The sequence below is a fragment of the Shewanella sp. AS1 genome (assembly GCF_021412565.1).
Lineage (GTDB): Bacteria > Pseudomonadota > Gammaproteobacteria > Enterobacterales > Shewanellaceae > Shewanella.
In genome coordinates this window covers 230685-288355 of the sequence record NZ_JAKCLJ010000004.1, presented here as the reverse complement: position 1 = coordinate 288355, position 57671 = coordinate 230685, and the positions used below count along the sequence as shown (strand labels likewise).

45 protein-coding genes, 1 other RNA gene and 1 pseudogene (2 of these 47 cut by a window edge) are annotated in these 57671 nt (G+C 47.4%); 13 read left to right on the top strand and 34 right to left on the bottom strand.

Translation table 11 applies throughout. The features are described 5' to 3' along the window. Positions 1–450, bottom strand: the 5' portion of a protein-coding gene (locus LZP69_RS08660) for a DUF6268 family outer membrane beta-barrel protein (RefSeq protein ID WP_234199883.1). It extends 447 nt beyond the left edge of the window; the window shows 450 of its 897 coding nt (coding positions 1–450); the start codon lies at positions 448–450; its stop codon lies off the left edge, out of view. 629 nt (positions 451–1079) lie between these two features. Between LZP69_RS08660 and LZP69_RS08655 the strand changes: the two genes are divergently transcribed. Then, on the top strand, positions 1080–3083 hold the full coding sequence (locus LZP69_RS08655; RefSeq protein WP_234199882.1) for a methyl-accepting chemotaxis protein: 2004 nt from the start codon (positions 1080–1082) through the stop codon (positions 3081–3083). A 112-nt stretch (positions 3084–3195) separates the two neighbouring features. On the opposite strand, the gene LZP69_RS08650 is transcribed toward LZP69_RS08655, so the two are convergent. From LZP69_RS08650 to purL, 5 genes are all read right to left on the bottom strand, one after another. Further along, complete coding sequence (locus tag LZP69_RS08650; RefSeq protein ID WP_234199880.1) at positions 3196–3753, bottom strand: hypothetical protein; 558 nt, start codon at positions 3751–3753, stop codon at positions 3196–3198. Positions 3754–4163: 410 nt separating this feature from the next. Beyond that, positions 4164–4280 (bottom strand): cytochrome bd-I oxidase subunit CydX, encoded by a 117-nt coding sequence (cydX, locus tag LZP69_RS08645; RefSeq protein WP_234199878.1) that lies wholly within the window; start codon positions 4278–4280, stop codon positions 4164–4166. 11 nt (positions 4281–4291) lie between these two features. Then, a complete protein-coding gene (gene cydB, locus LZP69_RS08640; RefSeq protein WP_234199876.1) occupies positions 4292–5431 on the bottom strand; it encodes a cytochrome d ubiquinol oxidase subunit II in 1140 nt (379 codons plus the stop codon). Positions 5432–5446: 15 nt separating this feature from the next. Next, positions 5447–7003: a cytochrome ubiquinol oxidase subunit I gene (locus LZP69_RS08635; RefSeq protein ID WP_234199913.1), complete on the bottom strand. Its 1557-nt coding sequence runs from the start codon at positions 7001–7003 to the stop codon at positions 5447–5449. Positions 7004–8241: 1238 nt separating this feature from the next. Continuing rightward, entirely contained in the window at positions 8242–12123 is a 3882-nt protein-coding gene (gene purL / locus LZP69_RS08630) for a phosphoribosylformylglycinamidine synthase (protein ID WP_234199912.1), read from the bottom strand. A gap of 300 nt (positions 12124–12423) precedes the next feature. On the opposite strand from purL, the pseudogene mltF reads away from it, so the two are divergent. Together mltF and LZP69_RS08620 are read left to right on the top strand one after the other, a co-directional pair. Next, a pseudogene (mltF, locus tag LZP69_RS08625) lies at positions 12424–13863 on the top strand (membrane-bound lytic murein transglycosylase MltF); the annotation flags it as partial. A gap of 130 nt (positions 13864–13993) precedes the next feature. Further along, a complete protein-coding gene (locus LZP69_RS08620; RefSeq protein WP_234199872.1) occupies positions 13994–14131 on the top strand; it encodes a hypothetical protein in 138 nt (45 codons plus the stop codon). Between the two features lie 45 nt (positions 14132–14176). On the opposite strand, the gene tadA is transcribed toward LZP69_RS08620, so the two are convergent. From tadA to guaB, 3 genes are all read right to left on the bottom strand, one after another. Next, positions 14177–14683, bottom strand: a complete 507-nt coding sequence (gene tadA / locus LZP69_RS08615; RefSeq protein ID WP_267962053.1) for a tRNA adenosine(34) deaminase TadA — start codon at positions 14681–14683, stop codon at positions 14177–14179. Between the two features lie 153 nt (positions 14684–14836). Continuing rightward, the gene (guaA, locus tag LZP69_RS08610) at positions 14837–16414 is read right to left on the bottom strand and encodes a glutamine-hydrolyzing GMP synthase (RefSeq protein WP_234199870.1); all 1578 of its coding nucleotides are present in this window, start codon (positions 16412–16414) and stop codon (positions 14837–14839) included. 100 nt (positions 16415–16514) lie between these two features. Continuing rightward, complete coding sequence (gene guaB, locus LZP69_RS08605) at positions 16515–17981, bottom strand: IMP dehydrogenase (protein ID WP_234199868.1); 1467 nt, start codon at positions 17979–17981, stop codon at positions 16515–16517. Positions 17982–18100: 119 nt separating this feature from the next. Here guaB and xseA point away from each other — a divergent pair, with 119 nt between their 5' ends. Next, entirely contained in the window at positions 18101–19429 is a 1329-nt protein-coding gene (gene xseA / locus LZP69_RS08600) for an exodeoxyribonuclease VII large subunit (protein ID WP_234199867.1), read from the top strand. Between the two features lie 281 nt (positions 19430–19710). On the opposite strand, the gene LZP69_RS08595 is transcribed toward xseA, so the two are convergent. From LZP69_RS08595 to LZP69_RS08555, 9 genes are all read right to left on the bottom strand, one after another. Then, entirely contained in the window at positions 19711–20607 is an 897-nt protein-coding gene (locus LZP69_RS08595; protein WP_234199866.1) for a hypothetical protein, read from the bottom strand. 279 nt (positions 20608–20886) lie between these two features. Beyond that, positions 20887–22356: a ribosome biogenesis GTPase Der gene (der, locus tag LZP69_RS08590; RefSeq protein ID WP_234199865.1), complete on the bottom strand. Its 1470-nt coding sequence runs from the start codon at positions 22354–22356 to the stop codon at positions 20887–20889. 93 nt (positions 22357–22449) lie between these two features. Next, positions 22450–23637 carry an outer membrane protein assembly factor BamB gene (gene bamB / locus LZP69_RS08585; RefSeq protein ID WP_234199864.1) on the bottom strand — a complete coding sequence of 396 codons (1188 nt, stop codon included), beginning with the start codon at positions 23635–23637 and terminating at the stop codon, positions 22450–22452. 10 nt (positions 23638–23647) lie between these two features. Continuing rightward, the gene (locus tag LZP69_RS08580; protein ID WP_234199863.1) at positions 23648–24271 is read right to left on the bottom strand and encodes a tetratricopeptide repeat protein; all 624 of its coding nucleotides are present in this window, start codon (positions 24269–24271) and stop codon (positions 23648–23650) included. A 14-nt stretch (positions 24272–24285) separates the two neighbouring features. Further along, the gene (gene hisS, locus LZP69_RS08575) at positions 24286–25557 is read right to left on the bottom strand and encodes a histidine--tRNA ligase (RefSeq protein WP_234199862.1); all 1272 of its coding nucleotides are present in this window, start codon (positions 25555–25557) and stop codon (positions 24286–24288) included. 181 nt (positions 25558–25738) lie between these two features. After that, on the bottom strand, positions 25739–26854 hold the full coding sequence (gene ispG / locus LZP69_RS08570) for a flavodoxin-dependent (E)-4-hydroxy-3-methylbut-2-enyl-diphosphate synthase (protein WP_234199861.1): 1116 nt from the start codon (positions 26852–26854) through the stop codon (positions 25739–25741). 19 nt (positions 26855–26873) lie between these two features. After that, on the bottom strand, positions 26874–27806 hold the full coding sequence (locus tag LZP69_RS08565; protein WP_234199859.1) for a RodZ domain-containing protein: 933 nt from the start codon (positions 27804–27806) through the stop codon (positions 26874–26876). After that, positions 27806–28594 (bottom strand): type IV pilus biogenesis/stability protein PilW, encoded by a 789-nt coding sequence (gene pilW, locus LZP69_RS08560; RefSeq protein ID WP_234199857.1) that lies wholly within the window; start codon positions 28592–28594, stop codon positions 27806–27808. The genes LZP69_RS08565 and pilW overlap by 1 nt, the downstream gene beginning before the upstream one ends. Positions 28595–28626: 32 nt before the next feature. Next, a complete protein-coding gene (locus LZP69_RS08555) occupies positions 28627–29748 on the bottom strand; it encodes a bifunctional tRNA (adenosine(37)-C2)-methyltransferase TrmG/ribosomal RNA large subunit methyltransferase RlmN (RefSeq protein ID WP_234199855.1) in 1122 nt (373 codons plus the stop codon). 146 nt (positions 29749–29894) lie between these two features. Between LZP69_RS08555 and LZP69_RS08550 the strand changes: the two genes are divergently transcribed. Continuing rightward, on the top strand, positions 29895–31028 hold the full coding sequence (locus tag LZP69_RS08550) for a CNNM domain-containing protein (RefSeq protein WP_234199854.1): 1134 nt from the start codon (positions 29895–29897) through the stop codon (positions 31026–31028). 178 nt (positions 31029–31206) lie between these two features. After that, positions 31207–32958, top strand: coding sequence for a bifunctional metallophosphatase/5'-nucleotidase (locus LZP69_RS08545; RefSeq protein WP_234199852.1), 1752 nt, complete (start codon positions 31207–31209; stop codon positions 32956–32958). Between the two features lie 102 nt (positions 32959–33060). Here LZP69_RS08545 and LZP69_RS08540 read toward each other — a convergent pair whose 3' ends face one another. The 3 genes from LZP69_RS08540 to LZP69_RS08530 all read right to left on the bottom strand — a co-directional run bounded on the left by LZP69_RS08540 (position 33061) and on the right by LZP69_RS08530 (position 34343). Continuing rightward, positions 33061–33591 (bottom strand): GNAT family N-acetyltransferase, encoded by a 531-nt coding sequence (locus LZP69_RS08540; protein WP_234199850.1) that lies wholly within the window; start codon positions 33589–33591, stop codon positions 33061–33063. 108 nt (positions 33592–33699) lie between these two features. Next, positions 33700–34002, bottom strand: a complete 303-nt coding sequence (locus LZP69_RS08535; RefSeq protein ID WP_234199849.1) for an NrfJ — start codon at positions 34000–34002, stop codon at positions 33700–33702. 116 nt (positions 34003–34118) lie between these two features. Beyond that, positions 34119–34343, bottom strand: coding sequence for a DUF3820 family protein (locus LZP69_RS08530; protein WP_234199848.1), 225 nt, complete (start codon positions 34341–34343; stop codon positions 34119–34121). A gap of 571 nt (positions 34344–34914) precedes the next feature. On the opposite strand from LZP69_RS08530, the gene LZP69_RS08525 reads away from it, so the two are divergent. From LZP69_RS08525 to LZP69_RS08515, 3 genes are all read left to right on the top strand, one after another. Then, entirely contained in the window at positions 34915–35658 is a 744-nt protein-coding gene (locus LZP69_RS08525) for an AAA family ATPase (protein WP_234199847.1), read from the top strand. Then, a complete protein-coding gene (locus LZP69_RS08520) occupies positions 35618–36103 on the top strand; it encodes a CopG family transcriptional regulator (protein WP_234199846.1) in 486 nt (161 codons plus the stop codon). The genes LZP69_RS08525 and LZP69_RS08520 overlap by 41 nt, the downstream gene beginning before the upstream one ends. A gap of 577 nt (positions 36104–36680) precedes the next feature. After that, complete coding sequence (locus LZP69_RS08515; RefSeq protein WP_234199845.1) at positions 36681–37286, top strand: nuclear transport factor 2 family protein; 606 nt, start codon at positions 36681–36683, stop codon at positions 37284–37286. 116 nt (positions 37287–37402) lie between these two features. On the opposite strand, the gene aceA is transcribed toward LZP69_RS08515, so the two are convergent. From aceA to LZP69_RS08490, 5 genes are all read right to left on the bottom strand, one after another. Continuing rightward, on the bottom strand, positions 37403–38728 hold the full coding sequence (gene aceA, locus LZP69_RS08510) for an isocitrate lyase (protein WP_234199844.1): 1326 nt from the start codon (positions 38726–38728) through the stop codon (positions 37403–37405). A 107-nt stretch (positions 38729–38835) separates the two neighbouring features. Beyond that, positions 38836–40455 (bottom strand): malate synthase A, encoded by a 1620-nt coding sequence (gene aceB / locus LZP69_RS08505; RefSeq protein WP_442800674.1) that lies wholly within the window; start codon positions 40453–40455, stop codon positions 38836–38838. 1078 nt (positions 40456–41533) lie between these two features. Further along, positions 41534–43273, bottom strand: coding sequence for a diguanylate cyclase (locus tag LZP69_RS08500; RefSeq protein ID WP_234199841.1), 1740 nt, complete (start codon positions 43271–43273; stop codon positions 41534–41536). Between the two features lie 51 nt (positions 43274–43324). Beyond that, entirely contained in the window at positions 43325–43540 is a 216-nt protein-coding gene (locus tag LZP69_RS08495; protein ID WP_234199839.1) for a hypothetical protein, read from the bottom strand. Between the two features lie 61 nt (positions 43541–43601). Beyond that, positions 43602–44402 carry an SAM-dependent methyltransferase gene (locus LZP69_RS08490; RefSeq protein ID WP_234199838.1) on the bottom strand — a complete coding sequence of 267 codons (801 nt, stop codon included), beginning with the start codon at positions 44400–44402 and terminating at the stop codon, positions 43602–43604. A 400-nt stretch (positions 44403–44802) separates the two neighbouring features. Between LZP69_RS08490 and bamE the strand changes: the two genes are divergently transcribed. Next, the gene (gene bamE / locus LZP69_RS08485) at positions 44803–45315 is read left to right on the top strand and encodes an outer membrane protein assembly factor BamE (RefSeq protein WP_234199837.1); all 513 of its coding nucleotides are present in this window, start codon (positions 44803–44805) and stop codon (positions 45313–45315) included. A 173-nt stretch (positions 45316–45488) separates the two neighbouring features. Here the strand turns inward: bamE and LZP69_RS08480 are convergent, their stop codons facing one another. Then, positions 45489–45818, bottom strand: coding sequence for an RnfH family protein (locus LZP69_RS08480; protein ID WP_234199836.1), 330 nt, complete (start codon positions 45816–45818; stop codon positions 45489–45491). A gap of 27 nt (positions 45819–45845) precedes the next feature. Beyond that, complete coding sequence (locus LZP69_RS08475; protein ID WP_234199835.1) at positions 45846–46277, bottom strand: SRPBCC family protein; 432 nt, start codon at positions 46275–46277, stop codon at positions 45846–45848. Between the two features lie 196 nt (positions 46278–46473). Here LZP69_RS08475 and smpB point away from each other — a divergent pair, with 196 nt between their 5' ends. The 3 genes from smpB (at position 46474) to LZP69_RS08460 (ending at position 48874) form a co-directional block, all read left to right on the top strand. Beyond that, on the top strand, positions 46474–46968 hold the full coding sequence (gene smpB, locus LZP69_RS08470) for an SsrA-binding protein SmpB (protein WP_234199834.1): 495 nt from the start codon (positions 46474–46476) through the stop codon (positions 46966–46968). Positions 46969–47077: 109 nt separating this feature from the next. Continuing rightward, positions 47078–47433, top strand: a transfer-messenger RNA (tmRNA) gene (gene ssrA / locus LZP69_RS08465). Positions 47434–47632: 199 nt separating this feature from the next. Beyond that, positions 47633–48874 carry an integrase domain-containing protein gene (locus LZP69_RS08460; RefSeq protein ID WP_234199833.1) on the top strand — a complete coding sequence of 414 codons (1242 nt, stop codon included), beginning with the start codon at positions 47633–47635 and terminating at the stop codon, positions 48872–48874. 278 nt (positions 48875–49152) lie between these two features. On the opposite strand, the gene LZP69_RS08455 is transcribed toward LZP69_RS08460, so the two are convergent. The 6 genes from LZP69_RS08455 to LZP69_RS08430 all read right to left on the bottom strand — a co-directional run. Further along, entirely contained in the window at positions 49153–49638 is a 486-nt protein-coding gene (locus LZP69_RS08455) for a DUF4411 family protein (protein WP_234199832.1), read from the bottom strand. Then, positions 49635–50771, bottom strand: a complete 1137-nt coding sequence (locus tag LZP69_RS08450; protein WP_234199830.1) for an XRE family transcriptional regulator — start codon at positions 50769–50771, stop codon at positions 49635–49637. The genes LZP69_RS08455 and LZP69_RS08450 overlap by 4 nt, the downstream gene beginning before the upstream one ends. A 63-nt stretch (positions 50772–50834) precedes the next feature. Next, entirely contained in the window at positions 50835–53570 is a 2736-nt protein-coding gene (locus LZP69_RS08445; protein WP_234199828.1) for a DEAD/DEAH box helicase, read from the bottom strand. A gap of 21 nt (positions 53571–53591) precedes the next feature. Beyond that, positions 53592–55331, bottom strand: coding sequence for a site-specific DNA-methyltransferase (locus LZP69_RS08440; protein WP_442800671.1), 1740 nt, complete (start codon positions 55329–55331; stop codon positions 53592–53594). A gap of 54 nt (positions 55332–55385) precedes the next feature. Next, positions 55386–57218 carry an AIPR family protein gene (locus LZP69_RS08435; RefSeq protein ID WP_234199827.1) on the bottom strand — a complete coding sequence of 611 codons (1833 nt, stop codon included), beginning with the start codon at positions 57216–57218 and terminating at the stop codon, positions 55386–55388. 17 nt (positions 57219–57235) lie between these two features. Beyond that, positions 57236–57671, bottom strand: the 3' end of a protein-coding gene (locus LZP69_RS08430) for an SNF2-related protein (RefSeq protein WP_234199825.1). The gene runs 2441 nt beyond the window's last position; the window shows 436 of its 2877 coding nt (coding positions 2442–2877); the start codon falls outside the window, past its right edge; it ends in the stop codon at positions 57236–57238.

Below are 57671 nucleotides of genomic sequence, written 5' to 3'. Positions count from 1 at the left end.
CAATACGCCGTAACTCTGGGCGTTAGACGCAGACGTACCTTCGGCATAGGCATACTGCACCGTAGGTGCCACCATAAATACCCAGCGCGGGCTGAACACATAGCTCACGGCAACGCTGGCATTATATCTGTCTACTGTTGGCCAGGCGCCCAGATTATTAAACAGGGCCTGGTTCTTTTGTCCCCAGTCATAGTTGAGGCGATCATAACCGCCGCCAAGACTCACGGACCAGCGCTGGGTCAATGGAATAGTAGTGCGAGCCCTGAACATAAACTCATCACGCTGCAACTGCTGCTGAGTATTGTCGATATCCGCCTCTGAGGTGGTAACATAGGTCACACTGGCGCTGGTTGGAAAATGAAACTCAGCAGCCTGCAGATCGGATTGATATCCTAAATAGCTGACCAGTACGGATAAACCAATACCGCAAGATTTTGCAAAAAACTTCATATTTACTCCAATGTCGCCAAGTGGCTTGTCAACACCAAGATGCTCTCAATATCACACTAAGAAGATAGTTAATTATTCATAACGAATAGGTTTTAATAAAAAATATAAAAACAATTTTCAATTAAAATCATGACGTTATAAAAACAAATTTAAACATTTAATTTACTTTTATGCATAAAAAATCACTTAGTTTAGCTCAAGGTAAATTACTCAGCTAGATTAGCCGATCGAGTAAGTTTTTCAATATAATCCCCTCGCAAAACTTGACCAAAAAATCACCAACTGAGTGATGTAGTTCACACATCCAACTATTACTTAGTCAAACCAGTGTCATCCGAATGGGCTACAGCCAGAAAAGCTACATCGAACCTTATCGACACGTTTGCTATTCATATAAAGCAAGAAACAAAATTTAATCACAAAAAAACAACATTTTTCAGACAAAAAATCCATTGAAAAATAATGTGATAAACCATTATTTCCTGAAACAGATCCTAATAACCAAACTTTCTCATCTCAAAACTGACTTAAGTTTGTATCAAGTTGAACGATATAGATCTACATCAACCCTTTATTGTTTTCTTTTCGTTAATGTTAGCGCCATAACGAAAGAATAATGGATTATTACAATGAATTATAAACATTGGCCCATAGCTAAACAGATAGGTGTACTCTCCTTCATACTCACCCTGGTGGTATTTTGTGTACTCAGTAGCATCTCCTACATTACCGCATCAAATGTGCTGAAAGAGAAAGCCATGACAGCCATGCAGGCGCAGATGCAAAGCACCGCAAATTTAATTGAACTGGAATATGACAGTTTAGTGTCACTGGCTAAACGCAATGCCGATCTCCTACGTACACTCTACCCTGGCCATTTCACCCGTTTAGACAGCAAAATCACTGTAGCGGGTAAAGCCACACCTGAACTGCTACATGAAGAGAAACAGGTCAACAATGCCGTTGATATTGTTGATCACTTCTCCAGCCTCACAGGCGGCACTGCTACGGTATTTGTGCGCGATGGTGATGATTTTGTACGTATTGCCACCTCGCTCAAGAAAGCCGATGGCAGCCGCGCCTTAGGCACTAGCTTGGGACAGACTCACCCAGGCTACCCTGGATTAATTAAGGGCAAGGAATATGAAGGTTATGCCAAGCTGTTTGGCAAGGACTATATGACTGTCTATCGCCCCATTCGCGACAACAGTGGCGGCGTGATAGGTATTCTCTATATCGGCTTTGATATCTCAGACTCCCTTAGGGATCTGCAGCGCGCCGTGACGAATCTAGTACTGGAAGAGTCCGGTTACTTCACCTTAGTGAACAACGCTAATAATCAGATAATCTCGCAGCCCAGGCAAGAATCCGGCACAGTCATCACTTCAGCGATACTGGATGGACTCACCCCAGAACAGATCAAGCAACACAAGGGCGCCTGGCATTACAACAATGCCCAGGGCGATGCGATGTTTGCCCGCTCCCTTAGCATTCCAGGTTGGAACTGGACCCTGCTCGGGCAGACAAAAGAAGATGAATTAAATGAAGAGAGCCTTGAGCTGCTTGCCATTAACGCCGCAGTCGCCGTAGTTGGCATAGTTGTGATCACCCTGCTGCTCTCCTTATTGCTCATTAAAACCCTCAAGCCGCTGACCCTATTGCAAAAGCAATTAACCCAGCTGGGTGAAGGGGATCTGTCGCAGCAATTCGCTCAAACCTCAACTGCGAGTGAAAATGAAGTCGACAGTATCACTCGCAGCGCCGATCAGATGGCCTCTAACCTGAGAAACCTGATCCAGGCACTGCAGACCTCTGTTAATACGCTGGAAGCCCAGGCGAATAGCGCCCAGGAGATAGCCAGACTCAATGGTGAAGAGGCGCAATCCTTAATGAACCAAACAGATCAAATCGCCACAGCCATCGAAGAGATGTCGACCTCCATTCGCGATGTTGCCAACCATGCCAGCGAAGGCGCTAATAAGAGTCTGCAGGTCGATAATGCCTCTCGCGATGGCCATAACCAGTTGTTAATGGTGGTGCAAGGCTTAGGCACACTGAGTGAACAGTTAACCGCGAGTCACACCAGTGTCGAGGGTGTCAGTAAAGAGAGCGAAGCCATTAGCCAGGTCACAGAGGTGATCAACAGCATCGCCGAGCAAACCAACCTACTGGCGCTCAATGCCGCTATCGAGGCTGCCCGTGCCGGTGAGCAGGGACGCGGTTTTGCCGTGGTTGCCGATGAGGTCAGAACCCTGGCTCAGCGCACCCAAAAATCGATTTCAGAGATCAGCCACACCATCACCCAGCTACAATCCCAGATTAAAGTGACTGTCGAACAGATGAGTGAGAGTCACCAACTCGGTACTCAATCTGCTCATCAGGGTGAAGAAGCGGCGGGACAACTGGACAAGATCACCTTAAGCATAGGTGAGCTGGCAATCACCTCCAGTAGCATCGCCAGCGCCACAGAGCAGCAAAGCGCCGTGGCCGATGAAATCACCCGTAACCTACACAAGATCACCGAGCTTGCCAGAGAAGGTGAACAGCGCGCCGGCGACACTGTCGATGCAGCGCAGAGTCTGTCGGATCTGGCACTGGATATTAAGCAGAAAATCAGCGTGTTTAAGTCTTAAAGCTTGCTATGTTCTTGAACTAAAAAAGCCGCTTAATGCGGCTTTTTTGCTTATATGTCCCTGTAGTAGGACAACTATAGGTCTACTGTAGACCTAGCTTTTCTAGCACTTATTAGCAACGAACCCATTTACGCTTACTTTCCGCTGATCGTTGAATTTTTTTTGACTTAGTTAGCGCATTTATTGCCTTAGAAAAGTCAGCTTTAGATAAACCCAACTGCTTTTGCAGATTTGGGTCTAAAGCTTTTGGGGAACTTAGGGCTGAGAAAACCTTATCTTGCGGAGTATTGCTCTTTTTCGCTACAGCAGGCAATTGAATAACAGTATCGTCTTTGGTTCTGATACTAATTGAACTGGCACCCAGTTGTGTACATTGGAATTCAAAAGCAGATATCAAATTCTCATCGTTGCTATATAGCTCAAAATTAACAGTGCCAAACTGCTTTTTATCTAAGGCTGATAAAACTCTAGAAAGATAAGCAATGATGTAAAAATCAGCTTGATTGGCGCCCGATGGATAGTCAGAAAGATAGAGAAAAAGAGATTTCTCACAAACACTTTGCACCGCTTCTGATTTAGAGAATACAAACACTTTATCAACCGCGGTAGCTTTAACTTTTTCTATTTCCTTCAGACCAATATTTTCTGCATCCACAAATATCATTTTCATAAAATCACTAGCCTTCCCTTTGCTAAGCAAATTTTAAAGTTATACAAGCAATCGAACATTAGCAATAAATGTCCCGCATCTTAATCTCGGCTCCATGGACGCCCTCAGATAATGATTTAACGACACAAGCTCTCTTTGGAACAAAACTTATTGATTTTACTTCACGGAAAAAACACATAACGAAAAGAAATTGAGATAAGTTCCTATACCCTCTGAGATCAATGATTACATAGCCTGCGAGAATGTGCTTGCGGCGCATCGCAGCAGTGTTTGCACGTCAGGTGAGCTGTCGCATTAAGCATTATTAGCCATATCACTGGAGTATTAAGAAGCAAAAAGCCCCGCTTTGAGAGCCAAAGCGGGGCTTGTGTTATCGACAGCTAACTGCCTTAGGCAGGAGGGTTAGAGGATTAATCCTGCTCCTCTGCACTCCTATCCATGTTCTCAGTATTTTCCAACCACAAGGCGTTGATAATACCGAAAGAACAGGCCAGCAAAATGCCTAATATCCAAGCAAAATACCACATAATCCGGCTCCTTAGTAAAGTGACGACTTGTTATTTTCGATGAAGTTGCGGCTCAGACGACCAAACATCTTCAGGTAAGTCCATACTGTGTAGCTAAGTACGATAGGGACAAAAATCACTGCCGCAAAGGTCATCACAGTTAATGTCATCTGGCTTGCTGTCGCATCCCACATAGTCAGGCTCACATTCGGATCCAGTGACGATGGCATCACGAATGGGAACATAGCTGCGCCGCAGGTTAAAATAACCATGGCGACCGCCAGTGAGCTAAACAGGAAGGCGAAACCTGAGCGATCGAAGCGACTGGCCAGCAATGCCAGCAGCGGCATAATCACCCCAAGCACAGGGAACAACATGGTCACAGGATACTTGTCATAGTTGGCTAACCAGGCGCCCGCTTCTACAGCCACTGTCTTGGTGGTTGGATTCGAGGCGCCGTGAGTATCGATAGCCGAGGTGATCACATAACCGTCGATACCATTAGCTAACCAAATTCCCGCCAGGACGAACAGCACAGCCACCAGTGCAGCAAACACTTGAGTCGCTTTAGCGGCGCGAACCCTGAGTTCACCTTCGGTTTTCATCTGTAGCCAAGATGCACCTTGCATCATGATCATAGACACACTCACCAGACCTGCTAGCAATCCGAATGGATTAAGCAAGCCGAACAAGCCGCCATGATATGTGGCACGCAGGTACTCGTCGAAATTGAAAGGCACGCCTTGTAGCAAGTTACCGAAAGCCACGCCTATGATGAGTGGCGGCACAAAACCACCGACAAACAGTGCCCAGTCCCAGCTCTTACGCCACTTTGGATCTTCGATTTTAGAGCGGTAATCGAAACCAACGGGACGCAAGAAAAGCGCAAATAGCACCAGCATCATGGCGATATAGAAGCCAGAGAAAGAGACCGCATACACCATGGGCCAGGCGGCAAATAGCGCGCCACCGGCGGTGATCAGCCATACCTGATTACCATCCCAGTGCGGTGCAATCGAGTTAATCATAATACGGCGCTCGGTGTCATCCTTGCCTATGATAGGCAACAAGGCACCAACCCCCATATCGAAACCATCTGTCACTGCAAATCCGATGAATAGCACACCAATGAGTGCCCACCAGATGAATCTTAATATTTCATAATCAAACATAATCAGATCTCCGGCTTAAGCATCTAGCTTTTCAAAGTGATAACGCCCCGTCTTCAGACTGCTCGGTCCTTTGCGGGCAAACTTAATCATCAGGTACAGTTCGATGACAAGCAGAACAGTGTAGAACAGGGTGATTGAGGCGATACTGAACAGCAGATCATTCACAGTTAAGCTGGACGCCGACATAAAGGTGGGCAGCACCTCTGAGATAGTCCAAGGCTGACGCCCATATTCGGCAACAAACCAACCACACTCGATAGCGATCCACGGCAGTGGCAGGCTGTACAGCGCCGCTTTAAGCACCCAAGGTTTCTCTTCAATCTGATGACGCGTGCTTTGCCAGAAGGCGACTGCAAACACAAATAGCATTACTACGCCTAGGCCGACCATGATACGGAAGCTCCAGAACATAGGGGCAACCTTAGGAATAGAATCCTTAGCAGCCGCTTTAATCTGCTCCTCTGTGGCATCGACCACTTTGTCTGTATAACGCTTGAGCAATAAGCCGTAGCCTAAATCAACCTTAGCTTCTTCGAAGGCGGCGCGCAGTTCAGGGGTTTCATTACCGGCGCGCAGCTCGGTCAGCATGGCATAGGCCTGCATACCGTTACGGATCCGCTGCTCGTGGTCATCAATAAGATCGTGAATACCTGTCACCTGCTCATCGATAGAGCGGGTTGCAACTATCCCCATGGCATAAGGAATTTTCACCGCAAAATCGGTATGCATGGTTTCCTGATTCGGGAAACCAAAAGCGGTAAAGGCGGCTGGCGCAGGCTCTGTGTGCCACTCGGCTTCAATGGCCGCAAGCTTCACCCGCTGAACCTCACCCACCTTATAGCCTGACTCATCACCCAGTACGATAACCGACAGGATAGATGCCATACCGAAGCTTGCGGCAATAGCAAATGAGCGACGTGCAAATGGCAGGTCGCGTTTTTTCAGAATGTAGTAAGCACTGATTGCCAATACGAACATGGCACCAGCCACATATCCCGATGCCACTGTATGCACAAATTTCACTTGGGCAACCGGGTTAAACAGCACCTCGGCAAAACTGGTCATCTCCATGCGCATGGTTTCATAATTAAATACGCTACCGACAGGGTTTTGCATCCAACCGTTCGCCACCAAAATCCACAGTGCCGACATGTTAGAGCCCAGGGCGACCAACCAGGTGATGGCCAAGTGCTGACGCTTACTGAAACGATCCCAACCGAAGAAGAACATACCGACGAGTGTCGATTCGAGGAAGAAAGCCATCAAACCTTCAATGGCGAGGGGGGCGCCGAAGATATCACCCACATAATGGGAATAGTAAGACCAGTTAGTACCAAACTGGAACTCCATCGCCAGACCTGTGGAAACACCCAGGGCAAAGTTAATCCCAAACAGCTTACCCCAGAACTTGGTCATATCTTTATAGATCTGCTTATCTGTCATCACATAGAGTGATTCCATAATGGCCAGCAAGAATGCTAACCCCAAGGTCAGAGGAACAAACAGGAAGTGATACATAGCTGTCAGCGCAAACTGCAAACGCGAGAGCTCTACAACCTCTTCAACAATCATCATTGACTCCTTAGGTGGTGATCATTTCCCAAGTGTGAATATAGGGTCACTGAGAAACGCCTAAATTGGAATTTTATTATTAATAACCAGTTTGCTCGGCATAGGCCTCACAAAACGCCAAAAACTCACATTTCGTCCAACTTGCATCGAACAGCAGCTAAAACCAATACTTAACCATTAAATAAAAGACTTAAATCACGAAAAGCACAAGCGTGTGACTCACATCAAACACTATGCAAAACCAATCAAATTTAAACTTTTTTATCAGTCGCTTACATCATGTCTGTAAGAGTTTTACGTCGTATTTTATACCATCTCAATTTGACTCAAATCAATCAAACAAAACAGAAGCAAGCGGTTTTGCGGCCAAGCACACATTTCACACAATCACCGCATTGACACAGACTCAACGCAGTGTTAGGCAGCAGCATCAAGACACAAAAAACATAAATTAAACCCACATTAGCCAGATGCAAGCAATAAACCGCCAAAAATCACTAAAAAACAAAATTTAACAAAGAATATATAACAATACAAAAAAACAATACATGAAATAAAAACACTATAAAACAATAGCTTAATTACAAATTAAGCATACTATCTAAATAAAAATATAAAAATAGATTAGTTTTTATAATGAATAAATTACAATTTTTATCATTTGCCTGATTTTATCACCCAGACTAGAATGCGCTCGAATTTAGGAGATGACAGCCAAGATCCCATCGATTCTGGCTTGATTCAGCTCCGCTCACATCAACTATCACTGTGTGGAGATATTAGTATGACTCAATTATTCGAACGCTTAATCAAGCATTATCAGCCCGCTTTCGCCGAGCTATACAGCGCCAGAGAGCGCAAACCCAGCTAGTTAAGCAAAATCATATTTAAACAGCAGGAAGGCTTTAGCACCAATGACAGCTCAAGTCTTTCTGCTTGTTCCCCTCTATATTCTGAAAAACTGCTGATAAAGCACTGCAAACTAAAATGAGTTTAGCAGTCGATGACCAATCTCACTCATTTTCTACCAGGCATGTCATTAAGTGTAGATTTACCCCATACAGGTTAAAAATTTGTATAAATGGTTTTTCACACTTGTTTAGTATGAGTCGATATACTAAGCAAGCTATAAGCTTCTATTTTTAATTGGTTTTTACTTGTCTTTTCTCGGACAATAAAAAAGGGCCTCGAATTTTCGAGACCCTTTTAGCAAGCTGAAGTGCTTAAGTCAGTTTAGCTTAACCTAATTTAACCCGCGCATTTCTGAACATTCTCATCCATGGGCTATCTTCACCCCACTCATCAGGATGCCAGGAGTTAGCCACGGTTCTGAACACACGCTCAGGGTGTGGCATCATGATGGTCACGCGGCCATCCGTACTACAGATCCCCGACAAACCATTTGGCGAGCCGTTGGGGTTTTCAGGATACTGAGTCGCCACCTGACCATGTCCATTGACATAACGCAGTGCGATAGTGCCTGAAGCCTCTGCACCCGCTAATGCAGCTTGAGAGGCAAACTCGGCGCGCCCTTCACCGTGAGACACGGCGATCGGCATACGTGAGCCTTCCATGCCTTGGAAGAAGAGTGATGGACTCTTTTGTACTTCCACCAGGCTGAAACGCGCTTCGAATCGCTCAGAACGGTTACGCACGAAGTGCGGCCAGTGCTCAGTGCCTGGAATGATATCTTTCAGGTTAGACAACATCTGACAACCGTTACATACCCCAAGGGCGAAGCTGTTTTGACGCTCGAAGAAGCGGCTGAACTGCTCGCGGGCACGGGCATTAAACAGAATCGACTTAGCCCAGCCTTCACCTGCACCCAGTACGTCACCGTAAGAGAAGCCACCACAAGCCACTAAGCCCTGGAACTCTTCTAGGCTGATGCGGCCTGAGAGGATATCCGACATGTGCACATCGCGGCTCTCAAAACCGGCACGATCAAATGCTGCCGCCATCTCGATATGCGAGTTAACGCCCTGCTCACGCAGGATTGCCATCTTAGGCGCTGCGCCTTTAAGGATATAAGGCGCGGCAACATCTTCGCTGGGGTCGAATTTCAGATCCACAGTCAAACCCGGCGCATCTGGCACCTGCTTGAGTTTGAACTCTTCGAGGGCACATTCTGGGTTATCACGCATCGCCTGCATACGGTAAGTAGTTTCAGCCCAGATGGTTCTCAGCTCAGTGCGAGACTCAGCCAAAACCTGGGTTTCACCATCACGAATGACAATCTCATCGCCAGCCACTGGCTTAGCAATGGCGTAACAAGCCACACCTGCGGCTTGATACTGCGCCTTGATTGCATCGGCTTGTGCGCTACTCACCTGGATAACTGCGCCCAATTCTTCGTTGAACAGACGCGCTAAATGGCTGCCTGAGAGGGCTTCAAGGTTAACCTCTAAACCTGTGTTACCGGCAAAGGCCATCTCGACTAAGGTAGTGAACAGGCCGCCATCACTGCGATCGTGATAGGCGATAATCGCCTTATCATTGACCAGGGCCTGAGTCACTTCGAAGAAACCACGCAGCAGCGCAGCATCGTCGAGATCCGGCGCCTTGTCACCCAACTGACTGTAAACCTGTGCCAGACATGAGCCGCCTAAACGACTGTTGCCACTGCTTAGGTCCACCAGAAGGAGTTCGGTATCGCCCTTATCTGTTCTCAGCTCAGGGGTCACTGTCTTACGAATATCCTGCACCACACCAAAGGCGGTGATCACCAGCGACATTGGCGCGGTAACGGCTTTATCGACACCCTGATCCTGCCAGGCGGTCTTCATCGACATAGAGTCTTTACCCACAGGGATGGTCAAATCCAGCTCGGGACACAGCTCTTCACCCACGGCTTTCACCGCTTCGTAAAGACCGGCATCTTCACCCGGGTGACCCGCGGCCGACATCCAGTTGGCCGACAGCTTAATGCGCTTGAATGAACCGATATCGGCACCGGCCAGGTTCATGATTGACTCGGCCACCGCCATACGGGCAGAGGCACCAAAGTCCAGCAGCGCCAGCGGTGTACGCTCGCCCATAGACATCACTTCACCGTTGTAAGTATCGAAGCTAGATGCGGTTACCGCACAGTCAGCAACCGGCACCTGCCAAGGACCAACCATCTGATCGCGATTCACCAGACCAGTTACGCTGCGATCACCAATGGTGATAAGGAAGGTTTTCTCGGCCACAGTTGGCAGACGCAGCACACGGCGTACCGCGTCTTTAAGATCGATACCGCTTTCATCCAGCGCAGGTGAGACCGCCTTTTGCGAGACCACATCGCGGCTCATCTTTGGCGCTTTACCTAACAAGACTTCCAGTGGCAAGTCGATAGGTTTGTTATCAAAATGGGTATCAGACAGTGACAGATGACGCTCCTGCGTCGCTTCACCGACTACCGCAAATGGCGCGCGCTCACGCTCACAAATCGCGGTGAACAGCTCAAGATTCTCAGGTGCAACCGAGAGCACATAACGCTCCTGTGATTCGTTACACCAGATCTCAAGCGGGCTCATGCCAGGCTCATCCGATGGCACGTTACGCAGTTCAAACTTACCGCCGCGACCACCGTCGTTCACCAACTCAGGGAAGGCATTCGACAGACCGCCCGCGCCCACGTCATGGATAAATTGGATTGGGTTGGCTTCGCCCATCTGCCAGCAGCGGTCGATCACCTCTTGACAGCGACGCTCCATCTCTGGGTTTTCGCGTTGCACTGAAGCAAAATCTAAATCTTCGCTGGACTGACCCGACGCCATAGAAGAGGCCGCGCCGCCACCCAGACCGATATTCATCGCAGGGCCACCCAGCACAATCAGCTTGGCGCCAACGGTGATCTCACCCTTCTGAACGTGCTCTTCACGGATATTACCCAGACCACCAGCCAGCATAATTGGCTTGTGGTAACCACGCACCTCGACGCCGTTGTGGCTGCTAACTTGCTGCTCATAGGTACGGAAATAACCTAAGAGAGCAGGACGACCAAATTCATTGTTAAATGCCGCGCCGCCCAGTGGACCTTCGGTCATGATATCGAGGGCATTGACGATGCGATCCGGCTTACCGTAATCCCCTTCCCATGGCTGCACAAAACCTGGGATATTGAGGTTAGAGACGCTAAAGCCGGTTAAGCCCGCCTTAGGTTTAGAGCCACGACCGGTTGCGCCTTCATCGCGGATCTCGCCGCCAGAACCGGTTGCCGCCCCCGGATAGGGGCTGATTGCTGTTGGGTGGTTGTGGGTTTCTACCTTCATCAACACATGCATAGGCTCAGTGTGATAACTGTACACACCGTTTTGTTCAGGGAAGAAACGCCCTGCAATCGAGCCTTCCATGACGGCTGCGTTATCTTTATAGGCAGATAACACATAGTCTGGGGTTTTCTCGAAAGTGTTCTTAATCATCTTGAACAATGACTTTGGCTGCACTTCACCGTCAATCGTCCAATCGGCATTGAAAATTTTATGACGGCAATGCTCTGAGTTTGCCTGGGCAAACATCATCAGCTCGACATCATTGGGGTTACGACCCAGGCGAGTAAAATTCTCAACCAGATAATCTATCTCATCGGCAGCCAGGGCCAGACCTAATCTAAGATTGGCCTCTTCCAGCGCCTGCTTACCTTGGCCGAGAATATCCACGCTGGTAAATTCGGCAGGTGCGGTACGAGCAAACAGGGTTTGCGCCTGCTCGAAATCATCTAAGATCACTTCGACCATACGATCATGCAGTAAAGCTGCAAGCTGCTTGTGCTGCTCAGCGCTCAGGCTGTCGCTCTGCACATAGTAAGCTATGCCGCGCTCCAGACGCTTCACCTTATCTAAACCACAGTTATGGGCGATATCGGTCGCTTTTGATGACCAGGGTGAAATGGTGCCGGGGCGGGGAGTCACAAAATACAAGGTACCTTCTGGCGTATGCGCTTCGATAGCAGGGCCATAGGTCAACAGCTTAGCCAATTGTTCGGTTTCGCTGGCATCTAATGCAGCAGTTAAATCGGCTAAATGAACGAATTCAGCATAGATATCTTTAACAGGAAGTGCTGTATTTTCACAGGCTTCCATCAGTTTCTGAACTCTAAATGCTGATAATGCAGGGGCTCCGCGGATGATTTCCATCACGTCTTTTTACCTTATAAATTATAATTGAAGGGTCAGAACTGGCGCTATTATAGGGAAATGTTGCCGACAAATCACCCGTAGAGTCACTACAAAACACACTTTCCCGATTATTCGACTTATGTGATTAAGAAACTCCTACGCCGCCTAAAAATTACCCCATAATTAAGTGAGCCTAATCACGAAAAATGAGTATGCTTAGATGTAGATGTCAGGCTATCAATTTATCTGTTTTTGGGTTTAAATAACCTGTGATACACTTTTTGACCGCCTTCTAAAAACCGGAATAAAAATAGTACGTTAATGAAACATTACCTGTTTGTTTTCATCTGTTTGATCCTACTGACTTCCTGTCAGCGATCGACTGTGGAACAAACGAGCATGGTTGCGGTCACGCCCGCCAAAACCCAGCTTAATGTCGGCACCCTCTATGGCACCCAGATCTATGTCACCACAGGCCAGGGGCTCGCGGGATTCGACTACGAAATGGCGGTGCGCTTCGCCGATTATCTTGGGCTGAAACTCAATATGAAGCCTTATGACAGTATCCATGATCTCTATAATGCACTGCGCGATGGTGACATCGACCTTATCGCCGCAGGCATGGCCGATACCGACTATCGCCGCGAGCAGTTCCGTTTAGGGCCGCCGCTCTACTATGTTAATCAGCTGCTGGTTTACAAACAGGGCGTAAAACGTCCCAAAGATATTAATCATCTGGAGGATCATGTCACTGTAATTGCCGACTCCTCCTTTGTGGAAACCTTAGCCAGTTTACATAAGACCTACCCTGAACTCAGATGGAAACAGTACAGCGACAAGGACAGCGAAGAGCTGCTGGCCATGATCGCCCGCAATGAGATCACCTATACCATTGCCGACTCAACCACCTTTGATATCAATCGCCGTTTCATGCCCGAACTCAGAGCCGGCCCGATCTTGCGTAAAAATCAGGCTGTAGTCTGGCTTCTGCCACCCAAGAACAGTGACAAGCTGATGAGTCATCTGCTTGATTTCTGGCATGAGCAGAAACGTTCTGGCACTTTAGCGCATCTGAACGAAAAATATTTTGCCCACATTAAGCGTTTCGACTACGTCGATACCCGTGCATTTTTACGAGCCATAGACAATAAACTGCCCAGATACCGTGAGCATTTCGAACAGTACGCTGGGGAGATCGACTGGCGAAAACTGGCCGCCACCGCCTATCAGGAGTCCCACTGGAATCCCAATGCCCGCTCCCCCACTGGGGTACGAGGTTTAATGATGCTGACACTGCCCACGGCCAAGCAGATGGGGGTAGCAAACCGACTCGATCCGAAAGAGAGCATTCGGGGCGGCGCCAAATACCTCAACAAGATTTTACAAAGGCTGCCCGATTCTATACCCGAGAGTCAGCGTATGTGGTTTGCCTTGGCGTCCTATAATATTGGCTTTGGTCATGTTGAAGATGCGAGAAAACTGGCACAATCCATGGGGATGAATCCCAGTGCCTGGCGGGATATCAAACATGTACTGCCCCTTCTGCAAAAACGCAGCTACTACAGACACACTCGCTACGGTTATGCCAGAGGCAGTGAAGCTGTGCAGTATGTTGAAAATATTCGCCGCTATTACGATACACTCATCTGGGTGGATAATCAGAGTAATGAACTGAACCAAGATATGGCCAGTCATCACCAGCAGACTGCAGAGCAAGTTGAGGACGCAAGAATCGCAGACTCAACCCTACCACAATAGAAATAGAGCAAAGAATTAAAAGACTAAGCAGTAATAAAAGCACAGCAATAAAAGCGTAATAACAATACGCTAAGATCACCGCGAGAAGTAAGATCACCGCAAAAGGATTAGACTAATAAGGAGTTTTATAATGAGAAAAAAATCCTTGAATAACCTGGCATCACGGCGCAGAACCCAATTAAAAGTGCGCCACCTGCAGACCATGAACAGGCAGAAACAGTATTTCACCTTCTTTAAGCAGGAAGCGATTTCCAGCGACAATAACTGAATAGATTCAATACAAGAAAAAACAGAGAAAAAATTAACTAAGGGCTTATTGATTAAGCCCTTTTTGCTGCGCCTGTTTCAGCGCTTTCTTCTCCTGCCTACGACGGCGAAAAAAGGCGCTCAGCTGCTCGCCGCACTCCTGTGCAAGCACCCCGGCGGTAACCTCGAGCTGGTGGTTAAACTTATCGAACCTGAGCAGATCCAACACGCTGCCCGCCGCGCCGGTCTTAGGATCGCTCGCCCCATAGACCAAACGGCCAATGCGCGCATGCACCATGGCACTGGCGCACATGGCGCAGGGCTCAAGCGTGACATAAAGCGTGGTATCGAGCAGACGATAATTCTCAAGCACCTTGCCCGCCGTGCGGATACAGTTCATCTCGGCATGGGCACTGGCATCATGCTGGCAGATATTCAAGTTACAACCCTCGGCGATCACCTGGCCCTCTTTGACCAGCACGGCGCCCACTGGCACTTCGCCCGCCGCCTCGGCTTTTTCTGCCAGCGCCATAGCAAGACGCATAAACTCGATATCTTTTTCCTGTTGCGACAAAGCCAACCTCAAGTGATCACCACATATAAGCGGTTATTGTAAATGAATTTAAAGGCAAAGCCTAAATCGAAACGGCAAAAGAAAACCCGGCTTGCGGCCGGGTTTTCATCTTCAGTTGATCTCACAAGCGATTTAAGCTGGGATCAGGCAGGCTTATTCCCACTCGATAGTCGCAGGTGGCTTACCTGAAATATCGTAAACGACGCGGGAGATACCGTCGATCTCGTTGATGATACGGTTAGACACACGGCCTAAGAAATCATAAGGCAAGTGTGCCCAGTGCGCCGTCATAAAGTCGATGGTTTCCACTGCTCGTAGTGACACCACCCAATCGTACTTACGGCCATCGCCCATCACACCCACAGAGCGTACAGGCAGGAACACGGTAAAGGCTTGGCTTACCTTATGGTACAGATCTGCCTTATGCAGCTCTTCGATGAAAATCGCATCGGCGCGGCGCAGCAGATCGCAGTACTCTTTCTTCACTTCACCCAGAACGCGAACCCCTAAACCAGGACCAGGGAATGGATGACGGTACAGCATGTTGTAAGGCAGACCCAGCTCAAGACCTATCTTACGTACTTCATCTTTGAATAACTCACGCAGCGGCTCAACCAGACCCAGCTCCATATCATCGGGCAGACCACCCACGTTATGGTGCGACTTGATCACGTGGGCCTTGCCAGTAGCACTGCCGGCAGACTCGATCACATCCGGATAGATGGTACCTTGAGCCAGCCATTTAGCATTGACGCATTTTTTCGACTCTTCATCGAAAATATCGACAAACACTTTACCAATGATCTTACGCTTAGCCTCAGGCTCAGCTTCACCCGCTAGGGCATCGAGGAAACGGCTTTCAGCATCCACATGCACGATATTCAGCCCGAAGTGATCGCCGAACATCTCCAGCACTTGGCTCGCTTCATTAAGACGCAATAAACCGTTATCAACAAACACACAGGTCAGCTTATCGCCAATGGCACGGTGCAGCAGCATGGCCACCACAGAGGAGTCCACCCCGCCAGAGAGACCTAAGATCACCTCATCATCGCCAATCTGCTGTTTCAGACGCTCGATAGCATCTTCGATAATAGAGGTGGGTTTCCAGTTGGCTTCACAGCCACAGATCTCCAGCGCAAAGTGTTCCAGCATACGCATACCCTGGCGGGTATGGGTTACTTCAGGGTGGAACTGCACCCCATAAAAACGCTTCTCTTCGTTGGCCATGGCCGCAAAAGGACAGGTTTCTGTGTTGGCAACCGTCACAAAGCCTTCTGGAATTTCAGAGACTTTATCGCCGTGGCTCATCCATACATCCAGCAGCGGCTTGCCGTTTTCGCTGACCGCATCTTCTATGCTCTTGAACAGGGCTGAAGGCGCTTGAACTTCAACCTGGGCATAACCAAATTCACCTTCGCCTATCCCCTGGATCACCTTACCACCCAGTTGCTCTGACATGGTTTGCATGCCATAACAGATCCCAAGTACAGGGATGCCAGCGTTAAACACATATTCGGGTGCACGGGGTGAGTTCTCGGCGGTAACACTCTCAGGACCACCGGCCAGAATAATACCGTTAGGGGCGAACTCTTTAATTTGCGCTTCGGACACATCCCATGCCCAGAGTTCACAGTAAACGCCAATCTCACGAATACGGCGGGCAATCAGTTGGGTGTACTGAGATCCAAAATCGAGAATGAGGATCTTATGATCATGAATGTTGCTCATGCTTTACCTTATCTTTTTCAAATTATCGCGTTATCCGACAACTTATCGGTTGAACAATAAAGAAAAGGCAATGCCTGCGGGCACTGCCTGATTTTAATGCTTACGAACGGCTACGATAGTTAGGCGCTTCTTTGCTTATGGTCACATCGTGAACGTGGGACTCACCCATACCCGCCGAAGTGACTTTAACAAACTCCGCCTTCTCGTTGAGATCTTTAATGGTTGGGCAACCCGTCAGACCCATACATGAACGCAGACCGCCCATATATTGGTGGATAATCTCTTTGAGCTTACCTTTGTAAGGTACACGGCCTTCGATGCCTTCTGGCACTAATTTGTCTGCCGCGTTATCGCTTTGGAAGTAACGATCGGACGAGCCTTGTGTCATGGCGCCTAAGGATCCCATACCACGGTAAGACTTGTAGGTACGACCGTTATACAGCTCAGTTTCGCCCGGCGCTTCATCGGTACCGGCAAACATAGAGCCCGCCATGATGCAAGATGCACCTGCGGCTAATGCCTTAGCTAGGTCACCGGAGAAACGGATACCGCCATCGGCGATCACAGGAATATCTAAGCCTTTTAGCGCCTCAGCCGCATCGGAAACCGCAGTGATTTGCGGAACACCCACACCGGTCACAATACGTGTGGTACAGATGGAACCTGGGCCAATACCTACTTTCACCGCGTTAACGCCAGCTTCAACCAGGGCGAGTGCGCCTTCGGCTGTGGCCACGTTACCGCCAACAATCTGCAGCTCTGGATGCTTTGCACGAGTATCACGGATACGTTGCAGCACCCCTTCAGAGTGACCGTGAGAAGAGTCGATAAGCAGCACATCGATACCGGCTTTCACTAGCGCATCGACACGCTCTTCGTTACCTGGGCCCGCACCAACAGCCGCGCCGACACGCAGACGACCATACTCATCTTTACAGGCGTTTGGCTTCTGTTCTGCTTTTTGGAAATCTTTAACTGTGATGAGACCCTTCAACTTAAAGTTGTCGTCCACAACCAGCACTTTCTCGACGCGATGGGCGTGCATCAGTTTCTGCACTTCATTGAGTCCAGTGCCTTCTGCAACAGTCACCAAACGCTCTTTAGGCGTCATTACTTGATCGACAGTACGTGACCAGTCAGTGATAAAACGCACATCACGCCCTGTGATAATACCGACTAGCTCGTTAGCTTGGTTTATCACAGGAAAACCTGCAAAACCGTGCTTATCAGTCAGCTTTTTCACTTGCTCAAGTGTGCTATCAGGCGTCACTGTCACGGGCTCTTGTACGATACCCGCTTCATAGATTTTCACCTGACGAACTTGCTCGGCCTGCTGCTCTATGCTCATATTTTTATGAATAAAACCAATGCCGCCTTCCTGGGCGATAGCGATAGCAAGCCTTGCTTCAGTCACGGTATCCATGGCTGCAGACACAATAGGCACATTAAGTTCGATTTTTTGAGTTAAACGAGTCTTAAGAACAGCGGTATTAGGGAGGACAGTCGAGTGCGCAGGAACCAGCAACACATCATCAAAGGTAAGCGCTTCTTTTTTCAAACGTAGCATAGCAACATCTCCCCGCGTAGGTAGTATTAGAGGTAAAATATTGCGGCGGGATTATACCTTGCATGTTAACCTTGGTAAATGGAAAATAGTAAAAAAATCGACTTTGAAGTTAAATTTCTATGAAAATGCCGAAAAATAATATTTACACTGTTTCCCGCCTCAATGGTGAAGTAAGACAACTTCTCGAAGGGGAACTCGGCAAGCTCTGGCTGGAAGCGGAAATCTCTAACTTTTCTGCGCCCACTTCAGGTCACTGGTATCTGACCCTCAAAGACAACTACGCCCAGATCCGCTGCGCCATGTTCAAAGGCAAAAATCGCAGCGTTAACTTTCGTCCTATCAACGGCCAGCAGGTGTTGGTCAAAGGCTCAATCAGTGTCTATGAGCCCCGAGGCGACTATCAGTTAATTATCGAATCCATGCTGCCTGCTGGCGATGGCCTGCTGGCGCAGCAGTATGAAGCCTTAAAGGCGAAACTGGCCGCCGAAGGCCTGTTTGCCGCCGACACCAAACGCCCCTTGCCCAGCAATATCGAACGTATCGGCATCATCACCTCGCCCACTGGCGCTGCCATTCGCGACGTTTTACATGTGCTGAAACGGCGCGATCCCTCCATCGAAGTGATCATCTATCCTGTGCCTGTTCAGGGTGAACATGCCGATAAGGCTTTGTGTCATGCCATCATGCAGGCCAACGATCGCCATGAAGTGGATGTGCTACTTCTTACCCGTGGCGGCGGCTCGCTGGAAGATCTCTGGTGTTTTAACAGTGAGGCGCTGGCCCATACCATCTACAACAGCGGCATCCCTGTGGTTTCGGCCGTCGGCCATGAGGTGGATACCAGCATCAGCGACTATGTGGCCGATCTGCGCGCCCCGACGCCCTCTGCGGCGGCAGAGCTCTTGTCTCAGGATGCCTTGAGCAAGTTCGATAAGCTTAAGATGGCACTCACCCGCTTAAAACAGGGTTGGCAACATTACCATCTTAAGCAGGCGCAAAGGTTCACTCAGCTGGAACACAGACTGCAACGCCAAGATCCTAAGAGGCAGCTAGAGCAGTATGAGCAAAGGTTCGATGAGATGCAGTTCAAGTTGACCGCCATCATGCAGGCTAAATTGGCCAAGCTTGCCAGTGACAATCAAAGGCTAGCTCACCGCCTCGCCCAGCAGTCGCCCCATAACCGCCTGCAGCTGGAGCGCAGCAAACTTACCTTTCTTAGCCAGAAGCTGCATAAGGCGATGCAGGCCAAGCTCAATGAAGCTAAGACCAGCCTGAACCATGCCGCCCACCAGCTCGATACTGTCAGCCCGCTGGCGACGCTGAGCCGCGGCTACAGCATCACTCTGGATGCTCAGGGTCAGGTGATACAAAGGGAAGAACAGGTGAATCGCGGCGATACCATTACCACTAAGCTGCTCGATGGAGAGCTAAAATCGCGAGTGATCTAAGTTCGCAATTTATCTAGGCGATGCTCTGGGAGGTAAGCGAATTGGTATTGATTCGCCTTAGATGTACTAGCTCAGACTCAATCGGACCTTCCCATGAGCCCAAGACACACTAAGTAATCGAGTATAGCTGGCTTAATTTAGTTGAACTGGATTTCATTTATTTCAGGGGGTTTCATTTATCTCAGGGGATTGATAGGCCTCAAGAATAGTCTATTGGCTGAATATGATTCCACAAAGGCAAAAATATGGATGGAATGGACTCTATTCTATTGGTAGGAGTATCAACTTAGCACCCAAATCGCATATACGAGCACAATCAATACATAGGAAAATGGCGCCCAGCCATATATCAGCCTATCAAGCCATTCTATCTCGCTTAACTCAATATGCCGCTTAATTATCTGCTCTCTTTGCTTTTCCAGCTGGGCAAGGTTACGGGTTATTATGTTGTGGTACCTCTGTTTCTCATAAAAAATATGAGCGACCAACTCGTTTTTGGCCTGCTGCAGTTTGGACTTATATTCGGGAATATCAATTCGTAATCCCTCACCATATTCATAGTGCCTGCGATGGTTCATCTTAAGCACTTGCTTAAGCTCATCAATGTGATTCAGAACACTCGCTCTATCAATGTTTGTACGCTCAAAGTATGGCAATTGATCTTTAATATGCTCACTAAGTTGGTTATGCTTTTTTATTAGCGGCTCGATATGGAGATCAAGTCGATCATTAACGCTTTCAATAAACTCATTGATCATTTTTTCAAGACTGTGGCAACTGCCGCTACTACTAAGTTTCCCTGCCAGGCTGTTAAGCTCCCAAATGTTTTCATCAATTTTCGCTGTTGTTTTCTGAAAAGATTCAAACAGGTCTGAATCGTTAGTTTTAAGCTTCCAGTTACTATGTGTTTTAAGGGTATTGTTAAATAATGCCGAGTATAAAATTGCCTGATAAAGCACAGCAACCAGCATTGGCCATATCAGCGTTCTAACAGTTAACCCATTGCTATCTGTTAGTTGAATAATGCCTAAAATCGATTTTACTTGGGCATCGGGGAAGCTGCACATCACTAGGAGTAAGGTGCAAAAACTCATTAGAAGCAGTTTCGATTTTTTCGTTTCAACTGAAACGAGTTGTTGATCACCACACTGTCTGAATAATACTCTCTCATTTTCCATAAAATCTAACTCATTGATAATTTTATGACTTACCCAAGTTAAGCAGGTATGAAAGATTATTCAACCTTCGAGCTGATACAAAATTTAAGGTAAATACCTGAGTGAAGATATACCTGCGAACGTCGATGGCATGGATGCCATCGTCGAGCCTCCATAGATGGATTTACGGCGTGTAGCAGAGGTATCTGCACATCAGGTTACTGCTAAGAATCTAGCTAAAGCAAATACAGCAAACAAAAAGGCCTGCTTATAAGCAGGCCTTTTTACGAGAGAAGAAGATTACTTCTTCTTGCCTTTGATATGACTCATCATACGCTTGCGGCGACGTTCTTGACTCAGCGTCAGTTTACTGGTGTTGAGACCATCGAAGGGGTTTTCCCCTTCCTGGAAACGGATCTGAATAGGCGTCCCCACCACATTTAATGAACGGCGATAGTAGTTCATCATAAAACGCTTGTAGGAGTCGGGCAGCTTCTTCACCTGATTACCATGGATCACCACGATAGGCGGATTGTAACCACCGGCGTGAGCGTATTTCAGTTTCACCCTGCGACCGTTCACTAGCGGTGGCTGGTGATCGTCTTGCGCCATCTGCATGATACGGGTCAGCATAGATGTACCTACACGGCGAGTCGCACTCTCGTAAGCTTCTTGCACCGATTCAAACAGATGACCCACACCCGTACCGTGAAGGGCTGAGATAAAGTGAATGCGAGCAAAGTCGATAAAGCCAAGGCGTCTGTCCAGCTCGCTCTTAACGCGCTCTTTCACGTCCTGATCGATACCGTCCCACTTGTTTACTGCAATCACCAGGGCGCGACCAGCGTTGAGGGCGAAGCCTAACAAGCCTAAATCCTGCTCGGCGATCCCTTCTCTCGCATCGACAATCAGCAATACCACGTTAGCATCTTCTACCGCTTTTAAGGTCTTGATAACTGAGAATTTCTCAACGGTTTCATGCACCTTGCTGCGACGACGTACCCCGGCGGTATCGATGATCACATACTCTTGCTCATCACGCACAAAGGGGATATAGATGCTGTCGCGAGTGGTGCCCGGCTCATCGTAAACCACCACGCGCTCTTCACCTAAGATACGGTTGGTCAGGGTCGACTTACCTACGTTGGGCTTACCGATAATGGCCAATTTAATCGGCAGATCCTGCAGACGCTGCTGCTCGGCTTCCGCTTCCTCTTCTGTGTACAGACGCTCATCGGCCTCCTCTTCCTCGTCACCTTCACGGTTTAGGCCTAAGGCTTCGGCGTAAGGGGCCAGCGCATACTCAATCATATTAGTCACGCCGCGACCTTGAGAGGCGGCCATCTGGTAGACTTCGCCTAAACCTAAGGCCCAGAACTCGGCGCAGGCCGAATCAGCATCTATGCCATCGACCTTGTTGGCGACCACGAAAGTGGTCTTCTCGCGGCGGCGCAGATGCTCGGCGATCACTTGATCCGCGGCAGTCAGACCCGCTCTGGCATCGGTGAGAAACAGCACCACATCGGCTTCTTCGATGGCGGCAAGAGACTGCTCGGCCATACGGGTTTCGATACCCTCTTCTGTGCCGTCGATACCGCCGGTATCCACCACGATAAATTCATAACCCGACAGATGAGCACGGCCATACTTACGATCCCGAGTTAACCCAGGGTAGTCTGCTACCAAGGCATCTCTGGTGCGCGTAAGACGATTAAACAGGGTCGACTTACCTACGTTTGGTCGGCCAACAAGGGCCACAACTGGAATCATTTTCTTGCCTCTAATGTACAAATCTTTTGAAAATTTTAAATAAAAAGCCCCCAGAAGCAACGTCCAGGGGCCTGATGAACTTCAATGTTCAGCTTATGGAAGCGTTATTCTAGCAACCTCGCCATCACGCGATTGAACATAGATTTTATCATCGATCACCAACGGCTGGCTAAATAAACCTGAACTATCTACCTCAACCCGACCAACAATGCGGCCATCGGTGCGGTTGATAAAGTGCAGATAACCTTCAAAGTCACCTACGACAATATAATCGCCGAAGACGGCTGGAGCAGTTAAATCACGGTTGCTCAGCTCATTGTTAGACCAGACCTCTAGGCCATTGCGTTTGTCTATCGCATAAACACGGCTATGATCGTCAACCATGAACAGATACAGACCCGATGTCGCTAAGTTATTCAGGCTAGAATATTTACGCGTCCACACAACACGACCTGTACGCAGCTCCATGGAAACCAGATTGCCGTTGTAGCTCACAGCATAGAGGTTTTCACCACTCACCAGCGGCTGCATATCCACGTCGGCCATACGACTAAACTCATTACCACCCGATGGAGTATAGATAGGCTGTTCCCACGCCGCTTGACCATTATTCTTAACCACTACTACCACTTTACCGTCGGCAGTGCCAACGAAAAAGCCGCCCGCTTCGTAGGAAGCTGAGCCTGTGCCACGCAGGGTTAAAGTCGGCAGTTTGCTCTCGTAAGTCCAAAGCTTAGTGCCATCATCGATATTGTAGGCCTCTAAGGCGCCGGCGCCGGTATTCACCACGACCACATCTTCGCCCACGGTCGGTGTCGACAAGAGTTCGCCCCCCGCCTTAACGTGCCAGACCACTTCGCCGGTTTCAGCATTGAGCGCAGCAAAAAAGCCTGTCTCCCCGCCGATAAAGATCTTATCTCTGGCTGCTGTGATCCCACCCGCCAGACGTGCGCCATCATTTTTAGCAAAGGCGTTATCACGGAAGGCTTCACTGATATCCAGCTCCCAGACTTCATCGCCGGTCGCTTCATCGAAGGCGTTAATCTTGCCATAACGATCGGCAGCAAACACCTTGCCATAGCGCACTGCAGGACGAAGACGGGAATAGTAATCCCCTACGCCACTGCCGACATTTTCGCTCCAGCTGACTTCAGGGAAGACGCTCGCTTCAATATCAGGAAGCGGGCTGACAGGCGCCTCATCGACATCGCTAGAAGAACATGCAGACAAAAAGCTCAGGCTCAGTCCACAAGCCACTAGTGTTTTACACCAAGACTTCATGGCGATTTCCTTATGCCTTATTTAGATTGTCTAGCTTCATCTGCAGTGCTGGACTGCTTGTCGCACCACCGTTATCCAATGCTGACTGATAAGCCACCTTGGCGTTATCGGCATCGCCCTGACGGACTAAGAAATCCCCTTTAAGCTCGTCACGCTGAGCATTAAACGCGGGGGCAGAAACCTGCTCTAGCGTGGCTAATGCCGTTGCAACCTGACCCAGCTCTGCCTGTACGCGCGCCAGACGCAGGGTGGCAATAGCGGTTAAGCCTTCATCGGCTTTATCGGCCAGTACCTGCTTAAGGGATTGTTCGGCTTTGGCCAGATCGCCCGCTTCAACCGCAGCTTTAGCCACGATAAGTTCAAGCAGCGCCTGATAACCTTTCTGATCGCCATATTCTTTAGCAAAACTTTCTGCAGCCGCCAGCATGCCGGTATCGGCTTTTACTGAATTGCTGACAGTCTGGAACTGCTCTGAGGCTGCCTGGGATTGCGCCACTTTGTAATCTGAGTAGTAGTTCCAACTGTACAGACCGCCTAAACCGACAACGGCACCGATCACAATCGATTGACCATAGTCTTTCCAGAACTGTTTGATAGCATCTACTTGTTGTTCTTCTGTGCTATAAATTTCCACTTTTTACTTCCCCTTTAAATCAGCTCTGCAATGTAAGTTGCCAACGCATCCCGTGCAACTAATTCTTGTTCTTTCTCTTCACGCAGGAATTTCACTGCGACTTGTTGATTGGCCAGTTCATTCTCACCAATCAAGATTGCGATGCGAGCCCCACTCTTATCGGCGCGCTTCATCTGCTTCTTGAAGTTACCGCCGCCGCAATGGCTCATTACCTTAAGACCGGCAATCGCACGCAGCTCCTGGGCGACCTTGATCGCCTCAATACGGCAACTATCACCCATGGCGCTGACATACAGATCCACAGCACCAGGCACATCTTCGGTTAAGCCCAGGGTTTCGAGCATCAGTACGATGCGCTCAAGCCCCATGGCAAAGCCCACAGCCGGGGTGTCTTTACCGCCAAGCTGACCGACAAGACCATCGTAACGACCGCCCGCCAGTACTGTGCCCTGAGCCCCCAGGCTCTGAGTTACCCACTCAAACACGGTGCGATTATAGTAATCTAAACCGCGCACCAAGCGGGGATTAATTTTGTATTGGATACCAACTGCGTCAAGTAGTTCACATAAATGTGAAAAATGCGCGCGACTTTCTTCCCCAAGGTAATCCATCAGCTCGGGCGCATCGGCCAGCAGTGCCTGGATCTCCGGATTTTTGGTGTCTAACACCCGCAGCGGGTTAGTGTACATGCGGCGCTGGCAATCTTCATCCAGCTGCTCTTTATACTGCTCGAGGAAGGCGATAAGGGCGTCACGGTACAGAGCGCGCTCGGCAGGATCCCCAAGGGTATTAAGCTCCAAGGTGACATGCTCGCTAATGCCTAACTTTTCCCACAGGCGCGCAGACATCATCAAGACTTCGGCATCGATATCGGCAGAGGCTATGCCATAGACTTCGACACCAAACTGGTGGAACTGGCGATAACGCCCCTTTTGTGGACGTTCGTGGCGGAACATAGGGCCCATGTACCACAGACGCTGCTCCTGATTGTACAGCAGCCCATGCTCGTTACCGGCGCGCACGGTTGAGGCCGTGCCTTCCGGGCGTAATGTCAGATAATCACCGTTGCGATCGGCAAAGGTGTACATCTCTTTCTCTACAATATCGGTCACTTCGCCGATGGAACGCTTAAAGAGATCGGTACTTTCAACGATAGGGGTTCGAATTTCACTGTATCCGTAAGCGGCAACCGTTTCTCGTAGAACCGCTTCAAGTTTTTGCCATAGAGGACTTTGTGTTGGCAGAATATCGTTCATTCCGCGTATCGCTTGGATCTGTTTTGCCACAGTTAACTCGTCCGATAATTAATAAAAAAATGCGCCTCGCATTATAGGCGCATCATCAATAAACGCAAAACTGACTACAGACGCCAGTGACCTAGGCCACATGCCCAGTTAGCACATGCCAATTAGCACAGCCCATTTAGCATAACTGAGTTGCCAGTGTGACAGCCAAGGCCAATATCACCTACTCTGTGATGTCCGTCGTTGGAATTCGTGCCTTATCGCTCTCGATTTTAGCGCGAATACGCGCTTCCAGCTGATCGACAATATTGTCGTTATCGAACCGCTCTTTTTGACGCACACCATCGACATAATAACCGCTCTTACGGTTACCGCCGGTCAGACCGATATCGGATACCAGGGCTTCACCCGGACCATTGACCACACAACCGATTATCGACACATCCATAGGCGTGACCACATCTTCAAGGCGCTGCTCTAGGGCATTGACAGTCGCTATCACATCAAACTCCTGACGCGAGCAGGAGGGACAAGCGATAAAGTTAATGCCGCGAGAACGGATACGCAGCGATTTTAAGATATCGAAACCCACCTTGATCTCTTCGACCGGATCGGCCGCCAGCGAAATACGCAGCGTATCGCCAATCCCTTCGGCCAGCAACATGCCAAGACCCACGGCAGATTTCACGGAGCCTGCACGGGCGCCGCCCGCTTCTGTGATCCCTAAGTGCAGCGGCTGCTTAATCTGTTTCGCCAGCAGACGATAAGACTCTACGGCGAGAAACACATCGGAGGCTTTAACGCTGACCTTGAATTGGTCGAAGTTCAACCTGTCTAAGATGTCCACGTGGCGCATGGCCGATTCCAGCAGGGCTTCGGGGGTCGGCTCTTTGTACTTGTCCATCAGATCTTTCTCTAATGAACCGCCATTAACGCCGATGCGGATAGGAATATTCTTGTCGCGGGCACACTCGACCACACTGCGGATCCGCTCTTCATTGCCGATATTTCCTGGGTTGATCCGCAGACAATCGGCGCCATACTCGGCCACTTTGAGGGCGATACGGTAGTCGAAATGGATATCGGCGATCAGGGGAATATTGCTTTGCTGTTTAATCGCTTTAAAGGCCTCTGCCGCATCCATGGTGGGCACTGAGACACGCACTAAGTCGGCACCCACTTTCTCTAAGGCCCTAATCTGTGCGACCGTGGCATCAACATCGGTAGTACGAGTATTGGTCATAGATTGCACCGCAATAGGTGCACCATCACCAATAGGCACATTGCCCACATAAATACGGGTCGATGGGCGTCTAATGATTGGAGACTCGTTGTACATCTTAAATTACTCTTTTACTTCAAAGATTGGCTGAACTGCTTAAGGTCAATCGTGCCACGCGTCCCTTGGGATACTTGGTCAGGTCGACATTTTCGCCATTAATTGTCATGGTCAAAGCTTGGGGCGCGCCAAGGATCACCTCAAAGGGCTCCTGTCCGGCCACATTGATGGCGCTGCCACCCACTTTCAAATCATTGACTAAGGTCTTGCCTACGGCATCGGTTATCTTGATCCAGCAATCTGCAGTCAGCTCCATTCGAAGCAAAACGTCATGAGGCAGTTCATTCGCTGCAGTTAAGGTTTGTGCCTCAGCATCAGACTCAGCGGCGCTGGTGTCAGGCTCAGGAGCTTGCTCCTCCTGCTCAACCTCTTGCATGGGCTCGATGCCGGTCTGTGCCTCGGCTGTGCCGTCTTTAGATGGTATCTGGCCGTCATCGGTTAAGAGTTGCTGGCGCTGACTCTCCTGCTCCAGCTCGGCCACCTCTTCGGCAGTCAGCTGAGACATATCGACACCCGATACCTGCGCCGATTTTTGCAGCCACCAAACCACCAAGAGTGCCAATAGCACAAAAATAATGAGATAAGTCGCCAGCATCAGTCGGCCATCTCTGGCTTCATGTGTGGTCTTGCGCGAGAAGCTTTGCATGGTCGGTGCGCTCACCACTGGAAAGTAGAAAGCCAACGCGGCATCGATCGCCTCTTTATCCACATCGACGAGACGGGCGTAATTTTTCACATAGCCTTTAACATAGGTTGCCGATGCAATTTCGGAGAAATCGTCAAGTTCGATAGCCGCAACAATACTGGGGCGCAGATGCAACTGCTGAGCTATCTGTCCAACACTCAAGCCCTTGGCCTCACGAGCCGTTTTAAGCAGTTCACCTAACTTAGGCGTTGCCTTCTGTGAGGCGGCTTCATCATCCTTGAGCATGTCAATTTGATTATCAGTCATTAGTGCATACTTGCCCGGTATTGTTTAGCCTCTTGCGATGCAGGGAATTTAGCCAGTAATAAGATACCAAAGCGTTTCTCCGCCTCAGTATCGTTCAGGCTACGCTCAATTTGAATGCCTAGTGCCAGACTCTCAGCCGTTTCAGGCACGATACTGTGATAACGACTGAGTCCTTTCTGTGCATCAATAAAATCGCCCTGCTCCAGGTCGATTTCAGTGAGTTCGAGCAGTGACGTGCCCCGGCGAGGATCGTAATTGAGCGCCATATTAAAATACTGTTTCGCTTTGCTTAAGTTACCCGCCTTACGGGTACAGATCCCCAGGTTTTCGTAACTGGAAGCTGAGCGGGTGTATTTGGGCATTTTAACGGCGCGCAGGAACATCTCTTCGGCCTGGTCATACTTGGCCTGCTGGCACAGAAATACCCCGAAGTTATTCATCGAATCACCTGTGGCATCGCTGCTGTTAATGGCATTTCGATAGGATTTTTCGGTTTGATCCAGTTCACCGACAGATTGGTAGTAATAAGCTAAGGCAACATGGACATCTTCAAGATCGGGAGCGAACTCCAGCGCCCTGTCCAAATTGTATTTGGCCTGTTCACTGTTGCCCTTTTGCAGATAGCTCAGTCCTAACTGCACACGTTGACGAGCCGCGCTGACATTGTCGAAGGCGCGTTCTTTAACAGGCACATCTGTGCCGCTGTAGGTTCGTTCTGTAACACATCCCGACACCAGTAAAGATGTCAGGATGATCAATAATGAAATTTTTGGCTTTTCTAGCGTCATTAGCAAGCCTATCTGTTTGCAGATACAATAAGTTAGTTTATTGTGACTGAAATCTGACTATCTTGCATGCGTTTTTTCGCTAAACGTTTGGTTCGGTCGCGAATGTCTCCCGCAAGTTGGCCACAGGCCGCGTCAATATCATCACCACGTGTCTTACGCACGATAACGGTTAGTCCGTATTCCATCAAGACTTTTGAAAAACGGTCGATGCGCGAATTGGATGAACGACCGTAAGGGGAGCCTGGATAGGGATTAAAGGGGATCAAGTTGACCTTACAGGGAGTATCTTTCATCAACTTAGCCAGTTCATGAGCCTGATCTGTACTGTCGTTGATATGATCCAGCATCACATATTCCAAGGTCACCTTACCGCGGTTCGCGTTAGATTTAGCGATATAACGGCGGATACCGGCAAGAAACTCCTGCAGCGGATACTTCTTATTGATTGGCACCAGCACATCGCGCAGCTCATCATTGGGCGCATGAATACTAACCGCCAGCGCCACATCCAGATGTTCACCCAGAATATCCAGCGCAGGCACGACGCCTGAGGTGGAGACTGTCACGCGGCGCTTAGAGAGGCTGAAACCAAAATCGTCCAGCATGATATCGATAGCCGGCATCACATTCTTGAGGTTTAGCAGCGGCTCGCCCATGCCCATCATCACCACATTGGAGATAGGACGATCGCCAGTCTCTTTCTGGAAACCCAGGAAGTGGCAGACACGCCAGATTTGGCCGACGATTTCAGAGACGGTTAGGTTACGGTTAAAGCCTTGCTGCGCTGTCGAGCAGAAAGTACATTCCAGCGCACAGCCCACCTGAGAGGAGACACACAGTGTCGCCCTGTCCTCTTCGGGAATATACACGGTTTCCACTTCCTGGCCGTTGCCCACATTGATGGCGAACTTGATGGTGCCGTCTGCAGATTTCTGATAGCTGGAGATCTCAGGTGCGATGATTTCACAGCGATCACTCAGTTTGCCACGCAGCACCTTATTGATATTGCTCATCTGCTCGAAATCGCTCACGCCAAAATGGTAGATCCACTTCATCAATTGATCGGCACGAAATGGTTTTTCACCCATTTCAGTAAACAGGGCTCTCAATCCTTTACGATCAAGATCCAATAAATTGATTTTTTTCTCACTCATTTTGACTAACCTCAGCACCAAAACCTGCAACAGGGCGGCGAATTATACAGATATCAATAAATTTTAGCCAGTAAGGAAATAGACTATGCTAGAATCCGACCCCAGGCTAATTTTGGCTTGCAACCAGGAGTTGTTTTACCTCCCCCATGATAACCCTTATTGTTATTGTCTGTGTCGCTATCGGGATCTCTTTTCTCTGTAGTGTATTTGAAGCCGTGCTTCTGTCTGTTACCCCTAGTTATATCGCGACCTTAGAGGAAAACCGCCCCGGTGCGGCCAAGCGTTTGCGTCATCAGAAGGAAAACGTGGAATCGCCCCTTGTTTCCATTTTAACCCTAAATACCATAGCCCACACAGTTGGCGCCGCCGTTGCCGGTGCGCAGGCCGCAAAGGTGTTCGGCGACGAGATGCTTGGAGTATTTTCCGGGGTACTGACCTTTCTAATCCTGTTCTTCTCCGAGATCATCCCTAAGACCCTAGGCGCCAATTACTGGCGCAGCCTGGCTCCGGGTGTGTCGCTGATCTTGCTTTGGATGGAGCGTATCACTAAGCCGCTGATCTGGATGTCGCAGCAGGTCACTCGCAAGCTGGGTAAGGGAGATGATGGTCAATATATTCGCCAGGAGCTGAGCGCCATGGCCAAAATGGGTCACGAGTCCGGCGAACTGGATAAACAGGAATCCATGATCCTGACACAGATGTTGTCAGTAAAAGAGATGCCTGTGACCGCCATCATGACACCAAGAACCGTGATGTTCAGCGTGCCGGCCGAGATGACACTGGCAGAGTTCGCCAAGGCGCATCAAAACAGTCCCTTTACCCGGATCCCGATTTTCGACGGCGATCGCGACAATATCTTAGGTTATGTTAACCGCAACGCCATCCTGCTGTCGGAGCGCGAAACGCCCGAGGCTGCGGTGTCTGTGGTTCGCCGCAATCTGGTTATCGTGCCGGAAACCGCCAAGATTTTGCCCCTGTTCCAGCTGATGATTAAGCGCAATACCAAGATTGCCATGGTGGTCGACGAGTACGGCAGTGCCCAGGGCTTGGTGACACTCGAAGATATTATCGAGTCCCTGCTGGGGCTGGAGATTGTCGATAAAAACGATCCTGTAACCGATATGCAGCAGCTTGCAAGGCGTCTGTGGAAACGCCGTATGACCCATAAGGGAATACGTATCTCGGATGAGGGCTCAGAGCAAATCCAAGATGAATCCAGCTCAGAGCAGCAGGAAAGCCCCAACTCAGAGACTCAGGTTCACCCACAGAATAAAAGTTAGCCATTACGCCTTAGGAATCAAAAATTCAGGTGAGTCAGTCTAAGCTAGGCAAAACGGCGAAGGCCAGTTCAACGAAGGCCAGCTCAACAAATGAGAGCGCACAAAGGGAAGCGAATGCTTCCCTTTTTCATTTAGCCCCTGCTGATGTATACTGCCCAGCCATATAAAAGAGGCCTAGATGACTGTCAACTACTCCCTAAAGCTTGCCCATATCAATGACACCCACTCCCACTTAGATCCATCCCGGGTGCAGTTTATCCTGAGTCAGCAAGATAAAACCTATGAGGTTTACACCCATAGTGGCGGCTGTGCGCGCATCGGCTATCAAGTGGCTAAGGCACGCGCCGAGGCAAGCGCGGCCAAGCAGGATTTTTTATTTCTCCATGGCGGCGACAGTTTTCAGGGCACCCTCTATTTCAGCCAGTTTAAAGGCGCGGCCAATGCCGAGCTGCTTAATCTTCTTAAGCCCGATGCCATGGTGCTGGGCAATCATGAAATCGATGCTGGCAATACGCCGGTAAGAAACTTCCTCGACCTTATTCAATTTCCCCTGCTGGCGGGCAATATGGATCTCAGCGGCGAGCGAAAAGATAAGCCCTCGCCCCTTGTCGGTCATAAAAACCTGCTGGACTACGACAAAGCGCAGCAGATTGCCAAATACCTGCTCAAACCCTTAGGGGATAAGCAGCTAGCGATTGTCGGCATTACCTTAGATAAGATGCACGATATCGCCCGTCCCGATCCGGACACTGGTTTTATCGATGCGATTGAAACAACCCGTAACACAGTCAAGCACTTACATGCCCAGGGCATAATGCATATTCTGGTGCTGAGCCACTTAGGCATAGAGATGGATAGAACCCTGGCACGGGAGGTCGAGGGGATCAGTGTTATCGTCGGCGGCCACTCCCATACCCTGCAGGGTGATTTCAATGCTCTTGGCTGCTCGGCGCTGCCCTATGGCGAACTAAGTGGTCATACGCCGATCCTTCACGCCGGTAAATACGCCGAAACCATAGGCCTGTGTGATATTAAGTTTGATGCCAGCGGCAAGGTCATCAACTTAAAGGGGCATAACTACTTTATGCTCGACAGGCACCTGTTACTTGAGTCTGCAGAGACACTCGCCCCAGATACATACCAAGGCTTGATGACGCAGCTGGAAAACCACCCAGGGATCCTCTGGGATGAACAGGATGATGCCTTAGCAACACTGATTGAAACCAAGTACCACCCAGCCATCACAGCGCTTGAACATCAGGTGCTGGGATTTGTGCCTAAAAACCTCATCCATACCCGCCTGCCGAGTAAAGCCCTGCCCCACGGCAGTGAAATTGCGCCTTGGGTCTGTAAGAGTATTTATCACGAAGCGAATCGTCTTGCTCAAGAGGTCGATTTCGCGCTGCACAATGCCGGGGGCGTCAGACAATCCCTCAATAAGGGCGCTGTGACCATGGCAGATGTGTTAGGTCGCCTGCTCCCCTTCGCCCTGCCACTGGTTAAATACCGTATCAAGGGCGCGTTTCTCTATCAGGCGATAGAGTCTGCAATCAATGGCGCGACCAATAACAGCATTACCGGCACAGGCGCTGGCAGCTTTCCCTACACCTATGGATTAAGGTATTGCTACGATGGACGGCAAAAAATAGGCGAGCGCCTGCTCAAGCTGGAGATATTGCAAGGCGGCGAACTAAGCGAAAAATTTATGCAGGGCAGCTGGATTGAGGTCGCACCAGATGGCTTTTATACTGGCGTGTCATCGGCCTACACAGCCTCAGGTAAGGAGGGTTATCAGGCGCTGCTTAACGCCCAGTGGCAACAGGAGATAAATGAGCTGACTCTGCCGGACGCCTTCATCCGTTTTATGTCTCGTCAGCCAGGATTAACCGGAGAGATAACGCCCCAGGTGGAATATATCAGTCACCTTTGATCGGTACTTTTAATCAGTGCTTTTAGTCAGCTACGTGCCCGCAGCTGATATCTTGGCTGTGTGGCTCTTTGAATGAGTTGTGATCAGGTGGATTCAATTGAATTAGTTAGCCGAGTTATCGCCCTTCGGCGCGGCACTAAAACTCTTAGACAGGTAATACATGTGGAACACTTGGCCGCACTTCTCCTGATAACGGTTGTGATGCAACTTAAAGCCTTGTGCCAGAAACAGATCTTTAGAAAGTTTAGAGGCATCCACCGTCAGTCGCTCAAGCGTCGAGGTTTGCACCCAAGCCTCTAACGCCTGATAAAGGCGGGTCGCGATCCCCTTCCCCTGATAGCCAGGCAGCACATAGAGACTGTCGATATAGCCGCGGCGAAAAAAGTGGGTTTCCATATTGATAAAGCCAATACACAGATATTGATCGTGCAGCATCTGCTCGGTATCCAGCATCAGCCAGGCCTTACTCCTGCTTAATCGCTTATTCCAGTGATAGGTCGAGCGCGGCGCCTGTGACCAGGCATGACGATGCAAAGGGGAATAGTGCATATCATCAATATGATGCACGGCATTATGATAGAGCCGACTGACCTGAGCGGCATAGCGGGACTCAAACGGGATGATCTGGTACATGCCTTAATATGTCGAACCAATACAAGTTGTTATATAAACTCGCCAAATAAAAATAGCGCCGATAATCGCTTATCGGCGCTATTCTAAAACATCTTGTAAACTAACGCATTACTTCTTATCGATGCGACCAACAAAGAGCAGTTCATCGAAAGTGCGGTTAAGGCTCTTGCTGGTAAAATTGTTCATCCACATCTGCTCCTGAACAACCACAGTATCACCCTTGGTCACCTCAATTTGAGGACCCGCCGCCCAGAATGTTTTATCGGCTTCCTGGATCTGCACATAGGTATAACCGCCGGCATTCATCGTCTCTAACACTTTACCTTGATGCACAGTTCCCGCCGCCCAGGCTGTTGAAAATCCTAGGGTTAGAGTAACTAGGGCCAGCATACGAACAAATTTAGCTATCATGGTGATTCCTCAAATAATTCAACGTTACGCACGCATTAAAGCATGCACAGCACAATAAAGCTTCACTCTTTCCCTAACAATGTAAAAGTTTTAGATCAAGCTCTCATTAGCAAAAATTAGTCGGTTTTTTTAGGAACTAATAATGGCTTAAGCATTCCTTCGAGTCCGTTGAGCTTAATCTCATACATCAATGCCAATTGTTGTCCCAGTTTGCCTTCGGGAAACCCTTTGCTGTGAAACCAAACCAGATAAGGCTCGGGCAGTTCAAGTAACTTTCTACCGGCATATTTACCAAAAGGCATTACCTGATTCACCGCATCGAATAACAGTTTCTCATCCATCGCTTTTCCTGTTGATAGCTTTCAGTTGATAGCTTTCAGTTGATAGCGTTAGTCGTAACGCTTGCCGCCTATCATACCCAAGCTAGGGTATTCTGCCTAAAATAAATCAGTTAAGAGCAAAATAATCGATACAAGCGTTTTTAGATTTATTAGTTCTATTAAATCAACAAACTTAACATATTAGGAATAAATATTTCAGCCAAACAGTAAATGATGCCATTTAACTCACTGCACGATTGTCGCCCCTACAAGCGAAGCAAAACATAACCTACTGATAAACACCGATAAAAAATGAAAGCAACTCTGATTTAACAGAGTGTCAACTTTCTGCCAAAAACGCAATTTCGTCAATAAAATGACAAGCGTCACAATCAAAAAAAACGTCAAAATTCATACACTTGACCAAGCAAAAACAAACACCTACATTTGATTTTAATTGGTATTTTGTCCAGTGTAGCGTCAGGTCTTTTACAGCCTTGTTCCCATTAGGGGACAAACCTAGAGGAAGGAGACCCGGGGCAGCAAAATGCCCTATTACAGATCGGCAATACTGACAGTCGAGGGAAAGCAAATGATCATATTAGTTGGCGGTGAAAAAGGCGGAAGCGGTAAAAGCTGTCTGGCTCAAAATATCGCTGTATTTCTTACTGTTGAATGTGGGGCATCTGTCATTATGGTGGACTGCGATCCACAGAGAACCACATCAGACTGGATCCAGGCTCGCAACAATAATGGCCGTCTAGCCAGCATCAATTGTGTACAGCTCTATGGCAAGATCCGTAACGATCTCCTCAGCCTGGAACAACACTATGATTTCGTCATAGTCGACTGTGGTGGTCAAGATAACTTGGCGCTGCGTGCGACCATGTCTGTTGCCAGCCATGTATTGATGCCCCTCAGACCTAAGCGCCGCGACCTGAAAACGGTTAGTCACATGGATGACATAGTGGCCACCTGTATGATGATCAACCCTAAGATGCGCGCATCTTTCGTGATCACTCAATGCCCGAGTCTGCCCAATCAGGCCAACCGCATTATCGAAGCCAAAGAGGTGTGTAAGACCTACGATATCAATGTGCTGGATGCTATCACCTATAGCCGTAACATCTATGATGATAGTGAAGAGTCGGGTCTGTCTGTGATGGAAACTCAGACCAAAGGAAAAGCCGCCGATGAGATCCGTGCCATCGCTTGTGAAATGCTGCAAGCGGCTAATGCCACAGAGATCCGTAATCGTCTTGCCGAAAAACAGCAGATCAAACAGAGGAATAGTTATGGGACTGGCCGACCTCAAGAAAAACTCTACGCAGTCTAGAGCCATGAATGCACCGGCGCAGGTGCAGATGTCGATAGATGAGTTCATCGAAGAGTTTATTGATGATGCCACTCACTATGCTGCTGGTAAGCCTGAGCAGGCACGTCAACTTGCTCAGGTGATCGCGCTGGAAACAGGATTCGATGGATTATTTGAATCGAGATCAAAACAAGATTGCGGTGCGTTTGAGCAAACCGCATTGAATCTTAGTGCAATGGAACAGAGCACTTTTGTGTCTCAACCAAGAAAAGTGATCCCCAAAGGTGACTCGCCCTATCGCAAGGCAACCTTTACCTTAAGTGAATCGGCCATCAGCCATCTTGCCGAGCTGGCCAGTGGTTGTGATATTGCTAAATCGAAATTGATCCGCTTTCTGATCGAACATCATTATTCGCTCAGTGAAGCAGAAAGAAAGCAGAAGGAATCTGCTGTCTGGGTCGATTAGACACGTTAAACGTGCCATCCGGTTTACCCATGTCGCCCTCCTCATTCCCTCAAGCTATTTGTTTTGAGGGAGTTAGGGGGAAAATAGATTTTCATCCTCCCTTCAATTTACGTTTGTACTTTTAGGGTAAGAGATACCGAAAACGGTTTGAGTCTCCATTGTTGTTTAGGGCAGCGCGAAAGCGCAAAGTCAATCGTGCCCCTAAAGCTGTCTGCAAAGTTAACCGCCGATTCAATCTGCGTTTAACAGATAAAAGACACTGATTGTCCCAGGTAAAAAAGGCGTTATGTCCAAACGTTTCTCCAACCCGTTTCTGGCAGCAATGTTATTTAATCAGTAACATTGGCTGCCAGTTTTTTTATCCCCAACCGTTTTCCAATAACCTTACGTTTTCCAATAACCTTAAGTTTCCAAAATCCTGATAGATAAAAGAAATATGTCAGATAAGCGACTAAGCTTTAACTTAATATCATCACGCATTATCATAAACGGCTTGCTGAGGCTAAGCGTCTCACCCGGCAGTGCAAAGTAAATGAAAATCGAATCTCAAATAATCGACAGCAGCACAGGAAAACCCATGAAACTTTATTTTTCGTCCCCTAAGAGAACTGACATATTCAAGCTCAGTGCTTTCTTGCTGTTAACGACCAGTGCCTTTGCAACTCAGGCGACAGAACAACAAGTTGAGCAACAGGCGACATCCAAGGCCAACCAGGCAGCTAATGAGACTGTCAATGAAGCGACAGCAGCCAAGTCGCCAAACAAGCCCTTAAGCGATGAGCAGCAGGCCAATCAGGTGCTCAATAATCTTCATCTCTATGCAGCCAACGCCGATTGGGACAAGTATTTTGGTCTCTATACCAAGAGTGCCATTTTCATCGGCACAGACGCCACAGAGTATTGGAATATGGCGCAATTTGAGCAATACGCCAGACCGACTAAGGGCTGGCACTATACCCTTAAAGAGCGTAAAACCGTGCGCCACGAAAATGTGATTGTTTTCGACGAGCTGCTAGACAGCACTTCCTATGGCTTAAGCCGTGGCACAGGCACCCTGATACTAACTAAGGATGGCTGGAAGATCGCCCAGTACCACTTGAGTTTTCCTATCCCAAATGATCTGGCTAAAAACATCACCCGGCTGATAGAGGCCCATCGCAAGAATAAAGATACCGCACAATAACGAAGTGGAATCATGACTTATAAGAGCCAGAGTAATTAGCTTTAAAAACAAAAGCCCCGCACTGTGCGTAGGAACACAGTGCGGGGAAACACCGCTAGGTGGTAATTGATAAATCTTTAAAACTGCTCCTCTTCTGTCGAGCCGGTTAATGCCGTCACAGAGGATTGCCCACCCTGGATAACATTGGTTACCTTATCGAAGTAACCCGTCCCCACTTCCTGCTGGTGTGCCACGAAGGTGTAACCTTTCTTCGCTGCGGCAAATTCCACTTCCTGCACTTTCTCAACATAGTGTTTCATCCCTTCACCACGGGCATAGTCATAGGCAAGATCGAACATGTTGTACCACATGTTGTGTATGCCAGCTAAGGTGATGAACTGGTACTTGTAGCCCATGTCCGAAAGCTCCTGCTGAAACTTGGCAATGGTGGCGTCATCGAGATTCTTCTTCCAGTTAAAGGAAGGTGAACAGTTATAGGCCAGCAGCTGATCTGGATATTGAGCATGAATCGCCTCGGCGAAACGGCGCGCCTCTTCGAGATCTGGCTTGGCGGTTTCACACCAGATTAAATCTGCATAGGGGGCATAGGCCAAGCCGCGAGAGATAGCCTGCTCGATACCGGCATTCACACGATAGAAGCCTTCTGAGGTGCGCTCACCGCTGATAAAGTCACGATCGTAAGGATCACAATCGGATGTCAGCAAGTCGGCCGCATTAGCATCGGTGCGGGCAATCACTAAGGTCTCTACGCCGCTGACATCGGCCGCAAGACGCGCCGATACCAGCTTTTGCACCGCTTCCTGGGTAGGCACCAATACTTTACCGCCCATGTGACCACACTTCTTCACTGAAGCCAGCTGATCCTCAAAGTGCACCCCAGCAGCGCCGGCATCGATCATGTTTTTCATCAGCTCATAGGCATTAAGTACGCCACCAAAACCCGCCTCGGCATCGGCAATAATGGGCAGGAAGTAATCCACATAGCCTTCATCTTCCGGGTTTAGATTGTTGCTCCACTGGATCTGATCGGCGCGGCGAAACGAGTTGTTGATCCGCTGCACGACCGCAGGCACTGAGTTAGCTGGATAGAGGGATTGATCCGGATACATGGTGCCAGCCAAGTTGGCATCGGCCGCCACCTGCCAGCCAGAGAGGTAAATTGCCTCGATCCCCGCCTTGGCCTGCTGCACCGCCTGACCGCCGGTGAGTGCGCCCAGAGAGTTGACATAACCTTTCTTGGCCGAACCGTTCACTAATGACCAGAGCTTAGCCGCGCCGCGTTTGGCTATGGTATTTTCTGGCACAAATGAGCCACGTAAAGCCACTACATCTTCCGCCGTATAGGGACGACGAACACCGGCCCAACGCGGGTTCTCTGCCCAATCTTTCTTAATCGCATCAATCTGCTCTTGACGCGTACCTTGTGTAGTTGCTTTAGTCATAATCATCTCCATCTATGTTGATATCCAGTGCCAGTCAATACAACATAATTTCAAAGGCGCTAAATCAGGGTTACAGGTTAAAAATTGAGTTTGTTTACATCACTTCTTTATTGGATTAACAGCTGATAGCCGGGCAAGGTTAAGAAATCCACCAATTCATCAGAGGTGGTGATCTCCTCAAGCAAAGTCGCCGCCTGGGTGTATCGCCCCTGAGTGAAGCGCTCGCTCCCCACCTCACTCTCCACATTGGCCAGCTCCTCCGCCAACATATCTCTGAATAGCTCTTTAGTGACCAGCTTGCCGTTAGAAAGCTTCTGCTCATGCTGGATCCACTGCCAGATTGAGGTTCTGGAGATCTCAGCAGTCGCCGCATCCTCCATCAAGCCATAGATGGGCACACAGCCATTGCCTTGGATCCAGGCTTCGATATATTGCAGCGCGATTCGGATATTGAGGCGCATACCCGCTTCGGTGCGCTCCCCCTCGCAGGGCGCGAGCAATTCGCTGGCAAGGATTGGCGCATCCACATCCCGGGTGATGTGCAGCTGGTTCTGATTCTCTTCGCCTATATAGTCGTTGAAGATGGCCATAGCGGTATCGGCAAGCCCAGGATGAGCCACCCAAGTGCCATCGTGACCGTTGCGCGCTTCCAGCTCCTTATCGCCGCGCACCTTGGCAAGCACTGCTGCATTCTGCTCAGGATCTTTTGCCGGAATAAAAGCCGCCATGCCCCCCATAGCCAACGCACCACGCTTATGACAGGTCTTGACCAGCAGTCGCGAATAGGCACTGAGGAAAGGCTTATCCATAGTCACGGCTTGTCTGTCGGGCAGAATCCGATCGCTATAGCTCTTTAATGTCTTGATATAGCTGAAAATGTAATCCCAGCGGCCACAATTTAACGCGACAATGTTTGAGCGCAGTTCATAGAGGATCTCCTCCATCTCGAACACAGCCGGCAGGGTCTCAATCAGGCAGGTGCATTTGATTGTGCCCGGTGCCAAACAGAAACGCTCCTCCACGAAGGCAAACACCTTGGCCCACCAGCGCGCCTCGATATGGCTCTCAAGCTTAGGGATATAGAAATAAGGCCCGCTGCCCTTGGCCAGCAACTGACGGTAGTTGTGGTAAAAGTAGAGGCAGAAATCGAACAGTGCCGCAGGAATCCCCTGACCGTTAAACTCCACATGCTTCTCAATCAGATGTAAGCCTCGGACTCGGCAAATCAGCACCGCAGGATTGTCATTGAGCGCATAATGCTTACCCGTCTCGGGCGCCGTATATTGGATATCGCCTCGCACCGCATCACGCAGATTGAGCTGCCCTTCAATCACTTTCTGCCAGCTTGGAGACAGTGAATCCTCAAAATCGGCCATAAACACCTTCACGTTGGCATTTAAGGCATTAATAATCATCTTGCGATCGACGGGCCCAGTGATCTCGACCCGTCTATCCTGCAGATCATGGGGAATGCCACGAATTTGCCATTCGCCTTCACGAATAGCCCGAGTTTCAGGCAGAAAATCGGGTAACTGCCCAGACTCAATCCGTTGCTGCTTAGCGCGGCGTTTGGCTAACAGTTCTGGCACTTGGCTACCAAATTCCCGGCAGAGCACTTCCAGTAGTGTCAGTGCGCCCTCATTTAACACAGACTCTTGTCCGCTCTGTGTCGACCCCACTATTTGAATGGCGTCTTCTGTTTCTAACCTATTCAGAACAGGTTCCATCATCTCACCCCCAATGATCCACGTTATTGGCTGCACGTTATTGCCACTCTGTCTATACACAGGTTTAATCTCACAGATACTTATATCCACAGATAATTAATCCACAAATACATAATCCAAAGACTAAAACCACTAGGTTTGTGAGCCTCTTCCATTGAAGCCCACCACATTCGTTTTCTCGCTCTACTTTCTCGCTTTATAGATATCACTGAAGACTCAGTTCAAGTCAGGCTAAATCACTCACAGCAACGCAAAGGGCTCAAAGAGAGCAAAGATCACAAAGTGAAAGTACAAAAAACATTCAAATGTATGTTTTCAACGAAACCTACCGACAAATGTTTGCATTAGCAATAGTTCCACCTTGCCATGAAAACACAATCCAGGTGATTTAAGGCTTAAATAAATTGGTAAGACCAACAACAAAAATAAAGATTAAGAGCATAATAAATAAGAATTATTTAAAATAAAAAAATAGAGAAGAATGGAGAGTGTGAAAGTTGTCTGACAATTTACCCAAGAACATCAACAAGTAATTTATAACGTAATTAAAATACTTAATGGAACATTACTTTTACACACAAATAAGAGAAATAGAGTCAAACCCAGCCTGAGACTCGTTTAGGTTAACCTGCAAGTAATGTTAATAATAACTAATTAATTCATATAGATAAACACAACTTCATCAAAAGTTAATTTAAACGACCGTTTTAATGTTACCTTAACGTAAAAGTCACATAAGCGTAATGACCAAGCATGACAAATTAAGATAGTGTTTCTAGATCAACATCAAAAAAAATATTGGTTAAACCTAAAAAAATATTAAAAATTTTTTAAAACGACCTAGCCGTTAAACCTTAAGATCAAACCATAGGCTCAAAGCTTAAGATCAAAACTTGCGATCAAATCTAACAGCTGTAATGCAAAGTCTAAGCAGGTATCGGCAGGTTCGGGAGACGGGGAACGAGGTGCGGGGAACGAGGAACGAGGAACGGGGAACGAGGAACGGGGAACGAGGAGCGGGGAACGGGGAACGGGGAACGAGGAGCGAGGTGCGAGGTGCGAGGTGCGGGGAGCTAAACTAGCTAGCTTCTACTGCTTTAAGGTCTGTATTGGACATCTGAGACTGATATTCAACAACACAGTTTCGACCACTATGCTTGGCGCTGTACATGGCAAGATCGCTGCGCGTCATCAAGGGATCCAGGCTCAGATCGCTAGCCTGATTGCTACAAACACCGAAGCTAGCGCTGACACTTAACTGGGCATATAGAGGCTTACCGCTGATCTGGCTAATAGCCAAGCGGCAACGTTCCGCCAGCTCAATTGCAGCCCGACTATCCTGGTTAGGCAGAAAAATAGCGAATTCTTCTCCTCCCATTCGCACAAACAGGTCGCGACTCCCCAGCAGCGGAGTCACAGCATCTGTCACCCGTTTTAGTACCCAATCGCCGGCGCTATGGCCCAAGGTGTCATTAATCAGCTTGAAATGGTCAAGATCGAACATGATGACACTGTATTCCCCTTGGCGAGCCAGCACATTAACAAACTGATTTTCCGCCAAATCTTGACCTGTGCCGCGATTATAAATACCTGTGAGGAGATCCAGCTGGGAGATCTGCTTATATTTGCGCTTTTGTGAATACATACTCAGGCCAAAAATCAATAACGCCACAGAGCAGCCAAACAGCGCCATCAAGGCCATACTCTGATTATATCGCTCCAGCTCCATCACCTTCTGCTGGGCACTGTATAACGCTCTATCCTTGTTGAGCATCTTGATTTCACGACTCTTTTCGGCGTTTTCAAATTTAGCTACCTGATAGGCGTAAGCTTTCGTTTTGGTTTCATTCAACAGCTGTTCACGATAACGGTCAAATGCTTTCAAATACTCATAAGCCTGCTGATAATCTCCATCGAGATAGGCTAATTCAGATAGGACAAAAACAGCCATTTTCTTATGTTTAACATTACTTTGTATATCTGAAATGCTCATAACCCGGTTAGCAAAATCTTTCGCTTTCGGATAGTCTTTCAAGGCGAAATAGAGCTCAGCTAACAGAGCGTGAATATTATTAATCTCTTCATGGAAATTAAAAGGCTGATAATCGGCTAAGGCGCTATTTAACTGCTCCTCGGCTTGGGCATAATTACCGAGTTTTTGATTCACCATCCCCAGCCCCTTCTCGGACATGGTGGCAATCAGCGGGAGCTGCTGCTGCAGGCAAAAGTCACGGCTTGCGGTGAATCGACTATAAGCCTGCTGATATTGCTCCAGATTAAGGGAAGCAGCCGCTAACATCAGCAAGGCATAGCATTGATTCTTTGGATTAACGTTCCGGCTCAGTTCAAGGGCGGCCTCGGCGTAATGTTCAACTTCCTGATAAGCTTCTAGCTCGAGATAAATATTGGTGAGCCGTAAATAGGCATCGGCTTTAACCTCTACGCCATCCAAAAGCTCTATAGTTGACAGGTTGTTAGAGACCACATCCAGCGCCTTTTGGTACTCACCTATCGCGATATTAGAAGTGGCCTGGTAAAGCGCTATCGAATTGAGTAATGAGGTATCACTGGTTAAGGTCTCGGCATAAGCCAGGTTATTCAGTGCGCTAACATAATCGCCGGCATAAAGATGTAATATGCTACTTAACATCTCTAATCGTGCATATTCATCCTGAGTCAACTGCTTGCGCTCTTGCTTCAGCTTAGCTATCCGATCTGAAGCTTCCTGAGGGGAGGTTTGCAATAGCTGAGTTATTTCATCAAGTTGTTGAGTGTAATTTTCGGCCTCAGCAGCAAACACTGTGGAGAGGCTCCCCACAGTGATCGCCAAAAACAACAAAACTTGATTAATTGCTCTCAAAATAAGGCACTACTCTTTTGGACTGACAATCAATAAAAACGATTTATATTGGCTGGTGTCACCAGACAGCTGTTTAAGTTTAGCTTGGTCACCGCTTAGCACAGCCTGGATCTCCTCTTCAGATAATCCATTGGCCTGCATTACTGCTTGCGGATCCGCTTGATAAGCTTCCATCAGGGCCGCATCGCTTGCCAGCTTCTCAAAAAACTCTCCTAAATTTGCCATACTTTCTCCTTGTTGTCATAGTCTTATATCAAAATTTACTGCTTAAATTCATAGGTATCTATTAACCTAAATCCGCTTCTGTTATACCAAGCTTAGCCAGCACCCTATGATTGACTCCCATCATTTTAGCGGGCGGGATCAACAGGGTCGTTATTGCATTCAATTGTGCAAAGGGTAAGTCACGCAATAAGATAGTCTCAATCCTAGGGGACTGCACGGGTAAATTGACCGCCTCATATAAGATCACCTCATGCTCCAACGGATACCATTGATTTAGGTGCTCAACTAAAATCTGCAATCTGTCTGCATTGGTGTGGAACTCGGTTAAAGTGTGCTCGCCAGCTATGCCTATCTGCCACAGCAGCAGGTGCGTCGAAGGATCGGGAGTGTGATCATAAAACATAAACTGGCTGGCTTCGAAACTTTGATGGCCAGAGCGACCAGGATCGATTCCTAAATCCGCCCAAAGACAGGCCTCAGCCGAAATTCCTGGCTCCATCTGGGCTTGGTAACCCTCTTGCCTCGCCCGTTTAATCGCAATATGGCCGACACAGGCAAACACGCCAGGATGCCCGTAGAGGGCGCAGACGACCCGTTTATTCGCCCTGACCTCAGTTAATATCGCCTCAACCATCTGCTCATAGGACTCACGGCGATTTTTAACCTCACCCTCCTGAGCATAATAGGGCTGCAAGGATCGCACATCGCCATTGAGTTTTTTTAGCCAGTTAAACGCGAAAGCATCTGGCACCAAGGCAAATACCACCTCGGCATTTTCGATATGACTGCGACTGATCACGCTGATCTGCCCTGCTACTGTAAGCCCAGTTCCCACGCAAACTAATCGCCCACTATTTGCCATCAATGTCCGCCACTTTTTTATTGTTCATTATCGACTTAAACCCATGTAAACAAATGTTTTACATTTAACTTAGCACAATTTCCATTGATGAAAACAAGATATCTGTGCTGTTTAATTTTTTGCCTATCTTTTTGTTTCTCTTTTTTGTTTAACTTTTTGTTTAAGCAATCCACTTCACACAAATCCTATTTAATATGCACAGATTATTCCCGCAAGCAGGAACCTTCTTGGCAAGTTGCCTGTCTCACTGAACATTAAAATAACGATTCATCATCCACAGCTTGCTTGAAACACCCATGCTATCGCTAACACAAGCAGAGATTAAAACGCGATAGCGCTTGTTACACACTGATGGCTTGGGTATCATGACCGACAGATTTTTAGGGAAGTAGCGCATTCAATGAGCATAAAAAAACAAAGCATTACTCTATTCGGCGCTGTAGCGCTTTCGCTTTCACTCAGCGGTTGTAGCGTGTTTGACTGGCTGATTTATAAGCCTGATATTCCGCAGGGTAACTACATGGAAAATCAGCAGGTTGAAAAGCTCCGCGTACAAATGACCAAGGAGCAGGTGGAATATATCTTAGGCCGTCCTGTACTGCGTGACAGTTTCGCCGACAACACCTGGTACTACGTCTACCACTACAAGAGTGGCCGCGATGCCAGCATCACCCATAAGGAACTGGTCCTGCGCTTTAACGGTGACATACTCACCAGCGCAGAGGGTGACTATGAGCTGTCGGCAGAATTCTCGACCCCACTGGATCAAAGCAGCCTGCCTGAGCTTTCCAGCCTTAAGAGTGACCAAGGGGATCTGGTGCCACTGAACCCGGAAGTTCGCCCGGATGCCAAGCCTCTAGTCGAAGAGAAAAAGCCAGAAACCTTAAGTGAACAGAAAGAGCCGAAAGAGTAAGTTAGACTCGCTAGCATTCTCCTGGTGGCATTTACTTAGTGGTACTCACACTATGGGATAGATAAAACAAAAGGCTGAAGCACCCGCTTCAGCCTTTTCTATTTACTACAGTTATCTGCTCTGCTCTTTTCTGCAGTTTTTGCCATGAGCTAAGACCTGTTTTGGGCGACGCGCTATACTCGGCCGCCTGTGGTCTTATTGGCACGCCCTTCCTCTTTGGCCTTCTCGGCACGCTTACGGCGCACATCTTTGGGATCGGCAATCAAAGGCCGGTAAATTTCAACCCTCTGTCCCGGCTGCAGCACCTCATCATGCTTAACCGCACGGCTGAAGATCCCAAGCTTAGCTGTCTCTAAATCAATTTCAGGAAAAAAGCGGCAAATATCGCTCTGTTTTACCGCCTCGATACAAGAGGTTCCAGGCGCAACCGTTACTGTGATGCGCTTTTGCTGATGCGGCAAGGCATAGATGACTTCAACTGCAAAATTATCTTGTTCTATCATGAGGATACGACTTCCTTCATCAGAAAATTATTGATAAATCACTTTAGCCCGACTGGTAAAAGCCGTCACCATAGAGGACATCAAATCTTTAAACACCTTACCAAATGCTAAGTCCACAAGAGAACTTGAAAACTCAAAATCCAGTTCGAAATTGACCTTACAAGCATCCTCTGTCAGCTCGGTAAACAGCCACTCGCCGTGGAGATAATTAAAAGGGCCATTTTCCAGCGCCAGCGCAATTCGCTTGCCCGGCACCACCTGATTACGCGTAGTAAAGGTCTTGCTTATCCCCGCCTTGGACACATCTACCGAGGCCACCATAGTCTTACCGTCAAACTCAAGCACTTTACCGCCCACACAACCTGGCAGAAACTCCTTATATGACTCCACATCATTTACCAGCTCATACATCTGCATGGCACTGAAACGAACTAACACACTGCGGGATATCTTGGGCATAGAGCGCTTAACCTGGAACAAAGGACAAAGACAAAATAATCTGTGATATTAACACGGCCTGAAATTAGGATCATCTCTGTGAATCCGCCAACAGAGGTTAAAAAAACGCCAACCCCGCATTCAAAGCCACCAAAAAACACAAATATTACTGCAAGCCAATTCCAAATTGGATAACCGCGCGTATAATAGCCCGCCTATGGCAAAGAAAAACGCAAAAAAATCAAAGAACCCACCAGCGACTATCGCACGTAATAAACGGGCTAACTTCGACTATAAATTCGAAGAGAAATTTGAAGCTGGATTATCCCTGATGGGATGGGAAGTCAAATCGATCCGCATGGGTAAAGTTAACCTATCGGAGAGTTACGTATTCCTGCGGGGCGGTGAAGCCTACCTGTTTGGTTGCACCATCACGCCGCTCAATACCGCATCAACCCACGTGGTCTGCGACCCGATGCGCGATAGAAAGCTGCTGCTGAACCGCAAGGAGCTCGACAAGCTCGAAGGCTTGGTCGAACGCCAAGGCTACTCTATCGTGCCCATCTCAATGTACTGGCGCAAAGGCGCCTGGGTAAAAATCGAGATCGGCCTAGGTAAGGGTAAGAAAGAGCACGACAAGCGCGACGACACCAAAGAGCGCGAATGGAAGATTGAAAAATCCCGTACGATGAAAAATGCGGTAAAACAGTAAAGCATCTGTTTTATTAAGCAAAACGTACGGATAACGAACAAACGATTACCCGCGTAATATTAATCCTTGGTAATAGAGGATATCACGGGTTACAATCGTCACTGTACTTGGGGGCGATTCTGGATTCGACAAGATTCACGAAACCCTAGGAGCATGCCGAGGGGCGGTTGGCCTCGTAAAAAGCCGCACAGTTATAGTTGCAAACGACGATAACTACGCTCTAGCAGCTTAGGCTAGCTAGCCATCTTGCTCACGTTTCTCAAATGGGCAGAGTATTAAGATGGTCACCTTTACATTTGATAGCGAGGGAACCTTGTTCGGGGGTGAACCGCGAAACAGTACCGGACTCGCCTTGTAAAATCCTGTCTTTCGGAGTTTACCGGGTTAACCAAAAGAGAGACTAAGCATGTAGTGCCGAGGATGTAGGTTTTTTGGACGCGGGTTCAAGTCCCGCCGCCTCCACCAACACTAAGAATCAAGACGTCTCAGGACGTCTTTTTTCTTGCTTAAAAACATGTAAATCAATAAGTTACAGTATCACATGGTCTTATAGCGTCTCATGAGAGCGCAGAGGAATGGTATTTCAACTGGTATGCCAAGGATTTTTAGCTTATCTTTGGAATACCAAGGTGCAATACCCCCACATTGAGCGATTGAGAGACTTATGGCCACCAGCACAACTCGTTTAACTGACACTCAAATCAAAAAACAGAAGCCAGGCGCAAAAGACATCGTTCTCTCTGATGGTGATGGGCTTCAGCTACGAGTTCGTAGCAATGGTTCAAAGTTATGGAACTTCAACTATTACCATCCAACTACGAAAAAGCGCGTCAATATTGGGATGGGCCCCTATCCCGAAGTCTCTCTAGTCAAAGCCAGGAAAAAGGTCATTGAATACAGGGAACTTGTTGCTAGTGGTATTGATCCCAAGGATAAACGCGAACAAGAATCATTCAAAATAAAACAAGAGGTTCTATATACACTTAAGAATGTTGCTGCAGAATGGTTGGAAATTAAAAAACATGAAGTGACTAAAGATCACGCTCAAAAGACCTGGCAATCGTTAGCAAGACACGTCTTTCCAGATCTTGGCGATACACCCCTTATCAAGATCTCGGCTCCTAATGTCATCACTCTATTCCGTCCTATAGAAGCTAAGGGAAGTTTAGAAACTGTAAAACGACTCAATCAAAGGCTTAACGAAATCATGAACTACGGAGTTAACTGTGGCTACATTCCCACAAACCCGCTAGTAGGGATTCGTGCAGCATTTAAAAAGCCTAAAAAAGAACATATGGCCACGCTAAGCCCAGAGGAGCTACCTGATTTAATGCGAGCGCTTTCACAAGCTTCGATTAAACGTGTAACTCGATGTCTGATTGAGTGGCAGTTGCACACTATGACACGTCCCTCTGAAGCAGCAACAGCACGTTGGGCAGAACTAGATCTAGAAAAGCTAATCTGGACTATTCCAGCTGAAAAAATGAAAAATAAACTAGAACATTTGATCCCGATTACGCCACAAATGCTTGGAGTACTGGAGGCTGTAAAGCCCATTAGCGGCCATAGAGAATACATATTTCCTGCTGACAGAGAACCTAAAACTCACTGTAATACTCAAACGGCTAATATGGCGTTAAAGCGTATGGGATTTCATGGAAAGCTAGTAAGCCATGGGCTTCGCTCACTAGCTAGTACCACTCTAAACGAAAAGGGCTACAACTCTGATTGGATAGAATCTGCATTATCTCACGTAGGCGCTAATGAGGTGCGTACAGCATATAACCGTGCTACATATCTAGAACTTAGACGTCCAATGATGTGCTGGTGGAGCGAACATATCGAGGATGCCTCAAAATCAGCCACAACACTTAATGGAATAACTAATCAAAAATCTGAAATTTAAGTTGAATGATACTAAGCATCAAAATGTTGCTCTCCAATACCGACCACATGGAGCCTGGCTTGCTTCTAGAGCGTATATAACAAGGATATTTAAGCATTAAGCTAAACGTATGGACTGAGTCTTATGGACAAATTAAACAAATCTTTGTTAACTCACTTTTTTATTAACAAAGACAAACTTTTAGATTGTTTGCTTAATTCAAAAAATCAGATAAGGAGGATTAGCGTCCGTATTGAAGAGACTGTAACATCTTTCCTATCTCCAGGCGTTGTACCACATTACAGTTTAAAGCTTGCCTGTAATTCTCTAAGCAAAGTGAAGGTATCAATGCATGGCACAGAAAATTCAGCACAAATATTCGGTACTTTTACTTTTTTAGTTCCTTCAACTATTAGTGACTCATGAGACACAACAGTCGCGTCTAAAACTTTAGCCTTTGCAATAATCCAAGGATCGCCTTTGGCTAAAAAATTATCACGGTTAGCTTGGTTGTAACTACCAGCCATCACCTGTGAAACAATTTGAGCAAAAACAGCTTGTGTGGCGCTATCATCATTACTCATGAAGTGACCAGGGCGCAGTTTAACCCATTCCGCCAAATCATCATTACCATCTTTTAATTCGCGGCCAATCATGGCGATACTGCCAACTATCCCATTTGCAAATTGCTTGTCCAACCAATCCCAATAAGCCGGACAAATATCCATACCGTAATATTGGTTTTTAGCCTGAATATATGTGTTAGCATCTAGTAAGTATTTCAAAAGCCAAATTCCTTAGCAAATTTAGGAATTTGAGCAGGTTTCATATTACCTAACAAAAATCCAGCATCTCGCATTAACATTTGCCCACTCATAGCCTGCTGTATAATCGCTTTAGAAAAAGACTGGCTAATTTGACTTTTTTTGGTCCTATAATAAGTTGGACCACCATCACCTTTATTTTTATTGATAGCCTTTTGAGTGGCAATATAATTACTATATTCATACTCGGTAATAAAACCAACGGTGAGTGCCCTGCGAGCTAATACCCAAGTGCTGACGTGAAAGTGTGCTTCTAAAGGTCCCAAATTATCTTGCCAGCTTTCACAGCCATTCTGCCACAAAGCAACAAACTCATGCTCTGGCACTAAAAACTCTGCGGCAACGGCGTTACAAAATACCTCTTCCTGCCTGTGGTTTTGAGTATTGCCATCAGAGACCCCAGATTTACCAAGCCAAATATGACACAGCTCGTGTATTAGCGTGAATAAGCGAGCGCCTGGAGCATCTGCATGATTAACAAATATAATTGGCGCATAATCATCAGAGATTGCAAAACCTCTAAACTCAGACACCAACAAAGGCCGAGTAAAGTGTCCTAAATCAGATTGGCGCATAACCAAAATGCCAACAAACTCAATTTTACTAACTAAATCACGATAGTAATCTACCCATTTGCCGCGGCTAGGGTGCTCGGCAACCCCCAACTTTTTCCGCATATCTGCAACAACCGCTTGTTTGCCATCTTTTACAGAAAAGCGACCGACTACTTGGCAAGGTTCCGCTAACTGTTGTTTTAAATAATCCTTGTACCAAGCTTGGCGTTCCTGCATAAGTTTAACTATGTCAAGAAGCTCTGCACTTGGCCTAAATACACCTTCACCACCTAGTGTACGTAAGTCAGGAATTGGTAGCTCGTCAGCTGGGGGGGTTGGTAAAAATAAGTAACCAAATGGAATATGAGCCTTATCTGCAAAAGTCATTGCTTGATTGAAAGTAAGCGGGGCTTGACCAGCTTCCCATTCTTCTAAACGTTCTGGCTTAATACCACACTTCTTCGCAAATTCAGGCACAGCAAAGCCAACACGCTCACGTGCCCACTTTAACATTTTTGTATTAATATTTGCCTGTGCCATGAATTTCCACGCTATATATCTTGTTTCTAAAGTAAAGTTTTGCTTAACAGAGATAATTGTACACTAATCTTGTTTACTAAACATCGTTATAAAGAGCTCCAAAGAATTAGCTTCTTTCACTGCATCATGCGGGATGAGTAAGTATTTCCAAGGCTTGCCACCGTGCTGTGCAAGGTATTCACTGGCATGGTTACACCACTTCACACCGCTGCGGGCTTTTTCGGTGACTTCCTCATTCCAACTGCCGTCTTGGTTTTGATGTTGGGTACTTTTGGTTTCAATCATCAATACACAGTCGGTGGTTTCAGCAACGAAATCCGGCACGTATTCAGGATGCTCGCTACCGCGTTTGTAATACATCTTGAATTGCCCTTTGGCGGGCTTAAACCACTTCTCGCAATCACGCTCCAAGATCACCGCAAAACGGCGCTCAGTGTCTGAATCAAACTTTTGCAGCGGGTATAAACATCGGCTAAAGCCGCCAAAGAGCATTTGTTTGATGCGACTGACATCGCGCACGGTATCACGGTAGTTTTGCACCGGCTGGTCTTGCGCTATGGTGTAAGCGCAGTCACGTAAGGTGCTAAAGCCACTGCGTACATCGACCACGTACTCGGTTGCTTCTTCAAAGAAGTGGTTGTTTAGTTGCGCATGAATTAACTTCGCAATTGCATCACTTTGGTTTTGCAGAATATTCTCAACCACATCGTCGTCGTTTTCAGTCGACAGTGTATTGACTGCTTGAGTGGCTAGGTCAAACAAGAGTTCAGCTTGCTCGTCGTAAGGAATATCGTCGTAGTCGAATAGCTTCTTCAAAATGTAATTCTGCTTCACCGGCTCGTAGTTACCTGAATCTCCTTCGCCACGAATGGTTTGGTGATTGTCTTGCAGGCTTTGTTGGATCAGCGTTCGGTCGATAGGTTTTAAACCTTTGATTGCAGCAATGTCTAAATCAAACGGATGATAACCGGTACGTACTTCACCAGATGGAGAAACAATAATACGAGGAATATCTATAGTGTTATCCACCGTGAGCTTGGTGACTTGCTCAACAATCGCCGCAATATCCACCGATTCTTCAGTAAATAGCTCCCGTTGCTCTTGGGTTAACTGAGCTTTTACTTGTTCGGTGATCTGTGCTTTTACCTCAGTCGTTAACAGCGCTTTACTGGTTGGCGCATCGGTAGGGCGCGTTTGATATTGCTTGATCACGTCCAATGCAGCGCGGGCAACGGTTTGTTGGTTCGGCGTGGTATAAGCGGCTTTAGGTTCTTGTACCTCACGGTTACCATCCGCACCTGTTGCGGTTACACCTGAACCAGTAAGTTGCTGCTCTAGGTTCGATTTCACCTGCACACTTTGTTTGGTTACATCGTCTTCTGGGCGATCTAATACTCGCGTTTTCAGGCGCAGTGGGTTATTCGGGTCGTTAGCCTCATCAACAATTTCTTGGAATTTGTCGTGCGCGACAATACTTAGCGTATCAACGGCTTCAACACCTGTACGTTTACCATAAGGTAAACGCAAACCACGGCCAATTGACTGCTCAATTAAGGTTCTGGCATTAGCTGCGCGCAATGGCACAATGGTGTACAGGTTGGTGACGTCCCAACCTTCTTTTAGCATGTTAACGTGTATAACAATCTCGGTAGGTTCATCCACATGTTCAACATTAAGCAGCGCCTGAATGGTTTCTTCTTCTTTTTTGCTGCTATCAACCTGAATTACTTTACCGCGATAGCGCCCTTCAAATACGCTTTCAAGCTTAGTTAAAAGTTCCGCGGCATGGGTGGTATCACGGGCAATCACTAACATAAAGGGCTTAACTAGCTTGGCATCGTTTTCATGTGCGTAAGTAGTTAAATCCACTTTGGTTTGCTCATGCAAACGAATACCGTCCATTAACTTAATGGTTTCTAGTTCATCTTTATCATATTGGCTGGCATCAAAGTTACGCTGAGTAACGACAGCAGGCTCTTTTACAAAACCATCGTCCATGGCACAGGCTAGAGGATAATCAATCACCACATTTTTAAAGTGCACTGGGCCACGACTTGATTCGGTAAAGGGTGTGGCCGTAAGCTCCAAGGCGAATAGCGGATTAAGCTCATTGAGCGCACGCATACCGGCATCGGCACGATAACGGTGCGATTCGTCCATCAGCAGCACTAAATCGGGTAACTTTGATAAATGCTCGAAGTAGCTTTCACCTAATACTTCGGCAAATCTTTTTATTCTTGGAGCCTTACCGCCGCGCACTTCGGTATTAATTTTGGCTATGTTAAAAACATTGATATCTATCGAGCCAAAGAGAGTACCTCCTCTTAAGTTCAGACGTTCGTAATTATCACCTGTAATTACCCTAGGTGCGTCTAGCGCGAAGTCCATGATCCCTTTAAACACATACTTAGGCGAAGCGGGCGAAAAATCGCTGATCAGCTTTTCATAAATCGTCAGGTTTGGGGCCAACACAAAGTAGTTGCGAATGCCATGTACCTGATACAAATAGGTAATAAAAGCCCCCATCAAACGGGTTTTACCTACACCAGTTGCCAAGGCAAAACACAGTGATGGAAAGTCGCGTTCAAAATCACTGAGCTTAGGAAACTGCGCTTTTAGGGTTTCTAATAATTCTGGCACATCGCGCTTAGGGTCCAGTAGTTTGTTCTCTGAGGTACTAATTGCCACTGCTAAAGCGCGCAGCGAGTCTTGCTGCGGTTGGCGTAAACTTAAACGGCTAATAACGTTATTAATGGCACGTATTTGCTCGGGTTTTAAGCTTGATAAATCCATGGTCATTATAATTATCCTTATTAACCGTTAATCTTGCGCTGCATCGTCATCGGCATACGCATCATCTGTTAAGTTAGCCACGTTTAACGAATAATCGTCCTGACCAAATTGACACTTATCTAAAATGGCTTTTGGTAGCTTTTTCAGGGTTAAATTGACAAAGCGACCTGACTCACAGCGAAATGCACCACACATCACCAATAGGGTTCGATCACTACCTACTTCCTCGGAAAGTGCTTCTAACTTTTCAACAGACAGGCTTTGTGTTGTGACATAAATATGATCAGTCTCGGTTGAATAACCATGATCCCACCAATCCACTTCCGATGGCGCATAGGTAAAGCCTTCTAGCTTACAAACCGCTTCGGCAAGCATTTCTGGGTTGTATTCTTTGTTGATCACTTCCAAGCCAAACTTGTCTTTCACAATTAAAGACGGTGCAAGTTTGTAGTAACGGAAGCCGCCACCACCTTGCCAACCATATTTCATCGTAATGCCCGCAGGGTCGGAACCATCAATTACCCGCTTCATTCGCGGAATAATGTGAGTGTCACATTGCATACCTCGCTCAACTAAAATCCATTTTCTATTCATTTTATGAGCTACAGCTGCAGTAGTGCCAGATCCAGCAAAAGAATCCAAAACTATGTCACCAGGTTCAGTCGCCATTTTTATGACTCTTTCCACAAGCGCTTCAGGCTTTTTACCGTTTTTGAAACTGACCTTCCCTTCAGCTTCAAGACCAGTTGTCCTTATATCTGTCCAAAGATCCCCTGGATGTACAGTAAGGTTATCCTCCGCAAAAATTAATTGAACCCTCGGTTTTTTAGATTCCGTCGAATAATTACCTCTAACAAAATAAATCATCCCTTTTTTTGACTTTACGAAAAATAACTCTTGCTGAATCTTTTCTCTTTTTTCATTTGCTAAACTCAATACGGAAGCAGATGTAGCACATTGACAAATACGATATGCGTTTTCAAATAGCCAGTTATCTTTCTCTTTCCCTTTCAACCCTAGTTCTTTGCATATTTCAGCCACCGATTTCAGATTTATTTTATTAGCAATATTATCGAGAGTAGCTAAATCTTTTTCCGTAACTCCGCCGTCCAAATTGCATATTTCATCTACCTTTGCTTTATCATCTTTTGTAAAGCAATCAAGGAATATATTGTACTCAGTGTCCCACTTTTCCTTTGGAACAGGATCTAGCCTAATATTCTTAACACCGTCTTTCTTTGCAAGAATTATATATTCCTTTAGCTTTGGGATACTTCCATATTTTTTTACCGACCCCATTTTCAGGCCGCTCGCCTCACTCATTTTTACAGTGATTGTTTTTAAGTTCCTTTCATCACATATCTCAGACATCAATAAATACAGTCTTGCAAATTGTTTGTCGTCTATCTGAACTGCAATGTAACCATCACTTTTCAATAAAGACCAGAGTATCTCTAGTCTTTCTCTCATAAGATTTAACCATATTGAGTTCTCAAGTCCATCGTCATAATGTTCAAATGCTTGGCCTGTGTTATATGGTGGGTCTATGTAAATACACTTTACTTGCCCAACATACTCTTGCTCCAATGCCTTTAGCGCCAATAGGTTATCGCCAAAAATCAGCTTATTATCAAAAATATCGTTTTGGGTGACTTTTTGGCTGGCATGGTAAGACTTGCTCGGGTCTTCTAATAGAATGCGCGGCTCTAACTTTTTGCGTTCGTTTTTACCTATCCAGGTCAATTCTAATTTGGTTTTGCTCATCATTTCTGTACTCTTATCTTGTGTTCGTTACTTAGCGTTTTTGTTCCACAGCAATGACTACGCTGGCTGTGCTTGCCGATTGGAAGCTTGAGCGTTTTGCCCTTGCTGGCGATGTGTTTGCTCGGCTAAGTAACTGAATAAATTCTGGTTATGTGGGTCGTTCGCTTGAAGGCGTTCTTGTTTGGCTATCACTACTTGGTTTTCTGCCAAGTTTAAATGGCTGATCCACACCGACTGCATTAAACGAGCTGTATCGCCTAAGCGTTTGAAATACGCGTGCGGAACACTGCCCAATGCTAATGTTGTAAAACTATCAAAAAATTGCTGTCGAAGCTCATCAAAGGTACGACTGATTAAACCTTCAAATATTGCTTGCTCAGAAATCTCAGGGGCAGTAATAGCGTCTTTAAACTGCGCCATTACAAGCGTGGTTATACAGTAGGTAAAATGGCGATAGACCAGTTTTTCTGGGCTTGGATGCCCGCGTTCCGCAGCCGTGCATAAGCCTTGTATCGCCAGATAGCAGTTCACCGCGTTAATGGCTACAGCACCTTGTAAACCGGAACTAAAAATGGCTTGGTATTCATCAGTTTCCTGGTTGGTAAACTTACCTGGCTCTGCCTTTAGCTGATAAGGCACGCGCACATCAGCTTGCATACAGGCCAGCGCTTTTGCCAAGGTGTCGATAGTGATGCTACGAATACCAGCCGCTGCGGTTTGTTGTGGGCGATAGAGGTATTCGACACCGAACATTTTCATCTCTTGGCGCAAGCGCTCTTGGGTGTCGTCCAGAGCAGCAAAGTTGGCTAAGTCGACAGGATTTTGTAGGTTACGTGCTTTAGTTACTTGTTTGTGAAACGCATCGTTCCCCGTGTTGATAATGGTTACCATCACTTGGGCTTGGCTGATATCGGCATCAGGATTCTCACTCATAAACTGTGCTGCACTGGCGATGGTTTGTGCACCGTTGACGACGGACAGGCCTCTCACATCGATATTTTTCGCACCGCTTCGGTTATTTGACTTAACTTTAACCGTATTGCCTACAAGGGTTATGCCGTTGTTAAGGTAAATAAAATTTTCAGGCTCATGTAAAAGGGTGTCTTTAATGGCTTTATTTACCCCGCGTCTGCCAGCACCAATAAAATAGCGAATATTTTTCTCGTAGAGTTTGCGGTCATGAGTGGTGTGCAAGGCAATTAAATCGGTTAGTTTGGCGATACCAAATACGACTTTTCGTGGTTGTTCTTGCACTCGAAACTTATATACAGCGACACGCTCGTTTACTGTATCAACCGCATGTTCACTGCGAAGAGCCTGCTCAACATCGGTGGCAGTGAACTCTTGATAACCAGGTTCGATTTGCTCTTCACCTTCATCAATTAGCTCTTGGATCGCTGGTTGTAGGTAGTTTTGTGCTTGTATGGTAATTCCATTACCTGTGTATGCAACAAGCAGTTGAATGCTTTCACACTCGTCTAATGCTGTTTCAATATCTACTTGAAGATTTTGTACATTTTGATTAAAGCGTTGAAATTGCTTGTTTAAAAGTAACTTTACACCCTCAATAAAAGCCTGCGCTTCGCCCAGTTGGAATTGCGCATCTTCCTTCATTTTTGACTGTACTAAGTACAGAGTCTGATCAACTTCATGATAGTAGATGGCATCGATACCATGATCTTCATAGTCGTCCACAACTGCATTGGCTGCAGTTACTACGTCTAAATCGAATTTTTGCTGAAGTACGAATGCACTAAATGCCCTAGAAATTTGCTTTTTGGGTTTATCTTCTCGCCCACCTTGCCCTAGCAATGGTGGTAAATGCGGCACAAATCTCTGTTGAAGCAGGTCTCTTAATGGGCCAAAAAATTGTGGGTGTAATGCTGCCAATGTTAAATTCCCTTTCCTTAAATCAATTGCCAGTAGATAGTAAAAACTGTATCCGATATCGTTTTTTTGTTCAGTTTGCCTTCCAAAGTCTCGATTAACCTTTCTCGACGCTCATCGACTTCATCCTGTTTATCAAACAGCTCTCGTCTGCTTTTGTTGCGCTGACTTTCCATCCTCTTTTGCTGTTTTTGCAGCGCGAGCTTTTCTTCGAGTGTTACCGCAATCTTAGCCTCACGGCGTACTTCTTTGATTTGTTTATCGAGCTCTTTGATAGAGACTTCCAGGCCTTCTTTGAGATCATCGGCCCAGGCATCCAATTTGTTAACTTCCTGCTCAAAAAAGCTGAGGTTCCGGTGGTTGACCGACTTTTCAACCAGATGACACTCAGTCTGTAAAATACCTTCCAGGATCGATTCCGACTCAGGTAAAGCCGCACATTGGCCCATCTTATCT

Excerpts from the sequence above, each read along its gene's own strand:
- LZP69_RS08495 (WP_234199839.1), bottom strand. The coding sequence starts at position 43,540 with ATGGCAAATTTAGGAGAGTTTTTTGAGAAGCTGGCAAGCGATGCGGCC.
- LZP69_RS08460 (WP_234199833.1), top strand. The coding sequence starts at position 47,633 with ATGGCCACCAGCACAACTCGTTTAACTGACACTCAAATCAAAAAACAG.
- LZP69_RS08650 (WP_234199880.1), bottom strand. The coding sequence starts at position 3,753 with ATGAAAATGATATTTGTGGATGCAGAAAATATTGGTCTGAAGGAAATA.
- LZP69_RS08490 (WP_234199838.1), bottom strand. The coding sequence starts at position 44,402 with ATGGCAAATAGTGGGCGATTAGTTTGCGTGGGAACTGGGCTTACAGTA.
- LZP69_RS08535 (WP_234199849.1), bottom strand. The coding sequence starts at position 34,002 with ATGATAGCTAAATTTGTTCGTATGCTGGCCCTAGTTACTCTAACCCTA.
- bamB (WP_234199864.1), bottom strand. The coding sequence starts at position 23,637 with ATGAAGTCTTGGTGTAAAACACTAGTGGCTTGTGGACTGAGCCTGAGC.
- LZP69_RS08555 (WP_234199855.1), bottom strand. The coding sequence starts at position 29,748 with ATGAGTGAGAAAAAAATCAATTTATTGGATCTTGATCGTAAAGGATTG.
- LZP69_RS08635 (WP_234199913.1), bottom strand. The coding sequence starts at position 7,003 with ATGATTGTTGAAGAGGTTGTAGAGCTCTCGCGTTTGCAGTTTGCGCTG.
- xseA (WP_234199867.1), top strand. The coding sequence starts at position 18,101 with ATGAAAATGCCGAAAAATAATATTTACACTGTTTCCCGCCTCAATGGT.
- LZP69_RS08565 (WP_234199859.1), bottom strand. The coding sequence starts at position 27,806 with ATGACTGATAATCAAATTGACATGCTCAAGGATGATGAAGCCGCCTCA.
- purL (WP_234199912.1), bottom strand. The coding sequence starts at position 12,123 with ATGGAAATCATCCGCGGAGCCCCTGCATTATCAGCATTTAGAGTTCAG.
- pilW (WP_234199857.1), bottom strand. The coding sequence starts at position 28,594 with ATGACGCTAGAAAAGCCAAAAATTTCATTATTGATCATCCTGACATCT.
- LZP69_RS08480 (WP_234199836.1), bottom strand. The coding sequence starts at position 45,818 with ATGATAGAACAAGATAATTTTGCAGTTGAAGTCATCTATGCCTTGCCG.
- der (WP_234199865.1), bottom strand. The coding sequence starts at position 22,356 with ATGATTCCAGTTGTGGCCCTTGTTGGCCGACCAAACGTAGGTAAGTCG.
- LZP69_RS08545 (WP_234199852.1), top strand. The coding sequence starts at position 31,207 with ATGACTGTCAACTACTCCCTAAAGCTTGCCCATATCAATGACACCCAC.
- ispG (WP_234199861.1), bottom strand. The coding sequence starts at position 26,854 with ATGTACAACGAGTCTCCAATCATTAGACGCCCATCGACCCGTATTTAT.
- LZP69_RS08655 (WP_234199882.1), top strand. The coding sequence starts at position 1,080 with ATGAATTATAAACATTGGCCCATAGCTAAACAGATAGGTGTACTCTCC.
- LZP69_RS08450 (WP_234199830.1), bottom strand. The coding sequence starts at position 50,771 with ATGGCACAGGCAAATATTAATACAAAAATGTTAAAGTGGGCACGTGAG.
- LZP69_RS08525 (WP_234199847.1), top strand. The coding sequence starts at position 34,915 with ATGATCATATTAGTTGGCGGTGAAAAAGGCGGAAGCGGTAAAAGCTGT.
- LZP69_RS08515 (WP_234199845.1), top strand. The coding sequence starts at position 36,681 with ATGAAACTTTATTTTTCGTCCCCTAAGAGAACTGACATATTCAAGCTC.
- cydB (WP_234199876.1), bottom strand. The coding sequence starts at position 5,431 with ATGTTTGATTATGAAATATTAAGATTCATCTGGTGGGCACTCATTGGT.
- LZP69_RS08445 (WP_234199828.1), bottom strand. The coding sequence starts at position 53,570 with ATGACCATGGATTTATCAAGCTTAAAACCCGAGCAAATACGTGCCATT.
- cydX (WP_234199878.1), bottom strand. The coding sequence starts at position 4,280 with ATGTGGTATTTTGCTTGGATATTAGGCATTTTGCTGGCCTGTTCTTTC.
- LZP69_RS08540 (WP_234199850.1), bottom strand. The coding sequence starts at position 33,591 with ATGTACCAGATCATCCCGTTTGAGTCCCGCTATGCCGCTCAGGTCAGT.
- LZP69_RS08520 (WP_234199846.1), top strand. The coding sequence starts at position 35,618 with ATGGGACTGGCCGACCTCAAGAAAAACTCTACGCAGTCTAGAGCCATG.
- guaA (WP_234199870.1), bottom strand. The coding sequence starts at position 16,414 with ATGAGCAACATTCATGATCATAAGATCCTCATTCTCGATTTTGGATCT.
- guaB (WP_234199868.1), bottom strand. The coding sequence starts at position 17,981 with ATGCTACGTTTGAAAAAAGAAGCGCTTACCTTTGATGATGTGTTGCTG.
- bamE (WP_234199837.1), top strand. The coding sequence starts at position 44,803 with ATGAGCATAAAAAAACAAAGCATTACTCTATTCGGCGCTGTAGCGCTT.
- LZP69_RS08475 (WP_234199835.1), bottom strand. The coding sequence starts at position 46,277 with ATGCCCAAGATATCCCGCAGTGTGTTAGTTCGTTTCAGTGCCATGCAG.
- smpB (WP_234199834.1), top strand. The coding sequence starts at position 46,474 with ATGGCAAAGAAAAACGCAAAAAAATCAAAGAACCCACCAGCGACTATC.
- LZP69_RS08620 (WP_234199872.1), top strand. The coding sequence starts at position 13,994 with ATGAGAAAAAAATCCTTGAATAACCTGGCATCACGGCGCAGAACCCAA.
- LZP69_RS08440 (WP_442800671.1), bottom strand. The coding sequence starts at position 55,331 with ATGATGAGCAAAACCAAATTAGAATTGACCTGGATAGGTAAAAACGAA.
- LZP69_RS08595 (WP_234199866.1), bottom strand. The coding sequence starts at position 20,607 with ATGGAAAATGAGAGAGTATTATTCAGACAGTGTGGTGATCAACAACTC.
- LZP69_RS08550 (WP_234199854.1), top strand. The coding sequence starts at position 29,895 with ATGATAACCCTTATTGTTATTGTCTGTGTCGCTATCGGGATCTCTTTT.
- aceB (WP_442800674.1), bottom strand. The coding sequence starts at position 40,455 with ATGGAACCTGTTCTGAATAGGTTAGAAACAGAAGACGCCATTCAAATA.
- LZP69_RS08530 (WP_234199848.1), bottom strand. The coding sequence starts at position 34,343 with ATGGATGAGAAACTGTTATTCGATGCGGTGAATCAGGTAATGCCTTTT.
- aceA (WP_234199844.1), bottom strand. The coding sequence starts at position 38,728 with ATGACTAAAGCAACTACACAAGGTACGCGTCAAGAGCAGATTGATGCG.